At 43.1% G+C, this 57671-nt stretch carries 50 protein-coding genes and 5 tRNA genes (2 of these 55 only partly in view); 44 read left to right on the top strand and 11 right to left on the bottom strand.

The annotated features are described in order from the left end of the window. The 26 genes from MSG93_RS11005 to MSG93_RS10880 form a co-directional block, all read left to right on the top strand. Nucleotides 1-173, top strand: the 3' end of a protein-coding gene (locus tag MSG93_RS11005; protein WP_324621852.1) for a hypothetical protein. It extends 655 nt beyond the left edge of the window; the window shows 173 of its 828 coding nt (coding positions 656-828); its start codon lies beyond the left edge, outside the window; it ends in the stop codon at nucleotides 171-173. Nucleotides 174-179: 6 nt separating this feature from the next. Then, nucleotides 180-1373, top strand: coding sequence for a heme biosynthesis protein HemY (locus MSG93_RS11000; protein WP_324621851.1), 1194 nt, complete (start codon nucleotides 180-182; stop codon nucleotides 1371-1373). An 8-nt stretch (nucleotides 1374-1381) separates the two neighbouring features. Next, nucleotides 1382-1828 (top strand): acyl-CoA thioesterase, encoded by a 447-nt coding sequence (locus MSG93_RS10995; protein WP_005226373.1) that lies wholly within the window; start codon nucleotides 1382-1384, stop codon nucleotides 1826-1828. A gap of 379 nt (nucleotides 1829-2207) precedes the next feature. Then, nucleotides 2208-2534 (top strand): H-NS family nucleoid-associated regulatory protein, encoded by a 327-nt coding sequence (locus tag MSG93_RS10990; protein WP_005280991.1) that lies wholly within the window; start codon nucleotides 2208-2210, stop codon nucleotides 2532-2534. 177 nt (nucleotides 2535-2711) lie between these two features. Continuing rightward, the gene (gene gspN / locus MSG93_RS10985) at nucleotides 2712-3455 is read left to right on the top strand and encodes a type II secretion system protein N (protein ID WP_005226377.1); all 744 of its coding nucleotides are present in this window, start codon (nucleotides 2712-2714) and stop codon (nucleotides 3453-3455) included. Continuing rightward, nucleotides 3455-4294 carry a type II secretion system protein N gene (locus MSG93_RS10980; protein WP_324621848.1) on the top strand — a complete coding sequence of 280 codons (840 nt, stop codon included), beginning with the start codon at nucleotides 3455-3457 and terminating at the stop codon, nucleotides 4292-4294. Before gspN ends, MSG93_RS10980 begins: the two co-directional genes overlap by 1 nt. A 40-nt stretch (nucleotides 4295-4334) precedes the next feature. Continuing rightward, nucleotides 4335-6596 (top strand): type II secretion system secretin GspD, encoded by a 2262-nt coding sequence (gene gspD, locus MSG93_RS10975; RefSeq protein ID WP_324621847.1) that lies wholly within the window; start codon nucleotides 4335-4337, stop codon nucleotides 6594-6596. 62 nt (nucleotides 6597-6658) lie between these two features. Then, nucleotides 6659-7273: an FHA domain-containing protein gene (locus MSG93_RS10970; protein WP_324621846.1), complete on the top strand. Its 615-nt coding sequence runs from the start codon at nucleotides 6659-6661 to the stop codon at nucleotides 7271-7273. Between the two features lie 71 nt (nucleotides 7274-7344). After that, the gene (locus MSG93_RS10965; protein ID WP_324621845.1) at nucleotides 7345-8010 is read left to right on the top strand and encodes a phosphoglycolate phosphatase; all 666 of its coding nucleotides are present in this window, start codon (nucleotides 7345-7347) and stop codon (nucleotides 8008-8010) included. A 112-nt stretch (nucleotides 8011-8122) separates the two neighbouring features. Continuing rightward, nucleotides 8123-9616: an anthranilate synthase component I gene (gene trpE / locus MSG93_RS10960; protein WP_324621844.1), complete on the top strand. Its 1494-nt coding sequence runs from the start codon at nucleotides 8123-8125 to the stop codon at nucleotides 9614-9616. A gap of 99 nt (nucleotides 9617-9715) precedes the next feature. Continuing rightward, nucleotides 9716-9791: transfer RNA gene (locus MSG93_RS10955), tRNA-Thr, on the top strand. Nucleotides 9792-9844: 53 nt separating this feature from the next. After that, nucleotides 9845-9928: transfer RNA gene (locus tag MSG93_RS10950), tRNA-Tyr, on the top strand. Nucleotides 9929-9957: 29 nt separating this feature from the next. Beyond that, nucleotides 9958-10033, top strand: a tRNA-Gly gene (locus MSG93_RS10945). Between the two features lie 11 nt (nucleotides 10034-10044). Further along, nucleotides 10045-10119, top strand: a tRNA-Thr gene (locus MSG93_RS10940). Between the two features lie 164 nt (nucleotides 10120-10283). Continuing rightward, entirely contained in the window at nucleotides 10284-11474 is a 1191-nt protein-coding gene (tuf, locus tag MSG93_RS10935) for an elongation factor Tu (protein ID WP_005226388.1), read from the top strand. Between the two features lie 54 nt (nucleotides 11475-11528). Further along, nucleotides 11529-11604: transfer RNA gene (locus MSG93_RS10930), tRNA-Trp, on the top strand. A 76-nt stretch (nucleotides 11605-11680) separates the two neighbouring features. After that, nucleotides 11681-12121: a preprotein translocase subunit SecE gene (secE, locus tag MSG93_RS10925; RefSeq protein WP_005226391.1), complete on the top strand. Its 441-nt coding sequence runs from the start codon at nucleotides 11681-11683 to the stop codon at nucleotides 12119-12121. A 7-nt stretch (nucleotides 12122-12128) separates the two neighbouring features. Then, nucleotides 12129-12662 carry a transcription termination/antitermination protein NusG gene (gene nusG, locus MSG93_RS10920; RefSeq protein ID WP_004774016.1) on the top strand — a complete coding sequence of 178 codons (534 nt, stop codon included), beginning with the start codon at nucleotides 12129-12131 and terminating at the stop codon, nucleotides 12660-12662. Nucleotides 12663-12774: 112 nt separating this feature from the next. Beyond that, nucleotides 12775-13203 (top strand): 50S ribosomal protein L11, encoded by a 429-nt coding sequence (rplK, locus tag MSG93_RS10915; RefSeq protein WP_004637639.1) that lies wholly within the window; start codon nucleotides 12775-12777, stop codon nucleotides 13201-13203. Nucleotides 13204-13206: 3 nt separating this feature from the next. Next, entirely contained in the window at nucleotides 13207-13902 is a 696-nt protein-coding gene (gene rplA, locus MSG93_RS10910) for a 50S ribosomal protein L1 (protein ID WP_005226393.1), read from the top strand. A gap of 249 nt (nucleotides 13903-14151) precedes the next feature. Further along, nucleotides 14152-14658: a 50S ribosomal protein L10 gene (gene rplJ, locus MSG93_RS10905; protein WP_005278447.1), complete on the top strand. Its 507-nt coding sequence runs from the start codon at nucleotides 14152-14154 to the stop codon at nucleotides 14656-14658. 48 nt (nucleotides 14659-14706) lie between these two features. Beyond that, on the top strand, nucleotides 14707-15075 hold the full coding sequence (gene rplL / locus MSG93_RS10900) for a 50S ribosomal protein L7/L12 (RefSeq protein ID WP_005280970.1): 369 nt from the start codon (nucleotides 14707-14709) through the stop codon (nucleotides 15073-15075). 309 nt (nucleotides 15076-15384) lie between these two features. Further along, entirely contained in the window at nucleotides 15385-19473 is a 4089-nt protein-coding gene (gene rpoB, locus MSG93_RS10895; protein ID WP_005226395.1) for a DNA-directed RNA polymerase subunit beta, read from the top strand. Between the two features lie 141 nt (nucleotides 19474-19614). Then, entirely contained in the window at nucleotides 19615-23808 is a 4194-nt protein-coding gene (gene rpoC / locus MSG93_RS10890) for a DNA-directed RNA polymerase subunit beta' (RefSeq protein ID WP_324621838.1), read from the top strand. Between the two features lie 163 nt (nucleotides 23809-23971). Beyond that, nucleotides 23972-24337 carry a hypothetical protein gene (locus tag MSG93_RS10885; RefSeq protein ID WP_004774021.1) on the top strand — a complete coding sequence of 122 codons (366 nt, stop codon included), beginning with the start codon at nucleotides 23972-23974 and terminating at the stop codon, nucleotides 24335-24337. A 382-nt stretch (nucleotides 24338-24719) separates the two neighbouring features. Next, nucleotides 24720-25079, top strand: a complete 360-nt coding sequence (locus MSG93_RS10880) for a YMGG-like glycine zipper-containing protein (protein ID WP_004774022.1) — start codon at nucleotides 24720-24722, stop codon at nucleotides 25077-25079. Nucleotides 25080-25133: 54 nt separating this feature from the next. On the opposite strand, the gene MSG93_RS10875 is transcribed toward MSG93_RS10880, so the two are convergent. After that, on the bottom strand, nucleotides 25134-25625 hold the full coding sequence (locus MSG93_RS10875) for a DUF4442 domain-containing protein (RefSeq protein WP_005280965.1): 492 nt from the start codon (nucleotides 25623-25625) through the stop codon (nucleotides 25134-25136). A gap of 114 nt (nucleotides 25626-25739) precedes the next feature. Here MSG93_RS10875 and MSG93_RS10870 point away from each other — a divergent pair, with 114 nt between their 5' ends. The 5 genes from MSG93_RS10870 to htpG all read left to right on the top strand — a co-directional run bounded on the left by MSG93_RS10870 (nucleotide 25740) and on the right by htpG (nucleotide 31676). Then, nucleotides 25740-26615 carry an alpha/beta fold hydrolase gene (locus MSG93_RS10870; RefSeq protein WP_324621836.1) on the top strand — a complete coding sequence of 292 codons (876 nt, stop codon included), beginning with the start codon at nucleotides 25740-25742 and terminating at the stop codon, nucleotides 26613-26615. Nucleotides 26616-26736: 121 nt separating this feature from the next. Then, nucleotides 26737-28158, top strand: a complete 1422-nt coding sequence (locus MSG93_RS10865; RefSeq protein WP_032870517.1) for a Na+/H+ antiporter family protein — start codon at nucleotides 26737-26739, stop codon at nucleotides 28156-28158. A 384-nt stretch (nucleotides 28159-28542) separates the two neighbouring features. Then, nucleotides 28543-29145: an OmpW/AlkL family protein gene (locus tag MSG93_RS10860; RefSeq protein ID WP_324621834.1), complete on the top strand. Its 603-nt coding sequence runs from the start codon at nucleotides 28543-28545 to the stop codon at nucleotides 29143-29145. Nucleotides 29146-29281: 136 nt separating this feature from the next. Continuing rightward, nucleotides 29282-29632, top strand: coding sequence for a lysozyme inhibitor LprI family protein (locus MSG93_RS10855; RefSeq protein WP_032875468.1), 351 nt, complete (start codon nucleotides 29282-29284; stop codon nucleotides 29630-29632). 115 nt (nucleotides 29633-29747) lie between these two features. Then, nucleotides 29748-31676, top strand: a complete 1929-nt coding sequence (htpG, locus tag MSG93_RS10850; protein ID WP_324621833.1) for a molecular chaperone HtpG — start codon at nucleotides 29748-29750, stop codon at nucleotides 31674-31676. 92 nt (nucleotides 31677-31768) lie between these two features. Here the strand turns inward: htpG and MSG93_RS10845 are convergent, their stop codons facing one another. From MSG93_RS10845 to MSG93_RS10830, 4 genes are all read right to left on the bottom strand, one after another. Further along, a complete protein-coding gene (locus MSG93_RS10845; RefSeq protein WP_324621832.1) occupies nucleotides 31769-32647 on the bottom strand; it encodes a selenocysteine synthase in 879 nt (292 codons plus the stop codon). 134 nt (nucleotides 32648-32781) lie between these two features. Next, on the bottom strand, nucleotides 32782-33909 hold the full coding sequence (locus MSG93_RS10840; RefSeq protein WP_032870527.1) for a hypothetical protein: 1128 nt from the start codon (nucleotides 33907-33909) through the stop codon (nucleotides 32782-32784). 207 nt (nucleotides 33910-34116) lie between these two features. Then, entirely contained in the window at nucleotides 34117-35550 is a 1434-nt protein-coding gene (locus MSG93_RS10835) for a hypothetical protein (protein ID WP_324621830.1), read from the bottom strand. Nucleotides 35551-36136: 586 nt separating this feature from the next. Further along, entirely contained in the window at nucleotides 36137-36832 is a 696-nt protein-coding gene (locus MSG93_RS10830) for a DsbA family oxidoreductase (RefSeq protein ID WP_150955657.1), read from the bottom strand. Between the two features lie 176 nt (nucleotides 36833-37008). Here MSG93_RS10830 and MSG93_RS10825 point away from each other — a divergent pair, with 176 nt between their 5' ends. Both MSG93_RS10825 and MSG93_RS10820 read left to right on the top strand, forming a co-directional pair. Then, the gene (locus MSG93_RS10825) at nucleotides 37009-37758 is read left to right on the top strand and encodes a hypothetical protein (RefSeq protein WP_324621826.1); all 750 of its coding nucleotides are present in this window, start codon (nucleotides 37009-37011) and stop codon (nucleotides 37756-37758) included. A gap of 54 nt (nucleotides 37759-37812) precedes the next feature. After that, nucleotides 37813-39618 (top strand): ABC transporter ATP-binding protein, encoded by a 1806-nt coding sequence (locus tag MSG93_RS10820; protein WP_324621824.1) that lies wholly within the window; start codon nucleotides 37813-37815, stop codon nucleotides 39616-39618. A 104-nt stretch (nucleotides 39619-39722) separates the two neighbouring features. On the opposite strand, the gene MSG93_RS10815 is transcribed toward MSG93_RS10820, so the two are convergent. Next, entirely contained in the window at nucleotides 39723-40574 is an 852-nt protein-coding gene (locus tag MSG93_RS10815) for a hypothetical protein (RefSeq protein ID WP_202741136.1), read from the bottom strand. 252 nt (nucleotides 40575-40826) lie between these two features. Between MSG93_RS10815 and MSG93_RS10810 the strand changes: the two genes are divergently transcribed. Then, nucleotides 40827-41345, top strand: a complete 519-nt coding sequence (locus MSG93_RS10810) for a hypothetical protein (RefSeq protein ID WP_324621822.1) — start codon at nucleotides 40827-40829, stop codon at nucleotides 41343-41345. A gap of 65 nt (nucleotides 41346-41410) precedes the next feature. On the opposite strand, the gene fadA is transcribed toward MSG93_RS10810, so the two are convergent. Together fadA and fadB are read right to left on the bottom strand one after the other, a co-directional pair. Then, a complete protein-coding gene (gene fadA / locus MSG93_RS10805; RefSeq protein WP_324621821.1) occupies nucleotides 41411-42583 on the bottom strand; it encodes an acetyl-CoA C-acyltransferase FadA in 1173 nt (390 codons plus the stop codon). Between the two features lie 12 nt (nucleotides 42584-42595). Next, a complete protein-coding gene (gene fadB, locus MSG93_RS10800; RefSeq protein ID WP_047431485.1) occupies nucleotides 42596-44749 on the bottom strand; it encodes a fatty acid oxidation complex subunit alpha FadB in 2154 nt (717 codons plus the stop codon). 487 nt (nucleotides 44750-45236) lie between these two features. Here fadB and MSG93_RS10795 point away from each other — a divergent pair, with 487 nt between their 5' ends. From MSG93_RS10795 to pgsA, 7 genes are all read left to right on the top strand, one after another. After that, nucleotides 45237-46244 carry a hypothetical protein gene (locus MSG93_RS10795; protein ID WP_324621820.1) on the top strand — a complete coding sequence of 336 codons (1008 nt, stop codon included), beginning with the start codon at nucleotides 45237-45239 and terminating at the stop codon, nucleotides 46242-46244. A gap of 171 nt (nucleotides 46245-46415) precedes the next feature. Beyond that, nucleotides 46416-47330 carry a lipid A hydroxylase LpxO gene (gene lpxO / locus MSG93_RS10790; RefSeq protein WP_009514122.1) on the top strand — a complete coding sequence of 305 codons (915 nt, stop codon included), beginning with the start codon at nucleotides 46416-46418 and terminating at the stop codon, nucleotides 47328-47330. Between the two features lie 91 nt (nucleotides 47331-47421). Next, nucleotides 47422-47841 carry a PH domain-containing protein gene (locus MSG93_RS10785; RefSeq protein WP_324621818.1) on the top strand — a complete coding sequence of 140 codons (420 nt, stop codon included), beginning with the start codon at nucleotides 47422-47424 and terminating at the stop codon, nucleotides 47839-47841. Nucleotides 47842-47965: 124 nt separating this feature from the next. After that, entirely contained in the window at nucleotides 47966-48829 is an 864-nt protein-coding gene (locus MSG93_RS10780; protein ID WP_324621817.1) for a hypothetical protein, read from the top strand. A 109-nt stretch (nucleotides 48830-48938) separates the two neighbouring features. Continuing rightward, nucleotides 48939-50738, top strand: coding sequence for an excinuclease ABC subunit UvrC (gene uvrC / locus MSG93_RS10775; RefSeq protein WP_032870557.1), 1800 nt, complete (start codon nucleotides 48939-48941; stop codon nucleotides 50736-50738). A gap of 104 nt (nucleotides 50739-50842) precedes the next feature. Beyond that, entirely contained in the window at nucleotides 50843-51640 is a 798-nt protein-coding gene (locus MSG93_RS10770) for a thioesterase family protein (RefSeq protein WP_199974277.1), read from the top strand. Between the two features lie 103 nt (nucleotides 51641-51743). Then, nucleotides 51744-52331, top strand: coding sequence for a CDP-diacylglycerol--glycerol-3-phosphate 3-phosphatidyltransferase (gene pgsA, locus MSG93_RS10765; RefSeq protein WP_104021904.1), 588 nt, complete (start codon nucleotides 51744-51746; stop codon nucleotides 52329-52331). A 211-nt stretch (nucleotides 52332-52542) separates the two neighbouring features. Here pgsA and MSG93_RS10760 read toward each other — a convergent pair whose 3' ends face one another. Further along, nucleotides 52543-53322 carry an IclR family transcriptional regulator gene (locus MSG93_RS10760; RefSeq protein ID WP_005226431.1) on the bottom strand — a complete coding sequence of 260 codons (780 nt, stop codon included), beginning with the start codon at nucleotides 53320-53322 and terminating at the stop codon, nucleotides 52543-52545. Between the two features lie 434 nt (nucleotides 53323-53756). Here MSG93_RS10760 and MSG93_RS10755 point away from each other — a divergent pair, with 434 nt between their 5' ends. From MSG93_RS10755 to MSG93_RS10745, 3 genes are all read left to right on the top strand, one after another. Continuing rightward, complete coding sequence (locus tag MSG93_RS10755; RefSeq protein ID WP_324621814.1) at nucleotides 53757-55850, top strand: FUSC family protein; 2094 nt, start codon at nucleotides 53757-53759, stop codon at nucleotides 55848-55850. Continuing rightward, nucleotides 55843-56049, top strand: coding sequence for a DUF1656 domain-containing protein (locus MSG93_RS10750; RefSeq protein WP_005226435.1), 207 nt, complete (start codon nucleotides 55843-55845; stop codon nucleotides 56047-56049). The genes MSG93_RS10755 and MSG93_RS10750 overlap by 8 nt, the downstream gene beginning before the upstream one ends. A 63-nt stretch (nucleotides 56050-56112) precedes the next feature. Then, the gene (locus MSG93_RS10745) at nucleotides 56113-57114 is read left to right on the top strand and encodes an HlyD family secretion protein (RefSeq protein ID WP_005280899.1); all 1002 of its coding nucleotides are present in this window, start codon (nucleotides 56113-56115) and stop codon (nucleotides 57112-57114) included. Nucleotides 57115-57207: 93 nt separating this feature from the next. Here the strand turns inward: MSG93_RS10745 and ruvX are convergent, their stop codons facing one another. Both ruvX and MSG93_RS10735 read right to left on the bottom strand, forming a co-directional pair. Continuing rightward, a complete protein-coding gene (gene ruvX, locus MSG93_RS10740; RefSeq protein ID WP_324621812.1) occupies nucleotides 57208-57651 on the bottom strand; it encodes a Holliday junction resolvase RuvX in 444 nt (147 codons plus the stop codon). Then, nucleotides 57644-57671: the 3' portion of a YqgE/AlgH family protein gene (locus MSG93_RS10735; RefSeq protein ID WP_004774079.1), read on the bottom strand. Its footprint extends 527 nt past the window's final position; the window shows 28 of its 555 coding nt (coding positions 528-555); the start codon falls outside the window, past its right edge; the stop codon is at nucleotides 57644-57646. Before MSG93_RS10735 ends, ruvX begins: the two co-directional genes overlap by 8 nt.

Raw genomic sequence — 57671 nt, 5'->3', positions numbered from 1 at the left:
CCTTGCATGAAGGTCAATTGACTGAATATCAGAAATCGGTTCAGGAAGTGATCCGGTTACTTGCCGGGTTACCGGATCAAAATAGCCAGCAAATGAAACTGCGCTTAGAGAAAATCTTGAACCAACAAGCCGTCCCTACACCGAAATTAACCAGCTTAGGCTTGTTGGGATAATCTGTCATGAAGCAATTAATGTTGATTTATTTTCTCTCGGCGCTGGTGTTGTTCGCATTATTTTCTGTATTGAGTTATGGCTATGGAAATGGCTATGCGTATATCTACTGGCGAGAATGGCAGTTCCAGAGTAGTGTGTGGGGCTTAATTGCACTGTTTATTGTGATTAGCCTGATCTTGCAATTATGCTGGTTATTGGCTAAACGTTATTTCACCCGGGAACAAAGAAAAAAAGAAACGATTCTGCACTTCAAGCAATTACATCCTTATGAGCAACTCGGTATTGTCTGGTTGCTCGAAGCCTCAAAAGACCAGCAGGTTTTTATAGAGCGGGTATTTGCCCAGTCGGGCCTGCTCAGCAATATTATTGATGCGCAATTTGATTATCAAAATGGTGATTATGTTGCGGCATTGCAGAGTCTGGATAAATCAGCCCCGATGGCTTTTGAATTGGCTGAATTACAACGCATAGATATTTTTCTTGAGCAAAAAGAAACCGAAAAAGCGTTAACCCATTTAGAGTTTCTGGTGCAACATCAGCTTTCTCCGTGGCTGGTTGAAATCGAAACCGCTTACCAGCAGCGTATTACTGCACTATGGGGCAAACTGGCACTCCAACAACCCTGGTTATTTTTGCAAACCACGCAATATGGGTTGTTAGATGCGGAACATCGTGATTTATGGTTGCAGCAATTATTAATTCATTTTGATCAGGCATCGGTTGATGACCTTGGTGCATTACAGCAGCGCTATCTGGTGTTGCAGGATGAGATTGAAACCCGTCCCTATAGCAGCAAGGTGCTGTGGTTGAAACTATTGGCCAGAATGCCTGAGATGAGCGTGCAGCATGAAGAGCTGGCCTTACATTTATTGCAAGATCAGTTCGACCCGGAAGTGTTTTATTTGTGGTTTCAGCAACAGTTACTCAAGCAGATTCCGGATTATGCTTATGTTGAGCAGCGCATTATTCAGCTGGAACAGCGTTATACCAGTGTGCCTATGCTGGCTTTTGCAAAGTGGCATATTTATATGGCGACCCAACGTCAGGCAGAGGCAGAGCAGTTATTAACTTTATATCCTGATAATATATTAATGAGTTATTTAAGAATTAAGTCGACCTTGAGTGATAATCAGGACTTAATCAAACAGTTAAATTTAATATTTGAAAATGATGTGAATTTTCTTAATTTTAAGATATGAGTGTAAATATGAAAGAACTGTCTGTCTATCCGGTTATTCATCAGCAATCCGTGGCTTGGGGCGATATGGATGCGTTTGGGCATGTCAATAATGTACAATATTATCGCTATATGGAAAGTGCCCGTATTGCCTATTTAATGGCATTAAATATCTTCGATCAGGAGATATTGACAGTGGTTGCCTCGAGTCAGTGTAAATATTTACGGCCGGTATTTTATCCCGATGTGCTGCATATTGGTGCGCGTATTGAAGAGTTAAGAAATAGTGCATTTCGTATGCATTATGTATTATGGAGTGAATCCCAGAATCAAATGATTGCCACCGGTGAGGCGGTTATGGTTTGTGTAGATAAGGTAACATCCAACAAACGTAATATCCCGGATTCAATTCGGCAGAAAATTATTCAGCTTGAAGAAAATGTCGGGCATCAATTAATATTAGGCCCGTCATCATAAAGACAATTATGTCTATTTTATTTGAATATATAACAAATTTCATAATGTGGTGCTTTTGAGTGGCCGGCAAAACAGGCACAATAAAGCACCATGAACTAAATCAAAAAATAAGAAATTTTTTAGTGAAATTTAAGAATACGTTAATATAACTGGTGTTGGTTAAGGTTGTTTATTTAATTTTTAAAATCTGTTTAGATATCTAAATTCTCCCTTTTTTTGTTTTATTGTAAATAAAATACCATTTTATTGTTGATGTACGATTAAGTGAGCTATTCTCATATTGATTATTTAATCACTTATAAATTAATATTGAATAGAATTCTAAATTCATTTTTATTTTTGAGTGATATTTTTTTCTTATTAAGTTGGAGTGGTTCGAATGAAACCAGATATTAGCGAATTATCGGTAGAAGATTTAAAGCGTTTACAGGCTGAAGCTGAAGCTTTAATTGCCAGCAAAAAAGATCAGGCAATTGAAGATGCTTATAATCAAATTGTTGCTATTGCTGAAGCAATTGGTTTTAGCGTTGAAGAGTTATTAGAAGTAGGTGAGCAAAAGCGTAAGAAAACGACGCGTAAAGCTGTAGAGCCACGCTACCGCAACAAAAACAATACTGAGGAAACTTGGACAGGTCGTGGTAAACAGCCACGCTGGTTAGTTGCCGAGTTGGAAAAAGGTGCAAAACTTGAAGATTTCTTAATCTAAGCAAGTTTTAAAGTCATCGTTTTGTCATACGATGGCTTTATCCTGAATCAAAAGCCAGGCTTAAAAAGCTTGGTTTTTTTATATGAGAGAATTGGCGATGTTGAAAAAGTATGCATAATGTCATTCAGGGGCGAGTGTCTCGAAAAGGATGATATTTTGCATGTTGGTAAGGGTTGAATGAAGAAAAAAACCAAGCAATGGAGATGGTGGCTTTTCGCCATTTTTGCATTTTTAATTTTTATTATTTTACAAATTCCAGCGACATGGTTAATTGCAAAATTCTCAAAAGATAATCAAATATTACATAATGTCAGCGGCAATATCTGGCAGGGGCAAGCCGATTGGCAACGTGGCCAGCTACGCGGCTCGGTGCATTGGAAAACCCGTCCTTTAGATTTGTTATTGTTACGTTTAGGGGCAAATCTTGATATCCATAGCGGTAACACGCAATTCAATGGAGTATTTGGTTATGGTTTAGGACAAAAAATCATGATCAAGGATTTGCAGGGTGCGATTTCGCCAGAAACATTAAAGTATTTTGCAAACTGGCAATGGCCTGAAAATTCTATTCAATTGAAAGACGTGCAATTTAACTATCAAAAAGAAAAAGGTTTTAGCGCAGCAGAAGGTCAGTTGAATTGGGGCGGCGGCGCCTTGAGTTATACCTTTGGTCAGCGTCAGGACCGTATGAATATGCCTTCCTTGGTGGCTGAGATAAAAGATGAAAACGGCCAACTCCAGATTGATATCCGTGATCAGCGTAGCCAGAAAATGGGGAATCTCAGCTTAGATGCCAACCTGATGCTGGATGTACAGCTGACGCAACGCATGTTGTTGAATATTCCATCCTATCAAGGTAAAGCCGGCCTGGATACCTATGTGATCAGTTCACGTCAGCCGTTGTTGCAGGGTGGTTTTTGATGAAAGCAATCACTGAAAAAATGCAACAATTGCGTTGGCAGAAGCTGGATAAGTTAAGTGGCCTGATTCTGGCTTTACTGATTTTATGGTTATGCTGGAAACTGGCTTCCTTATTCTGGTGGGTGGTTGCACCGCCACAACCGATGCAGTTTGACCGGGTTGAACTGGGTTCGCAGCAAGCCCAGGTTCCCAATATCAGTTCATTTGCCTTATTTAATGAACCTGCAGCAGCTTCGGCCGATGACAATATCAATCTGGAGTTACAGGGTGTATTGCTCGGTCAACCAAATTACTTGTCTTCTGCGGTCATTAAAATGAATGATACTGCTGAACGTTATCGGGTAGGCGAGACCGTTGGTTCTAGCTCCTATCAGCTGGCCGAAGTGTATTGGGATCACGTAATCTTGCGTCAAGGTAATGGTGCAACACGTGAAGTCAAATTTAAGGGACTGGACAATGGTTTATATCAACCGGCTGCGCCTGTTTTAAATAATGGAACAAGCGTCCCTCCAGCAGCAGCTCCTGCGCCTGCTCAGAATTCGCCCCAGTCTGCTTTAGGGCAGGCTATCCAGCAAATGCAGGATAACCGGGAACAATATCTGAAAAATATGGGCGTCAGTAGTGGAGGGGAAGGCTATGAAATTTCGGATAAGACGCCCTCGAGCTTAAAAAATAACTTAGGTTTGCGTTCGGGTGATCGTATTCTGTCGATCAATGGCCAAAGCGTCGGGCAGGGGCTCAACGAAGTACAATTATTAGAGCAAGTACGTCGTGAAGGGCATGCCAAAATAGAAATAAAACGTGGTGATCAGGTGATGACCATACAACAAAGTTTTTAGTGATCACACGTCACACATCAGTTAGGAATAAGTGCAGGTTATGGCTTTCTTGAATCATCAACGTCCACTTTGGGCATTACTTGCTGCAGCGCCTTTAATTGCGACAGTCAGTACCCATGTGCAAGCACAAACATGGAAGATCAATCTACGTGATGCGGACTTAACTGCATTTATTAACGAAGTTGCTGATATTACAGGGAAGAACTTTGCGGTTGACCCACGTGTACGTGGCAATGTTACGGTTATTTCCAATAAACCGCTGAATAAAGATGAGGTTTATGACCTATTTCTGGGCGTCCTCAACGTCAATGGTGTGGTGGCACTACCTTCTGGCAATACGGTAAAACTGGTACCAGACAGTAATGCCAAGAATTCGGGTATTCCTTATGATGCCCGAAGTCGTGCTGGCGGTGACCAGATTGTCACGCGTGTGATCTGGCTACAAAATACCAATCCGAATGACCTGATCCCGGCATTACGTCCATTAATGCCACAGTTCGCGCATCTTGCTGCGGTGGCTGGAACCAATGCCTTAATTGTTTCGGACCGTGCCACCAATATTTACCAGCTTGAAAATATCGTGCGTAATCTGGATGGAACTGGGCAAAACGACATTGAGGCAATTAGTCTGCAATCCAGTCAGGCCGAAGAAATTATTGGTTTGCTGGAGACCATGAGTGCCACAGGTGCATCCAAGGACTTCATTGGATCGCGTGTCCGTGTGGTTGCAGATAACCGGACCAATCGTATCTTAATCAAGGGTGATCCGGACTCGCGCAAGCGTTTGCGTCAAATGATTGAAATGCTGGATGTGCCGTCGGCGGCTCGTTTGGGTGGCTTAAAAGTTTTCCGCCTGAAATATGCCAGTGCTAAAAATCTGGCCGAGATTTTACAAGGTCTGGTCACAGGGCAGTCGGTTTCATCATCATCTTCTTCGTCAAATAGCAACAGTAGTTCAAATTCGATTAATAACCTGGTTTCAAGTAGTCAGAATTCAGGTTCATCAATGGGTTCTTCATCTTCTGTTTCCACACCTTCGATTAATTTAAATAGTAATTCAAGCAATAGTCAAAATGCGGGCATTACCAGTTTCAATCAGGGTGGGGTCAGTATTATTGCCGATCCTGCACAAAATGCTTTGGTGGTGAAGGCTGAACCGCAATTGATGCGTGAAATTGATGCCGCGGTTCAGCAACTGGATACGCGCCGTCAGCAAGTCATGATTGAGGCTGCGATTATTGAGGTGGTTGGGACCGATGCAGATCAACTGGGAGTGCAATGGGCGCTTGGTGATTTGAATAGTGGCGTAGGGTTAATTAACTTTTCCAATTTAGGTTCTGGCTTGTCCAAAATTGCAGCTGGATATCTAACTGGTGGTGCAGCGGGTGCGGCAGGCGCTTTAGGTGATGGTGCATCCATTGGTCTTGGTAAGTATAAAGAAGGCAGCAATGGCTCTCGTCAGCTATACGGGGCCTTGATTCAGGCACTTAAAGAAAATACCAAGTCTAACCTTCTTTCAACACCTTCCATCGTGACCATGGATAATGAAGAGGCGTATATCGTTGTTGGTCAGAATGTCCCGTTTGTGACAGGTTCGGTTGCAACGACAGGTAACAGTACAGTAAATCCTTATACCACTGTTGAGCGTAAAGATGTCGGGGTGACTTTAAAAGTAATTCCGCATATTGGTGAGGGTGGTTCTGTACGTTTGGAAGTTGAGCAAGAAGTCTCTAACGTTCAGAATAGTAAAGGTCAGGCTGCTGATTTGGTCACCAGTAAGCGTGCAATTAAAACTTCGGTATTGGCAGATCATGGACAAACCGTTGTGTTGGGGGGCTTGGTCTCAGACAACACGACTTTAGGACGTCAAGGCTTACCTATATTAAGTGATATTCCGTACTTGGGCCGACTGTTCCGTTCGGATAATCGCAGTAATGAAAAGCGTAACCTGCTTGTGTTTATTCATCCGACCATTGTGGGTGATTCGGATGATGTACGTCGCATTTCTCAGCAGCGTTATAACCAGCTCTATAGTTTGCAACTTTCAATGGACAAAAATGGTAACTTTGCCAAATTACCTGAAAATGTTGCAGATATTTATAGCCAGCAGCCTGCGGCAAATTCACCTTATCAAAAAGTTCCAACCGCGAGGCAAGCCCAAAAAACCGTTGTGGTAACTACGCCAGTTGCGGTTGAGCAGCCTCAGCTGCAGCAGAAAACCGTACAGCTCCCGGTGAAGGAAACCGAGCGGAGTAAAAATACGGTCACCACCACTACGATTCGCCCAGCGTCTTCACAGTAGCTGCACAGAAACGCTTATGTCACAATGTTACGATTGTGGAAAATGATAAAGGATATGCATCTATGACTTGGAAATTACAAGCCATTACAGGTGAATTTACGGGGCAGGAACTGAATATTGAGCGTGATATGTTGGTTGGCCGACATCAGGATGCCGATATTTTGTTGCAATCCGCCGATATTTCGCGTCGTCATGCGGCGTTGTTACTCAAAGGTCAACAGCTTTGGGTGCAAGACTTAAACTCGTCCAATGGCACATTTATTAATGATGCGCGAATCGAGCAGGAAACTGAATTGCACGATGGTGATATTTTGCAGTTTGCCAGCTTTGTGTTCTCGGTACTTGCGCCAGCGGCAGCAACAGAATTACCTGAAATTGAAGCAGAGCCTGTGACAGCAAACACGCATGATCAAGGCATGCCGAGCATTGCCGAACGTGCGGCCGAAACACCAATCACACGTGATGGGATGCCACAACAGGTCGCGATTCCAAAACCGGCACCCATTCCTGAAGGTGTGCAGGTACAGGCTGTGCCTGAACCACAACCTGTTGCGCTTGAAGAGCCTGTTTCACGTGTGGCTGAAGAGAAAGAGCAACAGAAGAATGCTTCGGTTGGGCTCATTTCAATTATTGTATTGATCATTTTAGCTGTGATTGCCTGGCTGTTCTTTAAATAATCGGGCGAAGCTTTTACAATCAAAGGCATGCCCGTTTGGGTGTGCCTTTTTTATTATGAGGGTGAAATTTCATGTCTGTTGCGCAGTTGCAAAGTCGTCATCTGGTGTTATTTGATCTGGATGGAACACTGGTGGATTCCGCCGCTGACCTATATCGTGCCATGAATCTGAGTCTGACCAAGCTAGGGCTGCCGCTGGTGACTGAAGCGCAGGTGAGAGTGTGGGTGGGTAAGGGTGCCGCAAAATTATGTGAAGCGGTACTGAGCCATTTATTTGGACACGTCGATGCGCAACAGCAAGCGCAGCTGTTAAGCACCTTTATGCGGGTGTACGCGCAAGAGCTCTGTGTTGATACGCAGGTATATGACGGTGTGTTGCCCTTTCTGGAGTATTGTCAGGCCCATAATATTGCCATGGCCTGTGTCACCAATAAGCCAGAACATCTGGCCCGAGGTATTCTGGACGTTTTAGAGCTTGCACCTTATTTTAAAATGGTCGTAGGTGGGGACAGTTTGGCGGAGCGTAAACCGCATCCGTTACCGCTGTTGCATTGTGTAGAGCAAGCAGGAATAACCACGGCTGAAACCTTGATGATTGGCGATTCAAGCAATGATGTTGAAGCTGCAAGGCGTGCAGGTATTGATTGTATTGTAGTCAGCTATGGCTATAATCATGGGGAAAGTATTTATGACTGCCAGCCACAGCAAGTGGTTGATCGTCTGGCAGAGTTAGTTTAAGAAAATCAGATAGGGAAAGAGGTATGAGGATGATGATGGTTTTTCGATGGCGGGATTAAAGCAGTATTAAAACAGGGAAACGCAGATAAATCGAAACCATAAGAGATGACTCATGACAACAGCAATCCAGTTTGAACAATTAAAAGCAGCAGGCTACAACACCATTCCAGTTTATCGTCAACGCCTGGCTGATACTGAAACCCCGTTATCTGTTTTTGCACGTTTTAAGGAACAGAAACAAGCTTATCTATTTGAGTCGGTAGAGGGCGGCGAGAACTGGGCACGCTATTCCATGATTGGCCTCGGCGAATCTACCGTTTTTTCATGCAATGCCGGTGTGTTAACCCTCCAGCAAGCAGATGGCACAGTAACGCAACAGGATTGTGCAGATCCGTTTCAATATATTCGTGATTTTCAAAGTCAGTTTAAAGTTCCCAGCAAAGCCGAACTGCCGGACTTACCAAGCTTTACCGGTGGCCTGGTGGGTTATTTAGGCTATGACGCCGTGCGTTATATTGAGCCAAAACTCAAGAATGTCCCAGCAGCTGATCCGGTGACTCTACCTGATTTATGGTTGATGCTGTCTCAAACCGTGATTGTGTTTGATAATTTAAAAGATACGCTGTTCCTGATCCATCATGCTGATGTCAGTGAGCCAGATGCCTATAACAAAGCACAAGGCAAGCTGGATCAGCTAGAGCAGTTACTGGCAACACCAGTGAGTCTGCAAGCAAAACCGCATACCGCCCCACATTTTGAATCGATTACCGGCAAGGAAAAGTTTCTGGAAACTGTGGACAAGGTTAAGGAATACATCCGTGCTGGGGATGTGATGCAGGTGGTGCCCGGTCAGCGTATGGTGTCTGACTTTGATGGCGAAGCTTTACAGGTCTACCGTGCGTTACGGCATTTAAATCCATCGCCTTATTTATTCCTGGTGCAAGGGCAAACGCTGACCGATCAAAAACCTTTTCATATTGTAGGATCATCGCCAGAGATTCTGTCCCGTCTGGAAAATGGTATCGCAACGGTACGCCCTTTGGCAGGAACACGACCGCGCGGCAAAACCAAAGAAGAAGATCTGGCCTTGGAACAAGATTTACTGGCGGATGAAAAAGAGATTGCCGAACATTTAATGCTGATTGATCTTGGGCGTAATGATGTCGGGCGGGTATCCAAGATCGGTAAAGTGCAAGTGACAGACCGTATGGTGATCGAACGTTACTCACATGTCATGCATATTGTATCTAATGTGCAGGGTGAGGTACGTGATGATATTGATGCTCTGGATGTATTTAAGGCGACTTTTCCGGCTGGAACACTTTCCGGTGCACCCAAAATACGTGCCATGGAAATTATTGACGAAGTTGAACCGGTAAAACGGGGGGTGTTTGGCGGTGCAGTGGGTTATTTAGGCTGGCACGGCGAAATGGACATGTCGATTGCCATTCGAACCTGTGTGATTCGCGATAAAAAGGTCTATGTACAGGCTGGAGCAGGGCTGGTTGCGGACTCAAATCCTGAATCTGAGTGGAATGAAACCCAAATAAAAGCTCGCGCAGTGATCAAAGCGGTTGAATTATCGTCAAACGGATTGATTTTATGAGTTTTTAACGGTTTTTTTTAAAAAAGCACTTGCATCGATTCTAAGTTTTGCTAAACTGCACACCGTTCCGATACGAAACGTACGAAACACTAAGAAAGAGCCGGCATAGCTCAGTTGGTAGAGCAACTGACTTGTAATCAGTAGGTCCACAGTTCGAATCCGTGTGCCGGCACCATCTTAAAAGTGTGGTAGTATAAAGTAAAGAACAGCACTGTGTAAGTGTGATATGGTGAGATTCCCGAGCGGTCAAAGGGGGCAGACTGTAACTCTGCTACGAAAGTTTCGAAGGTTCGAATCCTTCTCTCACCACCATCTAACTTCGATAGATGTCGTACCAACATGCGGGAGTAACTCAGTTGGTAGAGTGGCAGCCTTCCAAGCTGCATGTCGCGAGTTCGATCCTCGTCTCCCGCTCCATCGAAGATGTCGCTCTTATAGCTCAGTGGTAGAGCACTCCCTTGGTAAGGGAGAGGTCTCGAGTTCAAATCTCGATAAGAGCTCCAGATATACAGTTTAGTGGTTATTCCACAAGTTTTTAAAGAAGCAGGCTATTATAGTCTGCTTTTCAAGTATTAGGTGTCTAGTTTTTTAGGCGAATGTCGATAAAGAAGGTTTTTCAGGGTTGTTTTTCTCTAAACTGGTGTCGACGTAAACGAGGAAAATCAAAATGGCTAAGGCTAAGTTTGAACGTAACAAACCACACGTAAACGTGGGTACAATTGGTCACGTTGACCATGGTAAAACAACTTTAACTGCTGCGATTGCAACGATCTGTGCAAAAACTTACGGCGGTGAAGCGAAAGATTACTCACAAATCGACTCAGCTCCTGAAGAAAAAGCACGTGGTATTACAATTAATACATCACACGTAGAATACGATTCTCCAATCCGTCACTACGCTCACGTAGACTGCCCGGGCCACGCCGATTATGTTAAAAACATGATTACTGGTGCTGCTCAGATGGACGGCGCGATCCTTGTATGTGCTGCGACTGATGGTCCAATGCCACAAACTCGTGAACACATCCTTCTTTCACGTCAGGTTGGTGTACCTTACATCGTTGTATTCTTGAACAAGTGTGACCTTGTTGATGACGAAGAATTACTTGAATTGGTAGAAATGGAAGTTCGTGAACTTCTTTCTACTTATGACTTCCCGGGTGATGACACTCCAGTTATCCGTGGTTCAGCGCTTAAAGCGTTGGAAGGTGATGCTGGTCAATATGGCGAATCAGCAGTTATCGCTCTTGTTGAAGCGCTTGACTCTTACATTCCAGAACCAGAACGTGCAATCGACAAAGCATTCTTGATGCCAATCGAAGACGTATTCTCAATTTCTGGTCGTGGTACTGTAGTAACAGGCCGTGTAGAAGCTGGTATCGTTAAAGTTGGTGAAGAAGTCGAGATCGTTGGTATTAAAGATACAGTTAAAACAACTGTAACTGGCGTAGAAATGTTCCGTAAACTTCTTGACGAAGGCCGTGCAGGTGAGAACTGTGGTATCTTGCTTCGTGGTACTAAGCGTGAAGACGTACAACGTGGTCAAGTACTTGCTAAACCAGGTACAATCAAGCCGCACACTAAATTCGATGCAGAAGTATACGTACTTTCTAAAGAAGAAGGTGGTCGTCACACTCCATTCCTTAACGGTTACCGTCCACAGTTCTACTTCCGTACAACTGACGTAACTGGCGCGATCAAATTACAAGATGGCGTAGAAATGGTAATGCCTGGTGACAACGTAGAAATGTCAGTAGAGTTAATCCACCCGATCGCAATGGACCCAGGTCTACGTTTTGCGATCCGTGAAGGTGGTCGTACTGTAGGTGCTGGTGTTGTTGCTAAAGTAACTGCATAAGCCCAATACTGTGTTACACTCAAATCGGAAGCTTCGGCTTTCGATTTGCATAATAGGCTAGTAGTTCAATTGGTAGAGCGTCGGTCTCCAAAACCGAATGTTGGGGGTTCGAGTCCCTCCTGGCCTGCCACTTTTTTTTTATAAAAAAGCTTAATTCTGGCTGAGTTGTCATATAATAAGTCGCGAATTCTACGACGAGTAAAAAAATGTCGAATGATAAATCGCGTGACGCATTAAGCGACGCGCCAATCCCTCAAAGAAATAATGCTGCAGAAGTTGTAAGCGCTGGTACTCCACTTGATGTTGTCTTGTGGTTGATTGCTATCGTTTTATTGATCGGTTCAGCATTGGTAAATCAACATTTACCTGCCTATTGGGCGCCAGCAAATGATGTTTGGGTGCGCGTTGGGGTAATTTTGGCTTGTATCGTCGTCGCTTTAGGTTTATTATACGCCACCCATCAAGGCAAAGGCTTTGTGCGTTTGTTGCAAGATGCGCGAATTGAACTGCGTCGAGTGACCTGGCCAACAAAACAAGAGACGATCACGACTTCGTGGCAGGTGCTTTTGGTTGTAGTGGTTGCATCATTGGTTTTATGGTGTTTCGATTACGGGTTAGGTTGGTTTATTAAGTTAATTATCGGGTAAGAGTGCGATGAAACGTTGGTATATTATTCATGCCTATTCAGGTTTTGAAAAACAAGTGATGCGTTCACTTAATGACCGAATCCAGCGCAGCACTGTTGCTGATAGCTTTGGTGAAGTCCTCGTTCCTACTGAAGAAGTAGTGGAAATGAAGGATGGTAAGAAGCGTAAGTCTGAACGTAAATTCTTTCCAGGCTATGTATTAGTCGAAATGGAAATGAATGATGATACTTGGCACATCGTTAAAGAGTGTCCAAAGGTTCTTGGTTTTATTGGTGGTACACCAGAAAAGCCGGCACCTATTTCACAACGTGAAGCTGATGCGATTCTTGCGCGTGTACGTAATACTGGTGAAGCACCACGTCCTAAGACGATGTTTGAACCAGGTGAAGAATTGCTCGTTGTTGACGGTCCGTTCACTGACTTTAAAGGAGTCGTGGAGGAAGTTCAATACGATAAGTCACGTTTAACGTTGACGATTAATGTATTTAATCGACCAACTCAGGTTGAACTCGAGTTTCGCCAAGTCGAAAAAACGATTTAACCTGTCTAGGTTGATAAGCGCCCGATCTGATCGGGCATTGTTGTTCAAACACTTCGGTGTTGTTTAATTTTTTGGGGAGCCTAGCGGCGTCTGTACCCAGAGGTAATTTTCAATGGCTAAGAAGATTGACGGCTATATCAAGCTGCAAGTTCCAGCTGGTAAAGCGAATCCATCTCCACCAATTGGTCCTGCTTTAGGTCAACGTGGTGTAAACATCATGGCATTCTGTAAAGAATTCAATGCTGCTACACAAAAACTTGAAGTTGGTTTGCCAATTCCTGTCGTGATTACTGTGTACAACGATAAGTCGTTCACTTTCATCATGAAAACTCCACCTGCATCTATTCTTCTTAAGAAAGCTGCTGGTATTCAAAAGGGTTCTTCTGTACCGAACAAAACTAAAGTTGGTAAGTTGACTCGTGCTCAGTTAGAAGAAATCGCGACTACTAAAGAACCAGACTTAACTGGTGCTGATTTAGACGCTCGTGTTCGTACCATCGCTGGTTCTGCACGTTCTATGGGCTTGGAAGTGGAGCTATAAGACATGGCAAAGTTAACTAAACGTCAAAAAGCCATTGCTGCTGCTGTAGAAGCAAACAAAGTTTACACTTTGGAAGAAGCAGTACAAGTTCTTAACAGCCTTCCAGCTGCGAAGTTCAAAGAATCTTTAGATATCGCTGTAAACCTTGGCGTAGACCCACGTAAATCTGATCAGGTTGTTCGTGGCGCGACGACTTTACCTGCAGGTACTGGTAAAACTGTACGTGTAGCTGTATTTGCTCAAGGTGCTGCTGCAGAAGCTGCGAAAGCTGCTGGTGCTGATATCGTTGGTTTTGATGACCTTGCTGAAAGCATTCAAGGTGGAAACCTTGATTTCGACGTAGTGATTGCTGCTCCTGATGCAATGCGCGTTGTTGGTAAGTTGGGTACAATTCTTGGTCCACGTGGCTTAATGCCAAACCCGAAAGTGGGTACAGTAACTCCTGATGTTGCTGGTGCGGTTAAGAATGCTAAATCTGGTCAAGCACGTTACCGTGTAGACAAAGCGGGTATCATCCACGCTGCGATCGGCCAACTTGGCTTTAGCGAAGAAGCTGTACGTCAAAACGTTGAAACTTTAATTGCAGACTTGAAAAAGTTAAAACCTGCAACGTCTAAAGGTGTATACGTTAAAAAGATCACTTTGAGCTCAACTATGGGTCCTGGTTTGATCGTTGACGTAAGCAACGTATCTAAGTAATTAGAAAGAATTTTAAAGCCTTAGGTTTTCTCTTTGAGAAAATCTAAGCAAACTTTGAATTGATAAATGAATATTTATCAGCGTCAAAGACCTCAGGCGAGAAATATTTTCGAATGTTTTTCTTAATCTATCAGCCTGAGTAGACGCGGTGGTGTGATTTGTTCCTCCTCCGCGTGTGAGTCTGAATAAGGCTTGCGAATTGGGAGTGTGCTCGCAAGAGTACATAAATCACCGTTAGGAGGTTTTACGATGGCTCTTCTTATCGAAGACAAAAAACAGATCGTTGCTGAAGTAACTGAAGTTGCTTCTACTGCGTTCGCTGCCGTTGTTGCTGACTACCAAGGTTTAACAGTTGAGCAATTAACTGCTCTTCGTGTTGAAGCTCGTAAACTAGGTGTTGCTACACGTGTTGTACGTAATACTTTGGCTAAACGTGCACTTCAAGATACGCCATTCGCGATCTTGAATGATGACCTTGTTGGTCCAACAATCTTAGCATTCTCAACTTCTGAAGATGACATGGGTGCAGCTGCACGCTTGTTCGAAGAATTTGCTAAAACTAACAAAGCATTTGAATTAAAGGCTGCTGCATTTGAAGGCAAACTTTATCAAGGTGCAGAAGTTAGTGTTATCGCAAACCTTCCGAACCAAGAAAAAGCGCTTACTATGCTTGCCTCTGTTCTTCAAGCTCCGATTTCGAAATTGGGTCGCTTACTTACAGCGCTTCAAGAGAAAAACGGATCAGAAGCTGCTTAAGCTTAAATCTACATTCACACCATTCAATATCCATTTGGAGTTACTCTCATGGCTTTAACTAACGAAGAAATCTTAAACGCAGTTGCTGAAAAAACAGTTCTTGAACTTGTTGAATTAATCTCTGCTTTCGAAGAGAAATTTAACGTATCTGCTGCTGCTGTAGCTGTTGCTGCTGCTCCAGGCGCTGGCGCTGCTGCTGAAGAACAAACTGAATTCAACGTTGAGTTGACTTCTTTCGGTGCTAACAAAGTTGCTGTAATTAAAGCAGTTCGTGAAGCTACTGGTCTTGGTCTTAAAGAAGCTAAAGATATGGTTGAAGGCGCTCCAGCTGTTCTTAAGGAAGGCGTTTCTAAAGAAGAAGGCGAAGAACTTAAGAAGAAGCTTGAAGAAGCTGGTGCTACAGTTACACTTAAGTAATTCTGTAGGGAGTCGGTTTTTTGATAATCGGCTCCAAAAATTGGCTGATGGCTCTTGGGTCATCAGCCTTTTTGCGTTACAATAATCGGCTCGTTTTTTGTTAGTTTTGCGTATAATCCGCGTATTATTTGAGCAAAATCAATAAAATCAAACGCTTACCAATATTTTTTTGCTTATAAAAATATTGTTAAGCGTTTTAATACCACTAAAAATTGCAGCATTTGTAAACAGTGGTGGCCATATCGGCCTGCGTAATTCCTTCTAAGCCCGTTCTGCAGGCGGGTTTAGTTTACTTTCCGAGGACTCCAGATGGCATACTCATATACCGAAAAGAAACGGATCCGTAAGAATTTTGGTAAATTGCCCCACGTAATGGAAGCACCGTACTTACTTTCGATTCAGGTCGATTCGTACCGTACATTCTTACAAGGCGGTAAAACACCAAAAAATCGCGAAGATATCGGTCTCCAAGCCGCATTTCGTTCAGTTTTTCCTATTGAAAGTTATTCTGGCAATGCTGCTTTAGAATTTGTTGAGTATAGTCTTGGTAAGCCTGAGTTTGACGTACGTGAATGTATTTTACGTGGTTCAACTTATGCAGCACCAATGCGCGTAAAAATTCGTTTGATCATTAAAGATCGTGAAACGAAATCAATTAAAGACGTTCGTGAACAAGAAGTTTACATGGGTGAAATGCCACTCATGACCGATAACGGTACATTCGTTATTAACGGTACTGAGCGTGTAATCGTATCTCAATTACACCGTTCACCAGGCGTATTCTTTGACCATGACAAGGGTAAAACCCACTCAAGCGGTAAAGTGTTGTATTCAGCACGTATTATTCCTTACCGTGGTTCATGGTTAGACTTTGAATTTGATGCAAAAGATTTAGTATTCGTACGTATTGACCGTCGTCGTAAGTTGCTTGCAACGGTGATTCTACGTGCCTTGAATTATACCAATGAACAAATCCTGAATTTGTTCTACGAAAAAGTACCTGTCTATCTTGACATGGGTAGCTATCAAATTGACCTCGTTCCAGATCGTTTACGCGGTGAAATGGCGCAATTTGATATCTTGGACAATGATGGTAAAACCATTGTTGAACAGGGTAAACGTATTAACGCACGTCACGTACGTCAAATGGAAGCTGCGAACTTAGCCAAGCTTTCTGTACCTGATGAATATTTATATGAGCGTATTACTGCTGAAGATATCACCCTGAAAAGTGGTGATGTGATTCCTGCGAATACCGTGCTTAGCCATGAAGTGATGGTGAAGTTGGCTGAAGGTGGTGTTAAACAATTTAACATCCTGTTCACCAACGACATCGATCGTGGTCCTTTCGTTGCAGATACATTACGTGCAGATACGACTACTGGCCGTGAAGAAGCGCTGGTTGAAATCTATAAAGTTATGCGTCCAGGCGAGCCACCAACGAAAGAAGCTGCTGAAAACTTATTCAACAACCTGTTCTTCTCTTCTGAGCGTTATGACCTTTCTCCAGTGGGTCGTATGAAGTTCAACCGTCGTTTGGGTCGTCCTTACGAAGTGGGTACTGATCAGAAGTCACGTGAAGTTGAAGGTATTTTATCGCACGAAGATATCATTGATGTACTGCGTACATTAGTTGAAATCCGTAACGGTAAAGGTGAAGTCGACGATATCGACCACTTGGGTAACCGTCGTGTACGTTCTGTTGGCGAAATGACTGAAAACCAATTCCGTGTTGGTCTAGTTCGTGTTGAACGTGCTGTTAAAGAGCGTTTAAGCCAGGCGGAAACAGATAACTTGTCTCCACAAGATTTAATCAACGCGAAACCAGTTGCTGCTGCAATCAAAGAATTCTTTGGTTCAAGCCAGTTATCTCAGTTCATGGACCAAAACAACCCATTGTCTGAGATTACACACAAACGTCGTGTATCTGCGCTTGGTCCTGGTGGTTTGACACGTGAACGCGCGGGCTTCGAAGTACGTGACGTACATCAAACTCACTATGGCCGTGTATGTCCAATTGAAACGCCTGAAGGTCCAAACATTGGTTTGATCAACTCGCTTTCTGTTTATGCAAAAGCGAATGACTTCGGTTTCTTGGAAACACCATACCGTAAAGTTGTAGATGGTCGTGTAACTGATGATGTTGAATATTTATCTGCAATTGAAGAAGTGGGTACTGTCATTGCACAGGCCGATTCTGCAGTAGATAAAGATGGCAACTTGACTGAAGAAATGGTTTCTGTACGTCATCAAGGTGAATTCGTACGTATGTCGCCTGAGCGCGTCACACATATGGACGTTTCTGCACAGCAGGTTGTTTCTGTTGCAGCATCATTGATTCCATTCCTTGAACACGATGATGCGAACCGTGCATTAATGGGTTCGAACATGCAACGTCAGGCTGTTCCTACATTGCGTGCTGACAAGCCGCTTGTTGGTACCGGTATGGAAGCAAACGTAGCACGTGACTCAGGTGTGTGTGTGATCGCAAACCGTGGTGGTGCGATTGAATATGTTGATGCATCTCGTATCGTTATTCGTGTCAACGAAGATGAAATGATCGCGGGTGAAGCAGGTGTAGATATCTATAACCTGATCAAATACACACGTTCAAACCAGAACACCTGTATTAACCAGAATGTCATCGTGAATCTGGGCGACAAAGTTGCTCGTGGTGATATCTTGGCTGATGGTCCATCGACTGACATGGGTGAACTTGCGCTGGGTCAAAACATGCGCGTCGCGTTCATGACATGGAACGGTTATAACTATGAAGACTCGATCTTGCTTTCTGAGCGTGTGCTTCAAGAAGACCGTTTAACCTCGATTCACATTCAGGAATTGTCATGTGTAGCACGTGATACCAAGTTAGGTGCAGAAGAAATTACTGCCGATATTCCTAACGTCGGTGAAGCTGCACTGTCTAAACTGGATGAGTCAGGTATTGTTTATATCGGTGCTGAAGTGACTGCGGGTGACATCCTTGTTGGTAAGGTAACTCCTAAAGGTGAAACTCAGTTAACCCCTGAAGAAAAATTACTTCGCGCAATCTTTGGTGAAAAAGCAGCTGACGTTAAAGATTCTTCTTTACGCGTTCCATCTGGCACTAAAGGTACGGTAATTGACGTTCAAGTCTTCACTCGTGATGGTTTGGAAAAAGATGAACGTGCTCAAGCAATTGAGAAAGCTCAGCTCGATGCATACCGTAAAGACTTGAAAGAAGAATACAAAATCTTCGAAGAAGCAGCACGTGAACGTATTGTTCGTTTGTTGAAAGGTCAAGAATCTAACGGTGGTGGTTCAACTAAACGTGGCGATAAGCTGACTGAAGACGTATTGTCTGGTTTAGAGCTGGTTGATTTACTTGAAATCCAGCCAAATGATGAAGCAATCGCTGAACGTTTAACTCAGATTCAAGTGTTCTTGAAAGAGAAGAGCTACGAGATTGACGAGAAGTTTGCCGAGAAGAAGCGTAAACTTTCTACAGGTGATGAATTAACAACGGGTGTATTGAAAGTTGTTAAGGTTTACCTTGCGGTTAAACGTCGTATCCAGCCTGGTGATAAGATGGCGGGTCGTCACGGTAACAAGGGTGTTGTATCAAACATCTTGCCGGTTGAAGACATGCCACATGATGCCAATGGTGTACCAGTCGACATCGTATTGAACCCACTGGGTGTTCCGTCACGTATGAACGTGGGTCAGATTCTCGAGACTCACTTGGGTATGGCGGCGAAAGGTCTTGGCGATAAGATCGAAAAAATGTTGAAAGAACAACGTACAGTGATTGAACTGCGTGAATTCTTAGACAAGATTTATAACAAGGTTGGTGGTGAGCAGGAAGAGCTTGATAGCTTGACTGACGCAGAAATCTTGGCGCTTTCAGGCAACTTACGTGCTGGTGTTCCATTGGCAACTCCAGTATTTGATGGTGCTGAAGAAAGTCAGATCAAAGACTTACTTGAATTGGCAGACATTTCTCGTACAGGTCAAACAGTATTGTTTGATGGTCGTACCGGTGAACAGTTTGACCGTCCTGTAACTGTAGGTTACATGTACATGCTCAAATTGAACCACTTGGTTGATGACAAGATGCATGCGCGTTCAACTGGTTCTTACTCACTTGTGACGCAACAGCCGCTTGGTGGTAAAGCACAATTCGGTGGTCAGCGTTTCGGTGAGATGGAAGTATGGGCACTTGAAGCATACGGTGCAGCATATACTCTCCAAGAAATGCTTACCGTGAAGTCGGATGACGTCGAAGGCCGTACACGCATCTATAAGAATATTGTAGATGGTAACCATTATATGGATCCGGGTATGCCTGAATCGTTCAACGTATTGACCAAAGAGATCCGTTCTTTAGGTATCAACATTGAACTGAAAAATGGTGACTAAATCCCCCTCGATCCCCCTTTATTAAAGGGGGAAGTACCCCTCTTTCTTAAAGAGGGGCTAGGGGAGATTCCAAATTTCAGTAAAAACAATATTTGTGACCCAGTCGGGAGAGCGTAGCTCCCCGACACACGGAGAAAAAAATTGAAAGACTTGCTCGATATCATGCGTAAGAAAACGGATTCAGAAGGTCATGCACCTATTGAATTTGACCGTATCCGTATTGGTCTTGCGTCACCAGAGATGATTAAGTCATGGTCTCACGGTGAAGTTAAAAAGCCTGAAACCATTAACTACCGTACGTTTAAACCTGAACGTGACGGTTTGTTCTGTGCCAAAATTTTTGGTCCAGTAAAAGATTACGAATGCTTGTGTGGTAAATACAAGCGTATGAAATACAAAGGCGTCATTTGTGAAAAATGTGGCGTTGAAGTAACAACTGCTAAAGTTCGTCGTGAACGTATGGGTCACATCGAGCTTGCTTCTCCAGTGGCACACATCTGGTTCTTGAAATCATTACCGAGCCGTATCGGTTTACTTCTTGATATGACATTACGTGATATCGAGCGCGTATTGTATTTCGAATCTTATGTGGTTACTGATCCTGGTATGACTCCGTTTGAAAAGTATCAACTTTTAACAGACGAAGAATACTACAATGCCCTTGAAGAACACGGTGATGAATTCACTGCGAAAATGGGTGCAGAAGCAGTTCAGGACTTATTAAAAGATATCGATCTTGAAGCCGAGATTGCGCGTTTACGTGAAGAAATTCCACAAACAACCTCTGAGACGAAACTTAAAAAAGCGTCTAAGCGTTTGAAATTGATGGAAGCTTTCAAAGATTCGAACAACAAGCCTGAATGGATGGTGATGAACGTACTTCCTGTACTTCCACCAGACTTACGTCCGCTTGTACCACTTGAAGGTGGTCGTTTCGCGACTTCAGACTTGAACGATTTATATCGTCGTGTGATCAACCGTAACAACCGTTTGAAGCGTCTTCTTGACCTTGCTGCGCCAGACATCATCGTACGTAACGAAAAACGTATGTTACAAGAGTCTGTCGATGCGTTGCTTGATAACGGTCGTCGTGGTCGTGCAATTACTGGTTCGAACAAACGTCCATTGAAATCTTTGGCAGACATGATCAAAGGTAAACAAGGTCGTTTCCGTCAAAACTTACTTGGTAAGCGTGTTGACTATTCTGGTCGTTCGGTTATTACCGTAGGTCCTACTTTACGTCTTCACCAATGTGGTCTTCCGAAGAAGATGGCACTTGAATTATTCAAGCCATTTATTTTCGCGAAACTACAAGCATCTGGCCAAGCAACAACCATTAAAGCTGCGAAGAAAATGGTTGAGCGCGAGACGCCGGAAGTTTGGGACGTTCTAGCTTCTGTAATTCGTCAACATCCAGTGATGTTGAACCGTGCGCCAACTCTTCACCGTCTAGGTCTTCAAGCATTTGAACCTATCTTGATCGAAGGTAAGGCAATCCGTCTTCACCCACTCGTCTGTGCTGCGTTTAACGCCGACTTCGATGGTGACCAAATGGCGGTACACGTTCCATTGACCTTGGAAGCACAGCTTGAAGCACGTGCGTTGATGATGTCTACCAACAACATCTTGTCACCTGCAAACGGTGAGCCAATCATCGTTCCTTCTCAGGACGTTGTCTTGGGTCTTTACTACATCACACGTGATGCGGTAAATGCCAAAGGTGAAGGCATGGTGTTTGCGGATACTCACGAAGTTAACCGTGCGTTAGCAACGGGTAAAGTTGCGATCCATGCGCGTGTAAAAGTACGTGTACACCAAACTGTGATTGATGAAAACGGTAACCGTGAAAAGCAAACCATCATTGTTGCTACAACACCTGGTCGTTGCTTGTTATGGGAAGTTGTTCCACAAGGTTTAAGCTTCGAATCGATCAACCTTGAGATGACCAAGAAAAACATCTCTAAGTTAATCAACTCTTGCTACCGTAAACTTGGTTTGAAAGATACTGTTATCTTCGCTGACCAATTGATGTATTTGGGCTTCCGTCAAGCGACGCGTTCAGGTGTATCTGTTGGTATGGAAGACATGTTGATTCCACCAACCAAGCATACGATTATCGATAAAGCAGAAACCGAAGTTCGTGAAATCGAACAACAGTTCGAGCAAGGTTTCGTAACTGCAGGTGAGCGTTATAACAAAGTTGTCGATATCTGGGCGCGTACTAACGACCAGGTAGCGAAAGCGATGATGGATAACTTGTCTTATACCCTTGTGAAAAACAAACAAGGTGAAGACGAGAAACAGAAATCATTCAACTCGATTTATATGATGTCTGACTCGGGTGCCCGTGGTAGTGCGGCGCAGATCCGTCAGCTTGCTGGTATGCGTGGTTTGATGGCGAAGCCGGATGGCTCGATCATTGAGACCCCGATTAAAGCAAACTTCCGTGAAGGTTTGACGGTACTTCAGTACTTCATCTCGACACACGGTGCGCGTAAAGGTTTGGCCGATACTGCATTGAAAACTGCGAACTCTGGTTACTTGACACGTCGTCTTGTAGACGTAGCACAAGATTTGGTGATTACTGAATCTGACTGTGGTACAGCTGGCGGCCTAGTGATGACACCATTCATTCAAGGTGGTGACGTGATTGAACCATTACGCGATCGCGTATTGGGTCGTGTAACTGCTGAAGATGTACGTCGTGCATCTGATGATGAAGTGGTTCTTACACGTGGTACCTTGATTGACGAGAAAATTGCTGCTCAGCTTGAAGAAGCGGGTGTCGATGAAGTTAAAGTACGTTCAGTTATTGCTTGTGAATCTACCTTCGGTGTATGTGCGCGTTGTTATGGTCGTGACCTTGCACGCGGTCACTTGGTGAACCCAGGTGAATCAGTGGGTGTAATGGCTGCACAGTCAATTGGTGAGCCAGGTACACAGTTAACGATGCGTACCTTCCACGTGGGTGGTGCTGCGAGCCGAACTTCTGCTGCAAACAGTGTTCAAGTACGTAACAAAGGTACTGTACGTTTCCACAACGTGAAAACTGTACAACATGCCAAAGGTCACCAAGTATCTGTTTCACGTTCAGGTGAAATTGGTATTGCGGATGATTTAGGTCGTGAGCGCGAGCGTTATAAGCTTCCTTACGGTGCAAGCATCTTGTTGAAAGATGGTGAAGCTGTAGAAGCTGGTGGTATCGTCGCGACTTGGGATCCACATACACATCCATTGGTCACAGAAGTTGCTGGTAAAGCGCGTTTCAGCCAGATTGCTGATGGCGTAACTGCAACATCGAAAACTGATGATGCAACTGGTATGACTACTGTTGAAATCTTGCCTGTAACAGCGCGTCCTGCTTCTGGTAAAGATTTACGTCCTGCAATCGTGTTGGATACAACCGATGGCGGCGAACAGTTCTACTTCTTGCCACAAAACACAATTGTAACTGTCCGTGATGGCGAAACGATTGGTGTGGGTGATGTCATTGGTCGTGTACCACAAGAAACGTCACGTACTCGTGATATTACCGGTGGTCTGCCGCGTGTAGCTGACTTGTTCGAAGCACGTAAACCGAAAGAGCATGCGATCCTTGCAGAAGTATCAGGTGTTGTCAGCTTCGGTAAAGAGACCAAAGGTAAGAACCGTTTAGTGATTACTCCTGATGATGGTTCTGAGATTTACGAAGAATTGATTCCAAAATGGCGTACCATTAACGTGTTCGAAGGTGAGCATGTCAACCGTGGTGAAACCATTTCTGATGGTCCACAAAACCCACATGACATCTTACGTTTGAAAGGCGAAGTGGCATTAACCAACTACATCGTGAACGAAGTTCAAGACGTTTACCGTCTCCAAGGTGTAAAAATCAACGATAAGCACATTGAAGTTGTTGTACGTCAAATGTTGCGTAAAGTTGATATCACTGATGGCGGTGACACAAGCTTCATCAAAGGCGAGCAAGTGGATTACATCCGCGTTGTTCAAGAGAACCAAGCTGTCTTGGCTCAGAACAAGTTCCCTGCGAAGTTTGAACGTCAATTGATGGGTATTACCAAAGCGTCGCTTTCTACTGACTCGTTCATCTCTGCTGCATCGTTCCAGGAAACCACACGTGTGTTAACTGAAGCGGCTGTAACAGGTAAAGAAGATGATTTACGTGGCTTGAAAGAAAACGTTGTTGTGGGTCGCTTGATCCCAGCGGGTACAGGTCTTGCGTATCACCTAGAGCGTCGTCGTCAAGAAGCAGAAGCTGCTGAATTTGAACTTCACAATGACTTTAGTGAAGTTGACCAAGCATTTAGTCAAGCGTTGAACTCAGACCAGTTCTAAGTCTTAACCAATGAAAAAGGCACCTTCGGGTGCCTTTTTTTGTGGAAAAATGAAGCAGTTGTTACAAAAACGCATTACAGCATCAGTATTTGATTACTTAATCAAAGTAAACAGTTCATTAAACAATACTATCCTATGCACATCTGAGAGAGGAGATGTTCGAATGAAAAAAATGATGATGATTGCTGGTGTAGGTTTGATGTCAACCACCTTGTTTGTCGGTTGCCAAAATGCCAGCCCAGAAAGTAAACGTATCGGTTCTGCTGCGATTGGTGGCGGTGCAGGTGGTGCGGTAGGTAAGCACGTTGGTGGTAACCTTGGCGCTGGTCTTGGTGCTGCAATTGGTGCAGGTGTTGCGGCCAATGCTAAAGGTTCAAATAGTAAAAATACACGTAATAGCGCAATCGGTGCTGGCTTAGGTGCAGTGATTGGTGGCGCGGTATTGGGTGGTGACTCAGGCGCTGCAGTCGGTGGCGCATTAGGTGGTAGTGCCGGCTCTGCTTATGGCGAGAAAAAAGGCAAGTACTAAGCCCGCGCCTAAATTTGTAGATGACTTGGGAGATGATCTGAATAATTCAATCAGATCATCTCTCTAACTATTATTTTATAAATGTTTCTTTCAGTGATAAAGTTTGATTGCTGCGCGCGCTTCAAGAAAAATTATAATGTCTTTAGTCGGCTTCATAACAAATGAATTCTGTTGAATAAATACCAAGTTTTTGATCAGGTGTATCAAGATTATTTCTATCCTTAATTATTTCAAAATCCTTTAGCCACCCGAGCTAGCTGCCCCAAACACTGTCTTTACAAAATACTAATCGATTGGGACAGAGTGATAACACAATGTGATCAAATTCCCCATAAAAGAGGATTATGCTTTTGGGTAGAGCATAAGAGAAGTGAGTATAGGCATGAAAAAAACAATCGGTTTAGTTTCAACTTTGGTGTTATCGGCGGTAATGTTCACAGGCTGTCAAAATATGAGTGCCTCTGACCAGCGTATTGGTACCGCAGCGCTTGGTGGTGCTGTCGGTGGTGGTTTAGGTAACCACGTGGGCGGTGGTCTTGGTGCGGGCGTTGGTGCAGCTGCGGGTGCAGGTGTAGGTGCTAATGCAAAAGGCGCGAATAGCAGTTCTACAACCAGTAGCGCGATTGGTGCGGGTATCGGTTCTGTGGTAGGTAAAGCCATCTTTGGTGGTGACTCAGGCGCTGCAATTGGTGGTGCAATCGGCGGTGGTGCTGGTGCAGCCATTCAAGAGAAGAAAAGATAATGTCTGCGCAACAGATTTAAAAAATGCCTGCACGTGTTGCAGGCATTTTTATTGCTATGGTTTTAATGATGCTTTAGGTTTTTTACGCCGGATATAAAGCACTTTTTCGACTTCGGCAATACGCGTGCCGGCATCATCCACAATATTTAAGCTGTAATGCCGTAAAACCGGTTGGTGATTTTCTGCCAGCTGCTTAATTTCGGTGATTTCATTGGCATTCAGCTGGATCTCGGCATAAACGGTATTGCGGCCTGGCGCAATAAAATTAATCGTGGCACTTTTATCCCAGACAATATATTTATTGCCCAGATGATGGATCAGAATCAACATATAAAAAGGATCGACCATCGAATATAAACTACCGCCAAAATGCGTTCCGACCAGATTGCGATTGCGTCTGGTGAGCGGCATTTTGACCCGAATGTAGTAGTCATCCAGATCAATGGTTTCAATCTCGATTCCTGCACCTCGATAAGGGGAGTAGTGATTCAGCAGAAATCTGGAAATTGCCGGAATGGTTCGAATTTTTCTGAAAAAGTCTTTCATGGTCAATTTTTTTTCTTGCAACTCTATTCATACTCCATAAGTATCATTTTTAGTGTATCGCTGGCAATGGCTGTTTTATCACCAGGCCGATAGAAAACAAAATGGGAAAGAATTATGCAAACACAAGTAAAAACAGTAACCACATCGGATCAGCAAACACTCTGTGTCAAAACATGGGGCGATGAGAAAAACGCGGCTTTGGTGCTGGTGCATGGCTATCCAGATAATCAGGAAGTCTGGGAGCCGATCATTGAACAACTGGTCAATGACTATTATGTGGTGACCTATGATGTGCGTGGTGCCGGCTTATCGTCCATTCCGAAACGGATTAAGGACTATCGTTTGCCACGTTTGTCACTGGATTTACAGGAAGTTGTTGATCAGGTGTTACCGAATCGTAATTTCCATATGGCAGCACATGATTGGGGATCTTTGCAGTCTTGGGAATCTGCAACTGAACCAAAACTTAAAGGCCGCCTGTTGTCCTATACCACGATTTCAGGCCCTTGTCTGGATCATGCCTCATTTTATTTACGTGAAAAATTTAAAGCTGCACCAAGCAATGTGCTGAAAATGCTGACGAAATCCTGGTATATCGGGGCTTTTCATTTACCCCTGCTGGCACCGACGGTATGGACTTTCTTTAGCCCTGAAAAATGGGGCAAAATTTTAAGTGGTTTAGAGAAAAAGCAAGATTTGCCATTAAATGCCAACATCGCCTCCGATGGCAAATACGGGATTAACCTGTATCGCGCCAACTTTATTCCGTCTTTAACCCGGCCACGCCAGCGTTATGCCCAGTGTCCCGTTCAGGCCATCGTGTTAAAGCGCGATGCTTTCGTTAGTCCCGAGTACATTACCGAGTCGATGCCAAAATGGGTTGAAAAGTTTGAATATACCGAACTGGATGCCAATCACTGGGCAGTGTTGAGCCAACCAGAAAAAATTGCTGAACTGATCCGTCAGTTTGTCCAGCGTCAGGCGGCTTAAGGCTTTAGTGGAATTATTAAGCTAAAAATCACTTAAGATTAGCGATAATCAGGCGATATTTTCAGCTAGGTTTTTATGAATCTGCTAGAATGTCGCCTTTTCTTTGCTCCTAAATTTGTTCATGAATGCTGTCGTAATTGCGATTGCCGTGATGTTTATTCTGTCACTGGCACGAGTTTCTGTTGTTCTCACATTAGTGATTTCAGCCATTATTGGCGGCTTGGTCGCTGGTCTAAGCCTTTCTCAAACCGTCGAAGCATTTAATGCCGGCTTAGGCGATGGGGCTGAAGTTGCATTGGCTTATGCGGTGTTGGGTGCATTTGCATTGGCACTGTCCAAATCAGGATTGCCCGATTTGCTGGCGCATAAACTGATTGGGTTATTGGGGATGGAAGCAGGTAAAAATCAGCAGACCAAAGTGAAATATCTTTTGCTGACGATTTTACTGATTGCTGCGATTTTTTCTCAAAACCTGATTCCTGTCCACATTGCCTTTATTCCGGTGCTGGTTCCGCCTTTATTGAAAGTGATGAATCACTTGAAGCTGGATCGACGTGCGGCGGCATGTGTCATGACACTTGGTCTGGTCGGCACCTATATTTTCCTGCCTGTGGGCTTTGGTGCGATCTTCCTTGAACAGATTCTGATGGGCAATATCAACAAGATTGGCGCCGCTTATGGCTTGCACGTAGAACGTGGCATGATGCCAATCGGTATGGCAATTCCGGTATTAGGTATGGTGATGGGTACGCTGGTTGCGGTATTTATCAGCTATCGTAAGCCACGCATCTATGTTGACCGTTCAATTACGCCAGTTAAAACGATTGATCTGGATAAACCGTTAAAAGTCACCACACAAGCAGAATATGATCTCAAAGCCGATGCTGAAGAGCTGAAACATGAAGCAGAGAATGTGCCTTATATTTCCAAAAAAACCATGTTTATGGCGCTGCTCGCGATTGGTTTAACCTTGGTTGCACAGCTCTATTCAGGCTCGATGATTCTGGGTGGTCTGGTCGGTTTTGCCGTGCTGTCTGCTTCGGGCATTTTTAAATGGCAAGATGCCGATGATGTGTTTGTGCAGGGCATGCGCATGATGGCGCTGGTTGGCTTTATCATGATTTCTGCGGCAGGTTTTGCTTCAGTGATGACGCATACAGGCGACATTACGCATCTGGTCAATGGTGTAGTGCATATCATTGGGGATAATCATGCGCTTGCGGCATTCCTGATGCTCTTTATCGGGCTGTTTGTCACCATCGGGATTGGTTCATCGTTTTCAAGCGTACCTGTGCTGGCGGTGATCTATGTGCCATTGTGCGTACAGTTTGGTTTTTCTCCTTTGGCAACCATCGCCTTGATTGGAACAGCTGCTGCTTTAGGCGATGCAGGTTCACCAGCTTCCGATTCAACCTTGGGGCCAACAGCAGGTCTAGGTGTTGATGGTCAACATGATCACATTTGGGATACGGTTGTGCCTACATTTATACATTTTAATATCCCGCTCCTTATTTTTGGCTGGATTGCAGCAATGGTTTTATAATCAGAAATGGCTCAGAAATGAGCCATTTTTTTTGCTTTATAAAGTACGGCTTAAATATAGAAATAATCATTAAATGACATTTTTTGTCTCTTTTTAAATTTGATTTTATAATAGGTTTTTAATATTAAGTTATATGTGATTATATTTTTAAATTTGGCTTAATTTATTTTTAAATCTGATAAAAATACTAGGTTTTATAGTAATTTAAGTTGATTAAAATAGTCTGAATTACTAATTATTACATATTTTAACAATTATATTTTATTAATATTCAATGCATTATAAAGTAAATTAAAATGGTTGGAATTAATCTCTATTGCATAATGTAAATGTGCGTGTTTATTATGTTGAACAAGAACATAAATTGTTAAAGAGGTTGTTTAAATGTTAAAGAAAGTTTTAGTTGTTGCTTTATTGGGGTTATCTTCAACTGCATTTGCAGGGGGCTTTCAGGTTAAGTTTGGTGGAAGTGTAATTACACCAACAGACGATACTGTAGTTGCGGGTGTTGGCACATTAAAAGCAGATCATGAATTTGCATTTACACCATCGGTTGAATATTTCTTCGGTGATACGCCTTTTTCTGCTGAATTATTATTGGCGACACCAATTTCACATGATGTGTTATTAAATGGTGAAAAAGTAGCGAAGCTTAAACAATTGCCACCTACTGTGACTTTTAAATATAACTTTAAAAACTCAACCCGTTTCACACCCTATATTGGTGTCGGTGGCACAGCTTTCGTAACTTGGGATGAAGAAACAACAGGTGCTTTAGAAGGCGCAAAATTAAAAGTGAAAGAAGACTTTGGTTTTGCCGGTCAGGTCGGTTTTAATTTCCAGCCTGCTGATGCAAAAAACTGGGGTGTATTCTTTGATGCGCGTTATGCACAAATCAGTCCTGAAGTAAAATTAAATGGTCAGAAGCTGACTGATCTAGATATTAATCCGATGGTATACACATTGGGTTATAGCTATAAGTTCTAAGCAGAACTTGCTCTTGAAAAGCCTCACCTTGTGGGGCTTTTTTATTTTTGCAATTCCAATATAAAACCGATACAGGCCTTACACAGAGAGTTTTGTATGCTGAAAAAATAATCTTAATAAAAGTGAGACCATCATCATGAAAAAACTAATGACTTCGATTTTATTGTTGATCCCCGTGTTATTTTTATCCCAAGCGCATGCGGCCAGTTACTCCTGTAAGGCAGCCAAGTTGAAAGTCGAACAGCAAATCTGTAATGAGCGCAGTTTGAATGATGCGGATGTGAGAATGGCAACGACCTATCAGATTATTTTACATGCCTTGCCAATGGGCGGACGTGATGCTGAAAAAGACAGACAATTTCAGTGGTTAAAACAACGTAACTCATGTGGTGCTAATACGCCGTGTATCAAACGTGCTTATGCGCAACGTCAACAGCAGCTTGATCAGCTATTACAGGAGCGAGTATTGAGTCGAGGTCCGTTCTAATTACCGTTTTGTATCTTTTTTGCCTGAAAAATACGCTTCAAGGATTGAAAAATTCAAGATATACACCATTCATAAATCATTCCAAATAGATAAGCCTCACAGAAAGGAGTGATTTATGAGTGAACAAGTCGCACAAAATTATAGTTTCCAAGCTGAAGTTGCTCAGTTATTACATTTAGTGACGCATTCTCTGTATTCCAACCCTGAAATTTTCTTGCGTGAATTGATTTCAAATGCGTCTGATGCGTGCGATAAGTTACGTTTCGAAGGGATTAATCATCCTGAATATTATGAAAATGATCCAGACCTGCATGTTCGTGTCACTTTAGATAATGACAATAAAACCCTCACCATTTCGGATAACGGGATTGGCTTAAGCCAGCAAGAAGCGATTGATAATCTGGGAACCATTGCCAAGTCGGGCACCAAAGACTTTATGTCTAAACTGACCGGTGATCAAAAAGCCGATGCGCAGTTGATTGGTCAGTTTGGTGTTGGTTTCTATTCAGGCTTTATCGTTGCGGACAAGATTACGGTGGAATCACGCCGTGCCGGTTTAGATGCAGCAGAAGGTGTGCGCTGGATTAGCGGTGGCACAGGTGAATTTGAAGTTCAAAGCATTGATAAAGCCACACGTGGTACAGACATTATCTTGCATTTACGTGATGATGCGCTTGAGTATCTAGAGTCGTGGAAAGTTAAACAAATCATCAATAAATATTCTGACCACATCAGCTTGCCCATCGAAATGCAAAAAGAAGTTTGGCAAGAGGACGAAGTCGCTGAAGGTGAAGAAGCTAAAGCTACAAGCGGCGGTAAGATGGTCAAGACCGATGAATGGGAAGCGATTAACTCGGCAAGCGCGCTATGGACGCGTAGCAAGAGCGAAATCACCGATGAACAATACATCGAATTTTATAAAAACCTGAGCCACGATTTTGCTGAACCGTTGGCATGGGCACATAACCGTGTTGAGGGCAGTACTGAATATACGCAATTATTGTATATCCCAAGTCAGGCCAAACAGGATTTATTCACCCGTGAAGCCAAGGCGGGCATCAAGCTCTATGTAAAACGTGTATTTATTCTGGATGAAGCGGATAACCTGATTCCGAACTATTTACGTTTTGTTCAAGGCGTGGTCGATAGCGCTGATTTACCGCTCAATGTCAGCCGTGAACTGTTACAAGAAAGCCGTGATGTGAAAACCATTCGTGAAGGCAATGCACGTCGTGTACTGACTTTACTGGATGGTTTGGCAAAATCGGAAGATGAAAAAGACCAAGAGAAATTCAAGACTTTCTATACCGAGTTTGGCTCAGTATTGAAAGAAGGTTTGGGTGAAGATACCGGTAACCGTGAACGGATCTTAAAGCTACTACGTTATGCGACTTCGACCAATGATGATATTTCAACCTCTTTTGCTGACTATAAAGCACGGATGAAAGAAGGCCAGAAGGCCATTTACTATGTCACCGCAGAAAACCTGACTGCAGCCAAGAACTCGCCACAGCTTGAAGTGTTCAAGAAGAAAGGTATTGAAGTTCTGCTTATGGCAGACCGTGTCGATGAGTGGGCGATGAACTTCGTATTTGAATTCGATGGTACGCCGCTTCAAAACGTATCGAAAGGTGCTGTCGACTTGGGCGACTTGCAAGATGCTGAAGAGAAAAAAGCCTTAGAGCAGGCAGCAGAGCAGTTTAAACCGGTGGTCGAGCGTTTAAGTACCTCGTTAAAAGACAAGACCAAAGAAGTGCGTGTCACGACACGTCTGGTAGACTCACCAGCCTGTCTGGTGACCAGTGAAGGGGAGCTGTCTCCACAATTGATTCGTATGTTGAAACAGGCGGGTCAAGCGGTTCCAGAGATTAAACCGACATTGGAAATTAACCCTGAGCATCCATTGGTGAAAAAACTGGAAAGCTCGGCGCAATTTGATGATCTGGCCAATGTGATTTTTGATCAGGCGGTGATTGCAGAAGGTGGCTTACCAGAAGATCCGGCAGCCTATGTCAAACGCATCAATAGCTTGTTATTAAAATAAGTCATTTGATCAAGAAACCTCTGCTTCGGCAGAGGTTTTTTTTATTGCTATGGATAACCTTAAAGTTATCCACAGTGGTGTCGCTATTTTCATCAGAACTGTGCTTCAAAGCTCATCTGGTAACTAAAATGATCCGCTTGTCGGGTGGCAGGAACATTTAAATAATTCAGATCATTTTGCATAAAAATCCAGTTGCGCCAGATAGGACGACGCCAGGAAAAGTAAGGTCCCCATTCGTTAACGTGCAGTTCTCTATTTTCATATTCTCCTGTGCTGAAAATGCCATAACTCAGCTTATCCTGCGACAAGAAATGTAGTTGCTGGAAGGTACGATTACTCCAGCTATAGTCTGTATCCTGGGTTTTGGAAACATTGAACTGGCTTGAAAGCTGGTTTTGATGCTGAAGTTTTTGGGTCAGATCAAGATTGGTTTCGGCATAGTTTTTACTGCTGGAGCCATAACGGAAAATTTGCGCCGTATTGAGCTGTAATCCTAAAGGCAAAGCCCAATTCTTTTTGGCAAGAAACTGGATATAAATATCGGTATCTGAATTTGCGCCCAGATCAAGATCATTACTAAAAGGTAATAGGCTTGAAATGGTTGACCAGCTTGCACTGAGCGGATTTGGTGTCGCAAGCTTTTGCTGGCTGTGATGTTTGTTGTTTTTACCTAATTTTTTGACTGGTTGAGGCTGTTGAGCCCGTTGCCACAGGGTATCGGTACCGAAAACCGCCATTAAGTCGTGGGCAAGTTGTGGATCATCGGCAGTAGGCTTATTTTCTTCTGCGCAACTAAAACTGGTTGTCGGTGATTGGTGGGTTTGAACAAATGCTGTATGTCCTGAAACAGAAGGACGGTTAAACGATCTGCTGACAGGTAAACGCATTGGAAATAAAGGCATCAGCAGATCCCCCAGACACAGGTTCCCTACAATCAAAAAATACACAACCACAGCGTATTGTTGACGCATGCCATAAACAAGAACAATAAAAAAAGATGACGTTAGCAAGCAAAGCTTAAGGATTTATTGAAAGAAATATTATTTTTTCAATAAAAAAAGCCCAAACAACGAAGCATTTGGGCTTTTCGAGGCCGGCCTGAAATTTAGAATAAAGTTTCCAGACGCACAAAGGTACTCACGTAATGGTTACGATCTTCACGGTGATCATTGAAATAGTTGAGATCACCTTGTACGTAGAACCATTCGCGCCACAGCGGTTGACGCCATGATACGAATGGACCCCAGTTATTTAAACGGAGGTCACTGTTATTGTAGTAACCGCCTGTGTAGATGCCATAGTTAAAGGTATTGTGGGCAAAGAACTGGTGTTGACGGAAAATACGGTTGTCCCACCATAGATCATCATCCTGCTTATCGGCATAAGTTAGGCTGAATTGATTGGATAAGAAGGGCTGGTTTGGCCGCGCATGGATCAGTTCAAGATTGGTGCGTAGATAGTTTTCACTTTTACTGCCATAACGATAGATCTGTTCGGCATTAAAACGGAAATCATTGCGTAAATCCCAGTGTTTTTCGGCTCTTAAACGCGCATAAATATCCGTCCCTGAGCGCACACCAAGATCGGCATCGGTCTCAAAAGGTAATTTTTTGGAGAAATTTGACCAACGCAAGGCTAGCGAGCCATTACTATCACGGGTCTGTTTGGAGTCAAATTTTTTATCTGGGTCCTGATTGGGCTGATTATTGGTATTGCCGACATTGTTCTTGAATTCATCATCTAAGGTGTCATCACCGAACACCACGCTGACCTTTTTCTCTAAGGTCGGTAATTTAATCTTACCGCGAATACGGGGCTTGACCTCATAATTATCATATTCATTCCAGTAATTATCCAACATGACGCGGATGGTTGCTGAGGCGGGTTTATCAGGATCGACTTCGCCAAACCAGTCATCAATTTTCACTGAAGTATTATCGGCCCATTCCCGAATACGACGCTGTTTTTTATCAAACCAGGTTTTATCTTCTGTTTCCGCGGTGGGAGGAACATTCACTTGGTCGGACTGTTCGGGAAAAATCGTCGGAGTGGCATCGACCAAACGTGGAATATAGTCCAGCGCATTTTCCGAATTGCTTTGCGAAGTTGTATTCGGCTGCTGATTTTGCGGTGAGGGAGTAGTTTCTGCTTGCGCTACATTGAACGTACCCATCGTCAATGCGAGCAAAGCAAAAACGATACGCGATGGTACCATTTGCTGTAAATTATTCATAATAAAGGCTTATATGTTGTTCTTGGTTTAACTTTTGATGATTTAATGCATAAAATCAAGCGGCTGTCACAAAAAGCAGCAATTTAACTGTACAAAAATGCTAAAGATCATAAGGATTTAGCGTAATTAATAGCCATCATTCCAAGCTTCGGTCGATTTTGAATAGCTTGAAATGATGGATGAAATAAATGAGCGATTGAAAGGCGTTTAAGAGGATTCGACCGGCATGCTGTTTTCCAGTGCCTGATATAAATCGTGCACCGAAATCGGTTGCGGTAATCGGCTAATCACCTGACGAATCAACTGCCAGGTATAACCATCGCTGCGGTCTAATAATAAATAGGGATAGGCCTGATCTTCACTGGAAAGTTTTACCCGTTCCAAGCCATGAATGACCCGGATTTTCTGACGTTCCCGTAATAAAATCACAGGAGTGAAAAAGGTCGCAGAGGTTTCTTCAAATGGAATGAATTTTTGTGTATTGATAAATGACGCTGGAATATACGGATAAACACGCTGATCACGTTGCCACACCAAGGTTCCATTCATAATGCATTCATTGAACAGGCTTTCATGCTGATGATAATGCTGTTTGAAATGGGACCAGCTGGTTTGATGAATCGAGCTGGTGCGGGTATGGCGCTGATCAGTATAGGCTTGCAGAATAGTAATGGCATATTCCACGTTATGGGTTCCCACCAGCACCACATAATGGGAAAACTGCCCTTGTGCATAGAGCTGTTCCGCGACAAAAACCTGCGCAGATTCCCAGATGGGTTGTGCTTCGTTTTCGGCTTTTAAATAGAGCCAGTCAATCTTAATATTCTGGTCAATCTCATTATGCAAGTCGGCCCGATACAATGAGGGAAAGGTCCGTGCATCAATACGTTCCAGACGGCAGATCAGGCCATCCAGATTAAAATCATTCAAGGCTAAAGGCTGTGCTTTATTCAGGTGCGGTGAAGGCTTGGCACTGTGTCTAAAACCCGGTTTGATCCGATGCTCGGTAGGTACTGGTGCAGCTACGCTTTCTGGCACTGTTCTGATTTTATCTTGAATGATCGCATTGAGCTGGGACTGAAAGTTGGCGCTTTCTTGTTTGAGTCTTGCCAGTGCATCGTTTGAAGCCTGCTGGTCTTGATCCGATAGATGTTGATCCAGCGGTTGCAGAACCGGAATCAAATGCTGGAGTTCATGATCGGTTTTAATATATTCATGAGCATGATTTTGCAGCCACTGCAGGGCATCTGTTGATGAGTTTAGCCAAGGGCTTTTGAGAAAGGATAAGGCCGGGCGGATCACCCAGACTTGCCAGAGTTGTGCCTGACGTAACGCTGCCCAGCCCATATCTGCTGAAGCAAATAAGGCATTTTCTACCCGTCCCATGAAGTTATAGGTCCCGCGATAGGTCATGCTAAAACCATAGCTGGCTAAATCGTCAGCCGAAAATTCTTCATTCAGAATAAACTGCTTGAATGGGGTCACTTGTTGCTGAAATGCAGGATCGTCGCAAGAGGCGCAAATATCTTTAATCCGTTGTTTGGCTTTTGCTATTTCAAAAAGTGAGGTTTTTTCATTGTTGAGCCCATCGATGAGATGTTGCAGCTCATCCACCAAAAGTGCTTTCTCTAATACGTCCATCTGCTGTTTCCTTAGAGATAGGCTTGAGCCTGTTTTTTAAATAATGAATCAGTGCAAATTTGACCGCTGTTTTAGACCGGCTTTATCAATTATTGTTGCTCAAGTATATGTTTGCCCCTATGACAAGCTGTGAGCTATCTGTCCATTCGACTGGCATTAAAAGTTCGAATAACGCGCGTAACGCTTGAATATACATCACAAAAGATTGTCACTTTATGACGATTATAGAAGAAAACCAGACAAAATCTATAGCTTGAAAATGAGTAGAAAATCACATTCAAACAGTTTAAATCGAGATGTGGATCATGGTTTGTCTTTGAAAATAAAAACATTTTAAAACAATAGATCGGATATCTAGATGATAAAGCAAAAAGGTATCTATAAATTTATGGGCGAGTTGTGACCAGACTCACAGAAGCAGCGGTGAAAAGTCCAGCAAATAAAAAGCGGCTTGGTGACACAGTGATATGGCACAGCAATCCAATGCTGATGGGATATAAAAGGGCAGGCGGTCAATAAGGGGGGATTATCATTTCAGGAGAAAAAACTGCTTTAATCATGAGATTAAAGCAGCTGAGTGTGATGATTAAGGCTTGATTTCACATTGCTCATCATTACATTGAGCGGCGTCATCCTGCTCGATCTGTTCAGAAGAGGAGGATTGTGCCTGTTGTAAGGCTTGCAAGAAAATCTCACGTGGCTGGGCACCAGACAGCGCCAGTTTCTGATCGAACACAAAGAAAGGTACGCCCGTGACATTCAACTGTTCACGTGCAATTTTCTCATCGTGGCGGACAAAATCTGCCAGCTCATCGGAATCCAGTACATACTCGACTTCGGCATTATCCAGACCGATACGTGATGCGATTTCTTCCACCACTTCACGTTCGCCAATGGCCAGACCTTCGGTCATATAGGCATGGAAGAATGCTTCTTCTGCTTCGTTACCCAAGCCTTTACTCTGGGCAAGATGAATAATCCGATGCGCGTTGAAGCTGTTGCCGGAGTTGGCTTTTTGCCATTGAAAGTCGATGCCTTCAGCTGCTGCCATGGCTGCAACATTACGCTCCATCTCTTCCATTTCCGCATAACTACGGCCATATTTTTTGGCTAGGCGTTCGGTATTTGAGGTGTCATGCTTGGCTGGTGCATCTGGGTCCAGCTCGAAGCTATGCCAGTGAATTTCCAGCTCGATGCCTGCTTGTTCTGCGACATGTTCAAGACGTTTTTTACCGATATAACAAAAAGGGCAGACCACATCTGACCAAATATCTACACGCATGGCGTATCTCTTCAATTCTCGTTAAACAGATAATAGGGGCGGCACCGATGAATTTAAAGCGATGAATATGTAATGCTGCGTTACGAGAACTGAAATAAAAAGCATATAAAGGATTGTCTTTGATCGATTAAACTAAGATTTAGAACATAAAAAAATATAATGAATTTGGAGGCAACATGCGCCGTTTTTTATTATTTGTCCTTATGGTGGTTCTTGGCATCGGTTCTTTTTTTCTTTATCAGCATCATTTACAGCAACGTGCCGCCAACAACAAACAGATGTTTGAAGTGGTGATGGCAGAGAAAATGCGTACACTTTATGATCAGGCCCAAGACTGGAGCACACCCGTACAACTGGATATTCATGATGATCGTCTGTCTGGTGATTATAAGTTAATGTCAGAATTCCTGCTCAACTACTGGATGCAAAATGTTGAGGCACGCAATCGTTATTTACGTGCGCTCAAAGCTGCGAATTGGGATACCTTTTTGGATGTGGAACGGCTGGATCGGGACCGAAAGCAGGATTATAAAGAAACTGAACAGATGCTGGCGGATGTGCGTAAAGCATCCACTGAATATGAGCAAGCACGACACCAGATTCAGTCCAGTTCCATGCAACAGGCAAAAAGTCTGGCCATTCATAATGAAATGCGACAGTCCTTACAGGCAAAACTGGAAAGTAACCTGAAAGCGGATAAAGCGCATGATATTTTCCCGATCGAACAGCAGATTATTGAAAAAGCACAAGCCATGTTTGACATGCTGAAAAAGCAGCAATGGCAAAGAAAAGACAAGATGATCCTTTTCCGTGAATCCGCGCAGGTGAAAAAGTTTAATACGCTGTATCAGGATGTGCTGAAATTGAATAGCAAAATGGAAAAGATCAAGAGAAATAATGCAGAGGTACTGGAAGAAGAACTGTAGTCAATATCGCTGACTCAATACACATTGCACGCATAAAAGGCAGACGTTGAATATATGAATTTATGGCAGCTATTTCATAAAGTAAAACCTTTTGTCCTTCCTTATAAGTGGCTGGTTGCCGTGACCTTACTGCTAACCCTGATTGGTGCTCTCACTGCACAGGTCAATGCGTTGACCTTGCAATATGCGGTTGACCAGATCAATGCCGTAGTTGAATCAGGACAGGGCTTGAGAGCAGGCTGGCATATTCTGGTCACCATCAGTGTGATTCTGTTGAGTAAAGAGATCATCAATATCTTTATTCAGTTTGGACAAAAGTTCTTTGGTGAGAGACTTCGCATTCTGATTTCGCAGGATGTGGCGCAGTCGATCATCGTGAAATTTTTACAATATCGGCTGGCGTTTTTTACCCAGGATGATAATCAGGCTGGAAAATTACAGACCCGTATTGATCGCGGGATTGGTTCGATCACCCGACTGGTACAGATTTTCTTTATCGAGATTTTCCCACTGTTTAGTAGTGCCTTGATCGCCTTGGGTTTGATGTTCTATGCCAATGTCTGGATCGGTCTGGTGGCACTGTGTATTGTCCCGATTTATTTTTGGGTCACCTTTAAACAGGCGCAGAAACTCAGTGGCACGCGCCGTAATTTACGTGATGGGCGCGAGCGTAAAAGTCAGGGTATTTTGAGTATTATCAACTCGATCACTGTAATCAAATCCTTTAACCGTGAACAGATCGAAGCAGAAAAACAGCTGACGCTACAAAAACAGTTAACCGATCACCAGATGCGGACACGGCAGCTCAGTTTCTTGTTCGAGGGCTTAAAAACCTTTATTGAACAGATCGGTGTGGTGTTTATTATCATCCTCACCGCCTATTTTGTGCTGGTCGGTGATATGAGCATCGGCATGATCATGTTTCATATTCTGCTATTCAACAATGTCTCTGCGCCGATCCGGTCCTTGCACCGGATCTATGATGAAGTCAATGACGCGATGATTTATGCAGAAAGCTTTTTCAAGATACTGGAAGCGGATGATGAGGTGGAGACGTCGGGCCAATTAAAACCTTCGCCACTCACCGGCAAATTTGAGCTGAAACAGGTGAATTTTTCCTATCCTAATGGTTTTCATGCTTTGAAGGATATTAACCTGACGATTCAGCCCAACAAGATTACGGCTTTGGTGGGCTTATCGGGAGCGGGGAAATCTACCCTGATTAGTCTACTGGATAAGTTCTATCTGCCGCAGTCAGGTGAAATTCTACTCAATGGCACCTCGTTAAATGATATCGATACCCAATATTTACGGGATCATATTGGTCTGGTATTACAAAAAAATCATATTTTTCAGGGGACGATTGAGGAAAATATCCGTTATGGCAAGATGAATGCAACACAGGATGAAATTATTGCAGCGGCACAAAAAGCCTCGATTCATGAGCAGATTCTGAAATTACCGCAGGCCTATCAGTCCGACGCCTTATTGCTTTCAGGTGGACAGCAGCAACGGATTGCGATTGCCCGCATGTTCCTGAAAAATCCCCCGATTATTTTTCTGGATGAGCCGACCGCAAGTCTGGACGCAATCGCAACTGAACAGATCAAACATAGTCTGGATGAGATTAAGCAGGGAAGGACCGTTATTATTATTTCCCATAGTCTGTCCCAGATTATTGATGCGGATTATACCTATGTCATGCAGGATGGCATGATTGTAGAACATGGTGAACATCATCAGCTGTATCAGCAACAAGGCGTGTATAAAAACATCTTTGATGCGATGGCCAAGAGCCTGAATATCGAAAAAATTTCCAAGACTTTTGAGGGGGATGATGAAGAGGAAACCCATAGTTAGTGGATTTTCATTCAGTTCAACATATTCTCAGTTAAATATCCCTGCGACAATTTGAAACAGCGGTAAAGAAATCCCCACAGTTGATGAGGATTTCTTTTAAAAGTTTATTTACTTGCGACTTCGAAGAGTGGATTCAAGATTGCTTTCGCTTCAACAGAATGATTTTTCTTGGAGTAAGGTTTGCCCATCAGTAACCCCGCTTTTGTCCACATAATGGTTTTATTGTTTAAATCAACAATGTGTACCACATACTGTTGCCCTTCCTGTGGAATATAGGCCGTTACCAGACCGCTACCAGCACCGACGGTTGCAAGGGTAACACCTACACTTAAAGCGCCGGCGGCAAATTTCTTACCAAAAGACGCATCCGTACCTGTCACTGATGCAATAAATGCGTAATTGGATTGGGTTAAGTCTTTAATTACCGTAACGTCCTGATCGCTTAGTTCAAGCAGATTACTCACTGGTTTTTTTTCTTTGGCATTTTTAACAGCCAATGCTACCTGTTTATTAAAGCTTTGATTAAGATTGAGCAAAGCTTGCTGCTGTTGCTCTGACAAGGTTTTGTTTTCTAAAGAAACAAGTGGATAATTTTTAATTTCAGCACGTTTAGTTTCACTATCTAGGCGATAGTCATATTTCTTCAGTTGCTCTTCAGGCATAAGACCGCACACAAAAGGCATGAAAGTATGACTGACTGTTACACCTTGTTCATTGAGCTGGCTGGAGAGCAGGGCTGCAAATTTCTGGGCGGTTAAACGAGACTGTTCACCTTCAATCAGACTGGTGCCCAACTCACTTCGAATTAAACATCCATCCGAGATAACGGCAACCTGATTTGTTTTGATCAGCGTTTGAGTTTGATTAAGTTTATTTCGCTCTTCTGGAGAGATTTTCGTGGTTGCGCAGCCTGTGACAGAAAGACCAATTGCCAAACAACAGAGTAATTTTTTCATGTGTACTTTAGGAGGTTGAGTAAAGTTTTGTAAAATTATGGATAAATAATGTATTTAAGTAAATAGTTATCATTATTATTTTTTAATAATTTAAATAGGTTTTTATTTTGGATGAAGCAGGGCGGATTTAAATTGAAATTTACCGTTTATCTGACCCTTACTGAATCCATTCTGACTTTGCTGTAGCCTATTTATATCTGCTTTTATTTAACTCACTATTGTCTTATGGATGAGGGATATTTGGAGCAAACAATGAATTTTCAAAAACAAGCAGCTTTGATCTCCCTGTTGATGATTACAGGCATGCAAATCGCTTATGCACAAGAGGGCGAGGTGACGGCATTACCGACAATTCGGGTCATGGCTGAATCCGAGCTGCGTGAAGAAGTTGGTTTCGTGCCTTATCAAGAAGATAAGCAAATTCGCCAAGCACTGCAGCATCGTGTCTATAAAATTCACAATGACATACAGAATGCAGGTGTGACTGCAAGTCCGACTACTGTGAATTATCAGCCTACGACAGCACAGCCGGATCTTTCCCAATATTCTCCGATTTTGCAGCAGTACATATTGGCTGTGGCATCAGGTTTTCAGTCTTCAGATCCGACCAATGGTCTTTTTAAAATGCTGGAACCTTTGAATATTAATCGCGGTAATATTGACGGTATTCGCAATGGTACGATTAAAATCGATCTAGGCGATATTTTGAAATTGCAGCAACAGATTCGAGATGGATTAAATCCGCCACCGAATCCTTTATTGCCGCGTTAAAAATTTGATCTTAGAAATAAAAAATCCCCGCATAGTGCGAGGATTTTCTTTTATCTCAGTGTTAATTAAACACGTTCGATAATGGTCGCGATACCTTGACCAAGACCGATACACATGGTTGCAAGACCGATTTGTGTATCTTGTTGTTCCATCACGTTCAACAAGGTTGTAGTGATACGCGCACCAGAACAGCCCAATGGGTGACCCAATGCAATCGCACCACCATTCAAGTTGATGATGTCTTGTTTGTCATACACGCCTAAGCCTTTCATGACTGATAAGCCTTGAGCAGCAAATGCTTCGTTTAACTCAATGGTTTGGATATCCGCCATGGTTAAACCAGCACGCTTAAGCGCTTTTTGAGTTGCTGGTACTGGACCATAACCCATGATCGCAGCGTCACAACCTGCAATTGCCATTGAACGAATCACAGCACGTGGTTTTAAACCCAATGCTTGAGCGCGCTCAGCAGACATAAGCAACATTGCAGATGCGCCGTCAGAAAGAGCAGAAGAAGTTGCTGCTGTTACTGAACCATCTTTAGGATCGAAAACTGGTTTCAATGCTTGGAATGCTTCAAGGTTGGCATCAGCACGAATTACTTCGTCGATGTCGCAAAGGATTTTGAAGCCATTGGCATCATGACCTTCAACACCAACGATTTCGTTTTTGAAACGACCTTCTTGAGTTGCAGCCCAAGCACGACGGTGAGATTCAACACCGAAAGCATCTTGTTCTTCACGAGAGATACCGTTCATACGACCTAACATTTCAGCGGTTAAGCCCATCATGTTCGATGCTTTCGCATAGTGTTTAGATGCTTCTGGGTTAAGGTCGATGCCGTGCATCATACCGACGTGGCCCATATGCTCAACACCACCAATGATGAACACATCACCTTGGTTGGTTGCAATCTGTGCAGCAGCCGTGTGGATTGCTTGCATTGAAGAACCACAAAGACGGTTGACTGTTTGACCGCCAGCAGTTTTTGGAATGTCAGCCAATAAACCAATGTTACGAGCAATGTTCATACCTTGCTCTAAAGTCTGGTTTACACAGCCCCAGATTACATCTTCAACTTCGTTGGTATCAAACTGGTTACGAGCAACAAGTGCACGTACTAATTCAGCAGATAAACTGTCGGCACGTACATTGCGGAACATACCGTTACGTGATTTGCCCATGGCAGAACGAACGCCATCAACAATCACAACGTCACGTGGATTTAAAGTAGCCATTCACGTCGCTCCTTAACCGTAGAATTTTGTGTTGTTAGCAGCCATGTCACGCAACATTTGTGGCGCTTCATAAGCCTTACCTAAGTGTGCATATTTGTCGCAAAGCGCAACGTATTCAGCAACACCTGTTTGGTCGATGTAACGGCATGGACCACCGCGGAATGGAGGGAAACCAACACCCATAATCATTGCCATGTCTGCTTCAGAAGCAGTTGCAACGATCTTGTCTTCTAGGCAACGAACAGTTTCGTTACAGAAAGCAAGCATCATACGGTCAATGATTTCCTGATTATCAAACTCGCGTTTTTCACCGGTCACGAATGGTGCAATGATTTCGTATGCTGTTGGATCAACAGTTTTCGCTTTCTTGCCTTTCTTATCTAACACGTATTTGTAGAAACCAACGTCATTCTTTTGACCAAGACGTTTTGCTTCATACATTGCTTCGATTGAACCTTTGTAATCTGGCTTCATACGGTCAGGGAAACCTTCAGCCATCACTTCAGCGCCGTGAACACCTGTATCGATACCAACAACGTCGATCAAGTATGCAGGGCCCATCGGCCAGCCGAATTTCGCCATGACATTATCCACTTGCTGGAAATCCGCACCGTCTTTTACAAGAAGGTCGAATGCACCGAAGTAAGGGAACAATACACGGTTAACCAAGAAACCTGGGCAGTCGTTAACAACGATTGGTGTTTTACCCATTTTTTGAGCAAGAACTACAGTTGTTGCGATTGCTTCTTCAGAGGTCTTTTCACCACGAATGACTTCTACAAGCGGCATCATGTGAACTGGGTTGAAGAAGTGCATACCTACAAAGTTTTCAGGACGTTGTAATGCTTTTGCTAAACGTGTGATTGAAATCGTCGATGTATTAGATGCAATGATCGTGTTTTCACGAACATGTTTTTCAGTATCAGCAAGTACGATTTCTTTTACTTTTGGATTTTCAGTCACCGCTTCGATCACGATATCCACTTCTTTAAACTCGTCATAGCTTAAAGTTGGACGGATGCGAGCAAGTGTTTCACCCATTTGCGCAGGTTTCATTTTCTTACGTTCAACTTGCTTGGTGAGCAAGCCATTCGCTTCTTTCATACCCAATGCAAGTTGTGGATTACCAATGTCTTTCATGATGATTGGTGTGCCTTTGCTTGCCGCTTGGTAAGCAATACCACCACCCATGATACCAGCGCCTAGAACAGCGGCTTGGTTTACCGGATGAGCACCTTTCTCATATTTTTTCGCAGTTTTCTTCACCACTTGGTCATTGATGAATAAACCGATCAATGCACCTGCTTGTGGAGTAATCGCAGCTTTTGCAAAACCTTGTGCTTCAGCTTTTAATGCGTCATCACGGGTTGAGCTTGCACCTGCTTGTAAAGAATCAAGCAATAATTTTGGCGCAGGGTATTGAGCAGGGTTTGCTTTCGCAAGTACCGCACCTTTCGCCGTATTGAACGCCATCATTTGTTCAAGCGGGTTCAATTTGATTGCATCTAATTTTTCTTGACGCTTTGCTTTCCAGTTTAAACGGCCAGCGATGGCTTGTTTAACGAGATCAACCGCAGCTTCTTGTAATTTGTCAGCAGCAACAACCGCATCTACAGCACCATCTTTCAATGCAGCAGCTGGTTTTTTCGGGTTCGCCATTGCCATCCATTCAACGGCATTGTCGATACCGATTAAACGGCTTAAACGTACGCTACCACCAAAACCAGGATAGATCCCCAATTTGATTTCTGGTAAGCCAACTTGCGCTTGTTCTGACATCACACGATAGTCACACACCAAGCACATTTCAAAACCGCCACCCAACGCTGTACCATTAATAGCAGCAACTTTAGGTAGATCTAAATCTTCAAAACTGTTGAAGATTTCATGTACAGGCATAAGCCAATCAACAATCGCTTGCTCACCAGCAGCGAAGTTGTCGCCAAATTCAGTGATATCAGCACCAACGATGAAGGTTGATTTGCCAGAAGTTACGACTAAGCCTTTAATATCGTTATTGGCTTTCACTGCAGCAATTGCTGCTTGGAAGTCTTCGATGGTTGCACGGTTAAACTTGTTAACCGACTCACCTTGTAAGTCAAAGCGGAATTCTGCAATTCCGTCCGCAAGCATTTGGACGGTAATGGCATTGCCAGCGTGGATCATGCCTGATCTCCCTTGTTGTGGAGGATTCTAAGTGGATGTCATAAAGCATATGTGCAGTTTCAGCACATAAAAAAGCTTCGCTAATCTTACGATAACTATATCCAAAAAGGACATAACAAGTTGTATCAAGCCGTGACGCTAGGGTCACCATTTGTTTTTGTTGCCCTATCTTTGACTTTATCTGTTTGAAAAAAATAATTTTTAAGTATTCTTGGTTGTGTTTATTCTGGCTTTTATGAGGCTTTATTTATCGTGTCGAAATGCCTGTGCTCTTTAAATATTCAACTGTTTTTAATGCTGTGAATCAGACCTATGGATGGGGGACTAACTCTATAAATTTTGACTTTAATCTAAAGATTGGAAATATCAAACAAGCATTTTTATTAAACAAAACAGGACATTTTATAAACAGTGGACAGAAAGACTTGTCTATTTTTTTATCTTTAGATAAGCTTCATGTGATAAAAATGTTTAAGAAAGTAAAATTATGTTAAAAATTAAAATTGTTGTATTGGCCATGCTTCCATTGATGTTGAGCGCATGTGGAGGAGGTGGTGGATCTAATGATAATAAATCCACAAACACCAATCCAAGTACTGAAACTCAAGACTCTACTGCAGATGGTACGCGTTATTATTTTATGGATTATAACGCAGATACCGAAGATGAGCTGAATACTGCTTATTTTCAAATCTTTAATAAAAAGTCTACCATCGCCTCTTCAAATCAGACTTTAGATGAATATTTATTAACAGAGAAAAAGCTTTATTTACCAACAGATAAAGCTTTGAATACGATGAATATTAATACCATGACTGATTGGCGACTGGATATTGTTGGAGATGTTAAAGAAGACTGGAAATTACAAAAAATTGATCTTTCTGGGAAAAATATGTTTGATGCAGTGCTACCGGGTTACCGTGAAATCGGCTTTACTGTGACAGACAACAGTACTGCAAATGGCCGCATCTTTCTTAATACCTATGGTCAAAATAAATTTCCTCAAGGAAGTAGTTGTTATCGTTTAGTCTCAAAAAAATCCAATCAGCCGACCTTCGCATTTAATACGGATCAGGATTATGAAATTAATCAAAGTTTTGAAGAGTTTGATGCTGAAAATGGTCCATATCTCGAGTATTTGAATCAAACCAATCCGTTTGGCTTTAGCTATAGGGCAGTTAAAGGATCGTGGCTCAATGTTCCATGGACGACAATTTATGATACCAGTCTGGGTTTACAGGCAGGTAATGCTGTTGCAGTACAATATGGCGGCAAGACCTATGCGGCAGAATATACCAGCAATATCGCTTGGACTGCTGATCAAGAAAGTCTGCACTGGGATATTTTCCTCAAAAAACAGTCTGATCCAGCAGCAATTCGTGTTGCCAAATTAAGAATGGCTCAGTTGAAATCAGGTTGTTATGTCTTTAATGAAACTGCTGCAGATGCACTTGTTTCTTTGAGTTCATTGAACTGGAAACCATATCAAGACTAATCTCAGACTCATCTTGACTAAATCTCAGAAATGAATATTTCTGAGATTTTTATTTATTAAAAAATGATACTTATTGATCTAGGTCTGAATTTTCTTCGCGAGTTTGTTATTATTTCTCCATTTCAAATTCCGTCGAAGTATCCTAGATGATACTCAAGAGTGAGTAACTATATGATTAAGTGGATCATATTAGCGATTTTTATCATTTCTGCGTTGTATATTCAGCGCCGCGGAAAAGTAAAGCATTCGTTTTATCGTCAATTCTTTGACCATTCGACGATCCTCGCGCCAATTAACTTTTTAATGTACATGTTTTCCAAAGTGCCGAATCAGCCCTATATCGACACCCAGCATTTTAAGGATTTAAAAATCCTTGATGAAAACTGGGAAATGATTCGTGATGAAGCCAAAGCTTTGTATGACAAAGGTGGGATTAAAGCTTCAAGTAGTTATGATGACTTGGGCTTTAACTCGTTCTTTAAAACGGGCTGGAAACGGTTCTATTTGAAATGGTATGACTCTGCGCATCCATCAGCAGCTGAACTTTGTCCGAAAACAACCGCTTTATTAAAAACATTGCCTACGATTAAAGCGGCGATGTTTACTGAACTTGCACCAGATAGCCGTCTGGTACGTCACCGTGATCCATATGCAGGTTCATTGCGTTACCATTTGGGTTTGATCACACCAAATGATGACCGTTGCTTTATTGATGTAGATGGTGAACGTTATTCTTGGCGTGATGGTGAAAGTGTGGTGTTTGATGAAACCTATATCCACTATGCTGAAAATACCACGGATCAAAACCGTATCATTTTCTTTGCCGATGTTGAGCGTCCATTAAAAACACGTTTTATGGAAAAATTTAATCACTGGTTTGGGAAAAAGGTGATGACGGCTGCGAGTTCACCCAATGAAGCAGGTGACCAGACAGGTGGTTTGAACAAGGCCTTTGGTTATATTTACCAGATCCGAATTAAAGCCAAAGCCTTGAAGAAGTCAAACCGTTCGTTGTACTACTTCTTGAAGTGGTTCATTATGCTAGGTTTGTTCTTCCTGATTTTTATTCGTCCTTATGTCTTTTAAGTTCGAATAATGTGGACGCCCGAAAGGGCGTTTTTTTATGACTGATTAAGCTAGAATAATATAAGTTTATAAAAGAAACTTAAGGAAAAATATGCAAGTATTCCGTTCCAAAATTGATTGGTGGTTTTGGGGTATCGTGATTGCAACATCAGGGTTATTACTGCAATTATTATGGACCATGTATATCAAGGGAACGATACAGGAATATCCTGAACATGCAGTAATTTATTTTTTTATTATTGTATTGTTGTGGTGGCCGATTCTAAATACGCGCTATATCGTAACCGAACAGCACTTAGTGATTCGTTCGATGTTATTTAAGTGGCAGATCAACAGATCAAACATTACTAAAGTCTCGGAAAGTCATAACATCATTTCATCTCCTGCCTTATCTTTGGATCGTTTACGTATTGATTATCAGAAAAATGGTGTGGCAAGTCATATTTTGATTTCACCTAAAGATAAAGATGTTTTCTGTCAGGCCCTAGGACAAGGACGCGATAAAGCATAGGTGAATAATTTGTTATTTCAGATGAGCTAGATAAACTTGTTTTTTTGAATGGAAATAATTTTTTAGTTGTACGGAATAGTATGACTTGGATAAAATTCAATATTTAAAATCATGAGAAAATATAATGAAAAAACAATTGTTGATTGGGTTAAGTTTTTTAAGCCTAGTGGCTTGTAGTGAAGAAAATGATGATCATTATGGAACTGTTGACCCAAAGAATAACGCTTTTTACAGTTATGATCTTGCAGCCACAAATCAATCAAACAAACTGATAAAAAAAAGCTATCAGATCGATAAAAATAATGATCTTTTAATTGCTTACAATGAAAAACCTGTATTACAAACGGAAGCTCTTCGAAACTTTATAACAAGCAATGGTATCTCAACAATATTTCCGCCACAAAATACAGCGGGAGCTTATATGGTGGGTCGTAAAGCAATATTTAATGATCGTGTTTTAGAATACGAACCTTATAATTTAGAACAGAGAACAACATTTAAGCTCACTTATCAGCTTAAGAAGATTGACTTATCTGGCTTACAAGTTTCGGACGCCGTGCGATACTTTTTAAGCCAAGCGACAGCATCAACTCTGATAAATGATGCAACACTGGAAATTCTTCAAGCTTTATTATTTGCTAGTCAAGATAAATTCCCCTCAGGTGCAACATGTTGGCAGAAACAAGTTCAGTTGAGTACGCAAGATTATATTGAATCTTATCCGACACAAAATCTTGCGCACGTCAGCACGAGTAGTAATGTCCAAAATCAGGGAATCTGGCAAAATGCAGCATGGACAGCATTTCAACCCAGCACAGAGTTTAATTTAGCGAATACACGGATCCGTCATCAGGCTCGTGAATATTGGGGTTTTTACCATACTACAAGAGAAGTTCAAGTAGTTCCTTCCACAAATGAACTGGCCTGTGATTTATTTAACGAGTCTGCATTTAAGAGCGTGGACAAAGTATTAGGCAAGGTTCTTTAATCATCAATGTAATTTGAGTTATTCAATTGATAGATTTCAGCTCAATTGACTTGAAATTGATTTAGGCAGGCTACATCATCAAGATAATACTGATGATTAAAGCTGACTAGTGAATTCAAACGCTCGAGAACACATTGAAAAAATATTGGCGCATATGACCCAATTACCCGGTGTTTATAAAATGCTGGGTAAGGACGGCGAACTGCTATATGTGGGCAAAGCCAAAAACCTGAAAAACCGTGTCTCGAGCTATTTTGTAAAAACCATTGATCATCCGAAGACACAGGCTCTGGTGGCCCGTATTTATGATATTGAGTCGCTAGTGGTGCGCTCGGAAACGGAAGCATTATTACTCGAACAAAACCTGATTAAACTGCATCGTCCGCCCTATAATATTATGCTGCGGGATGATAAGTCTTATGTCTATATCTTTGTATCTGCTGACAAACCCTATCCACGAATCGCCAGTGGGCGAGGCAAGGGCAAGCATCAGATTGGCAAGTTCTTTGGGCCTTATCCCAGTGCCTATAGTGCCAGAGATACCTTACTGGTTTTACAAAAATTATTTAATGTACGTCAGTGTGAAAACAGCTATTTTTCCCAGCGTAAACGCCCGTGTCTGCAATACCAGATTAAACGATGTACTGCGCCGTGTGTGGGTCTGATTAGCCCCGAAGATTATAAAGAAGATGTCGATAACTCGATCCGCTTCTTGCAAGGCGATACCAAAGAGCTGAATCAGGAACTGATCAGTAAAATGGAGCAGGCGGCAGAAGCGCTGGAATTTGAGAAAGCCGTGTTCTATCGCGATCGTTTGGGCTTATTGCGTGAAGTTCAGGCCCAGCAAGCAGTATTTAAAATTAAGGGCGAGGCCGATATTCTGGCGATTGCCTATCAGGCAGGGGTGACTTGTGTCCAGATCATGCATGTACGTAATGGACGGATGCTGGGCGGTAAAAGTTATTTCCCGGATATGCTGAGTGATGATCTGGGGCAGATGCTCAGTGATTTTATGGCGAATTTTTATTTTCAGGTGGCTGATGAAGTGCCGTCTGAACTGATTGTGAATATCGACATTCCTGACAAGGTTCAACTGGAAGAGGCGTTACAGCAAAGCTTTCATAAAAAGGTCCAGATCAAGCATAAAGTGCGTGAAACGCGCGCGGAATGGCTTGAGCTGGCGCAAATGAATGTCCAGCATGCGATTAAAGGTAAGTTGAGTAGTCATCTGGAACTGAATGAGCGTTTTCATCAGCTAGAACAGGTAGTTGGTCGCCCGATTGATCGGATTGAATGTTTTGATATCAGTCATACCATGGGTGAAGCACCGATTGCTTCTTGTGTGGTGTTCGATCAGGGCGGTGCCAGAAAACGTGATTATCGCCAGTTTGCCATTCAGGATATTACCGGTGGGGATGATTATGCCGCCATGCGTCAAGCGCTGATCCGTCGTTATAAAAAGAATATGCTGCCAGATTTACTATTGATTGATGGTGGTAAAGGGCAGTTGCATATGGCGATGGAGGTGATGCAGGAGCTACAGCTGGATGCCTTTATGATTGGGGTATCTAAAGGAGAAGGACGTAAACCTGGACTGGAAACGCTACATTTTACTGATGGCACCAAGATCCAATTGCCCGAAGATCATAAAGCATTGCATCTGATTCAGCAGGTCCGCGATGAAGCCCATCGTTTTGCCATTACCAAACATCGTGCCAAGCGCGATAAACGTCGCAGCAGTTCAGTTCTGGAAGCGATACCAGGTTTGGGGCCAAAACGTAGACGCGATCTGCTCACCCATTTTGGTGGCATTCAGGGAGTATTAAAAGCTTCCGAAAAAGACTTGATGCTTGTTCCTGGTCTGGGTGAAGTGCTGGCGCGAACAATTTATAAAATCTTGCATGAATAAAAGGGCCAATTGACTTAATCGTCCTGTTCAGACTGTACCAATGATCATTCACAAAATATGAAAAACGTTCAAAGATAGGACGTTTTGAACATGAAGGAAAAATGATGTCATTGCTTCCGCTCTATCAGCAGGTTGAACAACAACAGTGGATTGATATCCCGTCAGGCTGGCTACAAGGCCGTACCGTGTTTGGAGGACTGGTCGCAGGCATTCTGATCCAGAAAGCTTTAAGTATTGTACAAGATGCAGCAAAGCAACTGCTGAGCTGTAATATCACGTTTGTGGGCCCGGTACAGCAAGGACAGGCCAATATTACCGCGGAAGTCTTACGTGAAGGCAAGTCGGTGACTACGCTGGAAGTGAGGTTATGGCAGAACGAGGCTGTACAAACGATCTTGATCGCCAGCTTTGGTTCAGCGCGTGAGTCCCGGATTCATGTTGAAAACTTGCCACAGGTGCCTGCTTATCCGACGCCAGAGCAACTCGATAAAACCTTTTATATTGAAGGCTTAATGCCTGAATGTTTACAGCATTTTGAACTGTGCTGGGCTGAAGGCAGTTATCCAATGGCTGGCAGTAAAGTGCCTGATTTTGGTGGATGGAGCCGTTTTTCACCCGATTTGCATCAGAATCGTGCCATGCAGCTCCCTGATCTGTTTGCCTTGATGGACGTGTGGCCGCCGGGGGTGTTGCCGATGTTTAAAATACCTGCACCGGCAAGTTCTTTATCTTGGCAGATTACCTATTTACATCCGGTGGCGGAGCAGGTGCAAGACTGGTTTAAGTATAAAGTTGTGACCGAGTATGCAGAACATGGTTATTCCACCGAATATGCTTATCTGTGGAACCGTGAAAACCGTTTAATTGCGGTGCTTAGACAAACAGTTGCGGTTTTTGCCTAGTCGACACTGCGGTGCATTTCGTATAAAGTTGCCTACACATGAATACAATCTCAGCACATCCTTTGTGCAAACTGCATTTGATGCGAACAACATGGCGGTGTTTATGAGCACAGGGCAAATCCTGAACATTCCTAATATCTTAACCTTGGCACGTATTGCCCTGATTCCCGTGTTTCTGGTGATTGCTTACTGGCCACCAGCAATTGGAATTGCTGAGCATCATGGGGGCATGGTGCGTCATATGGTACTGACAGCGATCTTTGTTCTGGCAGCTATAACCGACTGGTTTGATGGCTATCTGGCACGAACCCTGAATCAGACCTCGGCCTTTGGACGCTTTCTGGATCCGGTTGCTGACAAGTTAATGGTTGCAGCGGCTCTGATCGTTCTGGTGCAATGGCAACCGACCATTTCTATGGCCTTTGCTGCGATCGTGATTATTTCGCGGGAGATTACCGTATCTGCCTTACGTGAATGGATGGCGGAACTTGGTGCGCGTACCAGTGTTGCGGTTTCAACGGTCGGAAAATACAAAACCGCCTTTCAAATGATTGCGATTAGCGTATTCCTGTTGAACTGGAAACCTTTGGAGATCTGGGCCTATGCCTTGCTCTATGCTGCTGTCATTTTAACCTTATGGTCGATGTTTATTTACATGAAAGCTGCGTGGCCGTATTTAAAACAGCCCTAAGCCCTAGTTGAATACCAAAAAGCCTTCGATTGAGAGGGCTTTTTTATTGCTTGATGGATGGCGAGGCAAGAAAAAAGCCCATAACAACGATGAGCTTAGTTCTCTGAGGAAAGTCATGCTCTTTTGGGAGAGTATGCTGAAGAACATAATCATCATATGAGAATTTGTTGCTATTTACAACCGTGTAAAATGTAAAAGTTTTTTAATATTCTCAAACGGGCTGGCCTTGGCTCTCAGACAAGCTTACAAATTTATGTTCAATCTGATGGGCATTATTTTGCAAAATTTCAATCAGCTTTTGGATGTTGATGAAGTCAAAACGGTTCTTTGAAGCCACCAGAGTCAGTGCAATCGGTGCTTCTTTACTGGAGAAACGGATAGGTACCGACAAACTACACAGTTGAGGATCAATTTCACCTTGAGATAAATAGAAGCCTTGTTTCTTGATTTTGCGCATATGTTGAATGAACTCTTCTTGGGTCTGCGCAAATCCGACTTGTGCCAATTCTTTTGAAAACTGCTGATAATAGGCCTGAATTCGTTGCTTGGATAAATGAGCGATCACGATTTTAGGTGAAGCGCCAATATACACCGGACGTGGACAACCTCGACCAAAAGACAGTAGTTCTGCATCTTTAAAGGTCTCATGATGCAGATCGATACAGTAATCATGATTTAAATAGGTGAGTAAACAACACAATTCGGTGCGTTCCACAATATCGCGCATAAACGGAATGCTGATCTGAACCAGAGGATCTGTACTATGCGAAATATAGTCAAGTACCGCAATTTTAGAACCAAGGGTATAGTCACCCGAGGTACCACTAATACGCTTGAGTATATCGGCAGAGACCAGTTCTTTTAAATAACGATAGGCGGTAGGTTTAGAAAGACCAAGCTCATCACAAATGATATCGACATTGATAATCGGACGTGAAACTGAAAATAAATCCAGTACGGTGAGAATTTTACCAAAACTCGAAATTGCCATGATGCGTTGTCTACTCCTTGCCAAATAACGTGAAAACCGAACTTTTATTGCTTTATAACAGAAAAGGCTTAAGTGGGGTATGGGATTTTAAATTTGCTCAGCTTCGATCAGGCAATAGAGGCCGTTGTTGAGAAAATTCTGAAATATCAGCGTCATTATTTTAGATTAAAATTAAAAATTATCAAATAGTGATAATTTATGTTGACTAATTCGCTTTGTTTTGAAAAAATTAGCAGCACAATGTCTTATTTGGATAATTATTTTTAGGGAAATCTCTCTAAAAATCCCAGACGCAAGCATTGTAAATCACTCCCAATACCCAGTTTTATTCCTATCAATTGCCCTGATTTGAATTCTTCAGATCAGTCTGGACAAGTCGTCACCTATTTATTGATGTGATGAGGATCAAACTGACTCTGAATTGAGACATGTTCATGCTATTTAAACAGTTGTTGGCTTTTAGACCGAGTCGACTCGACATCATCTTTGCGTGCAAAACATTTGTAGCAGGTATGCTGGCATTGTTTATCTCGTTTGAACTGGACCTGATCAATCCGATGTGGTCGATTGGTACCGTGCTGATTATTGCCAATCCTTATTCAGGGATGGTGTCTTCCAAATGTGTGTATCGTTTAGTGGGAACCGTTGCGGGGGCAATCATTGCCTTATTGCTGACACCGCATTTTATTAATACGCCGTGGCTATTCACCATTATCCTGTCTTTATGGGTTGGTTTTGCCTTGTATGTGTCGTTACTTGACCGCACGCCGCGCAGTTATGTGTTCATGCTGGCGGGGTATTCCACGGCAATGATTGTGTATAACGCGATTACGTATATCGATACCTATAATATTTTTGATATTGCCATGGCTCGGGTGCTGGAAATTTCTATTGGGGTGGTGGCCACCGCCGTGGTCTCCGCCACCTTTTTTCCGGTCCATGTCGGGGCCATGATCAAGCAGCGTGTCAATAAAACCCTGAATGATCTGGAAAATACCTTTGAGCGTTTAATTACCGCTCAGAAAGAACCAGAAAACTACACCCAGGTTTTATCGGTCATTACCCGTGATGCTTCTGATATTCATGCCTTGGCCGTGCATCTGGCTTATGAAAAAGGTGAGCTCAATGGCATGACCAAACCCTTGCAGGAAATGCTGCATCAGGTGTCTTTGGTGGTAGCGAATCTGGTGGCTTTGTCACAACGGGTGAAACAGCTCGGGCAAATGCAATTGACCAGTCTGACCCCACATTTAGATCGGCTTCGTCAGGATACCTTGACCTTTCTAAAACAGGAACGGGGTTTAACACCAGCAGATTTACAAACATTGCCTGAAAGTTTTGAACAGGACTTTGCTGAGTTGATGTCGATTGCAACGCCTGAACAGCAAATTGTACTGGCAGCCTTGAAAATGGATGTGCGTCATTTTATTGCCAATATGCTGGCGGTAAAACTGATCTGGCAACAGATCCAGCAGGGCAAAAAAGACATACCCGCTGAAATTACCTCGATCACTACCAAATATCCGAGTTTGCACCGCGATCATGGTATTGCGATTCGTGGCGGCATTAGTGCCGTGCTGATCACGTTTATTGTTACCGGTGCCTGGATTTTATCAGGCTGGAAAGCCGGCTTCATGATGGCGCAAATGGGTGCCATCACGGCCTGTATCCTGACCGCTCTGGATAATCCGGTGCCAGTACTCCGCATCTTTATCTGGGGCAGTATCGTTTCGGCAGGACTCGTATTTTTATACGCCTTTGGTATCTTCCCGCACGTCACTCACTTCTGGCAGTTGGCGCTGGTATTGTTTCCGGTGTTTCTGGTGGCCGTGACCATGATGGCAAACCAGATGCTGATGCCAATCGGTATGGTACTGGGCATTAACACCATGATGGGTTTGAACTTGCATAATCAGTACACCATGGATGCCGTGTCCTATCTGGACAGTTCCTTCGCCATGGTCCTAGGGGTGATGGTGTCGCTAATTGTGATTGATCTGGTACGTGCGGTTTCTCCTGATACCAGTGCGACACGGATTCTGGCTTTGCATTATCAGGCCATGCGACAGGCATTACATCTGTCTTATGGCAGTGACTTCAAGATTCATTTACGCAGCATGCTGGATCGTGTCGGTGTATTGAATACCAAGATGGTACAAAATCCAGAAATTAAAACAGCAATTCAAAATGCTTTGGTGGAAAGTAGCTCGATTGTGGATCTGGTGCGTTTACAGGAAATTAGCCAGAAATTGCCGCAACTGGCAGAACTGCAACAAGAAGTGAATGGGTTACAGCAACAACTGACCGCGTATTTTCAGGCCCAAGAGAAGCAACTGTCGATTCATCATTTTCCAGCAGAGATCGTGCAGAAAATCGCGCGTTTGCAGCATATTGCTCCACAGATTGAAGATGCTCAATTACGTCAACGACTACTGATTTCGCTGAATAATATCTGCGAAAGCATTGGGCATATTTCCACAGAACAGCGCTATTCAGACATGTATGGCTTAGGTATATCTCATGGGTGAACTTAATCTTTATGGCATTTATATTCCGATTCTTTTGGTACAGGCCATTATTGCCTATGTGTTGTTTAAGCTTGCAGGTCCATGGCTTGATCGGCTGATCAGTAAGGGTTGGATTGCACTGCCGAGTATTTTTAATTTGTGCTTTTACTTGGGACTCTTGCTGCTGGTGCACGGGTTATTTGTATGGTTCTGGGCTTAAGTGTTTTGAATAACGCATCTATGAAATTTAATGATTTAAAGATAAATGGTAAAGGTAATGAACATGAATGCATTTGATGTGAGAAAAGTCATACGTCCAATTGTATTACTTGTGGCGGTCCTGATCGCAGTATATACGGTGGTGCATTTATGGAATTACTACAATGCTGCACCGTGGACACGGGATGGCCGTATTCGTGGTGATGTGATTCAGGTGGCCTCCGATGTCAATGGGTTGGTCACCGAAGTGCTGGTGCAGGACAACCAGAGCGTGAAAAAAGGTCAGGTGCTATTTAAAATTGATGTGGCACGTCAGGCGCTGGATGTGGAACAGGCCAAATCGGATTTAGCCAAAGCCAAAGCCGGTTTGGCGCAGGCACATGCCAATCTGGCAGGAGCAAAAGCCAGTCTGGTCAAAACTGAAGCCAATATGAAACTGGCGGAGAAAAATGCTGCGCGTTATGCCAGCTTGATGGATGGTGCCATTTCCAAGCAAGAACAGGATCAAGTCTTTGCGACACGTGATCAAGCGATTGCAGAAAAAGAACAACTGACTGCCAATATCGAACAAGCCAATGCTGCGATCCAGCAACAACAAGCCTTGATTGAGGTGGCCAATAGCACGCTGCATTTGGCCCAGTTGAATTTGCATCGTTCTGAAGTGGTTGCACCAGCGGATGGAACGTTATCGAACTTTGATTTACGTGTCGGTAACTACGTCAAAGTTGGGCAAGCCGTGGCAGCATTGTTAGATCGTCAACAACTTTATGTGGTCGGTTATTTTGAAGAAACCAAACTCAACCGTATTCATGTCGGTGATGCTGCAACGGTACAACTGATGGGTGATCGTCAACAGATTCGTGGTCATGTGCAGGGGATTGCCTCAGGGATTGAAGACCGTGAGCGTTCTGGTAGTTCAAATTTATTGGCGAATGTGAATCCGACCTTTAGCTGGGTGCGTCTGGCGCAGCGTGTACCGGTAAAAATTGTACTGGATGAACAGCCGCATAATCCATTGGCCTTTGTGTCGGGGCGTACCGCGACTGTGAGAATTATTGAAAAATAATCCATACGGTTCCCAAGTGGTCTAATTCATTCAAGAATGAGACAACAAAAAGCGGCATGGAACGCCGCTTAATGATAAAAATGATGGTTTTTGCTAAGGGGTAATCCCGGCAGGATCGCGATACCAGCTTTGAATTAATAATGCAGCGGCAAAGCTATCCGCAGATAAACGCTTGGCCTGACCTTTGCTTTGATAAGATTCGAGTTCTTCTCTGGCTTCACGTGTGGTCAGACGTTCATCTACCATCCAGGTTTGAATATTGGTTTGATGGCGTAAACGACGGGCGAATTTCCGTGCACGTGCCGACAATTCAGATTCAGAGTCATCCATATTCAGCGGTAAGCCCACCAAAAATAAGGTCGGTTGCCATTCCTTGACGATCTTTAACAGTTTATCCCAGTCTGGAATACCATCTTTCATGACAAATAAGGGCAGGGGATTGCTACTTTCAATTGTGGATTGTCCAATCGCCATCCCCATTTTCTGCGTACCAAAATCAAAGGCCATAATCGATTGAGCTGTTTGCATATCAGGCATGACCAATCTCGGATGCAAAC

The sequence above is a fragment of the Acinetobacter sp. IK40 genome (assembly GCF_035615075.1).
GTDB classification, from domain to species: domain Bacteria; phylum Pseudomonadota; class Gammaproteobacteria; order Pseudomonadales; family Moraxellaceae; genus Acinetobacter; species Acinetobacter courvalinii.
The sequence above is the reverse complement of the archived record's forward strand: the minus strand, read 5'-3'. Positions and strand labels throughout refer to the sequence as shown.

Coding starts and splice junctions, on each gene's coding strand:
- MSG93_RS10840 (WP_032870527.1), bottom strand. CDS start 33,909: ATGAATAATTTACAGCAAATGGTACCATCGCGTATCGTTTTTGCTTTG.
- secE (WP_005226391.1), top strand. CDS start 11,681: ATGTCGAATGATAAATCGCGTGACGCATTAAGCGACGCGCCAATCCCT.
- MSG93_RS10780 (WP_324621817.1), top strand. CDS start 47,966: ATGAAAAAACAATTGTTGATTGGGTTAAGTTTTTTAAGCCTAGTGGCT.
- MSG93_RS10785 (WP_324621818.1), top strand. CDS start 47,422: ATGCAAGTATTCCGTTCCAAAATTGATTGGTGGTTTTGGGGTATCGTG.
- MSG93_RS10855 (WP_032875468.1), top strand. CDS start 29,282: ATGAAAAAACTAATGACTTCGATTTTATTGTTGATCCCCGTGTTATTT.
- MSG93_RS10880 (WP_004774022.1), top strand. CDS start 24,720: ATGAAAAAAACAATCGGTTTAGTTTCAACTTTGGTGTTATCGGCGGTA.
- MSG93_RS10830 (WP_150955657.1), bottom strand. CDS start 36,832: ATGCGTGTAGATATTTGGTCAGATGTGGTCTGCCCTTTTTGTTATATC.
- pgsA (WP_104021904.1), top strand. CDS start 51,744: ATGAGCACAGGGCAAATCCTGAACATTCCTAATATCTTAACCTTGGCA.
- rplJ (WP_005278447.1), top strand. CDS start 14,152: ATGGCTCTTCTTATCGAAGACAAAAAACAGATCGTTGCTGAAGTAACT.
- MSG93_RS10875 (WP_005280965.1), bottom strand. CDS start 25,625: ATGAAAGACTTTTTCAGAAAAATTCGAACCATTCCGGCAATTTCCAGA.
- trpE (WP_324621844.1), top strand. CDS start 8,123: ATGACAACAGCAATCCAGTTTGAACAATTAAAAGCAGCAGGCTACAAC.
- MSG93_RS10870 (WP_324621836.1), top strand. CDS start 25,740: ATGCAAACACAAGTAAAAACAGTAACCACATCGGATCAGCAAACACTC.
- MSG93_RS10795 (WP_324621820.1), top strand. CDS start 45,237: ATGTTAAAAATTAAAATTGTTGTATTGGCCATGCTTCCATTGATGTTG.
- MSG93_RS11000 (WP_324621851.1), top strand. CDS start 180: ATGAAGCAATTAATGTTGATTTATTTTCTCTCGGCGCTGGTGTTGTTC.
- MSG93_RS10845 (WP_324621832.1), bottom strand. CDS start 32,647: ATGCGTCAACAATACGCTGTGGTTGTGTATTTTTTGATTGTAGGGAAC.
- ruvX (WP_324621812.1), bottom strand. CDS start 57,651: ATGCCTGATATGCAAACAGCTCAATCGATTATGGCCTTTGATTTTGGT.
- MSG93_RS10865 (WP_032870517.1), top strand. CDS start 26,737: ATGAATGCTGTCGTAATTGCGATTGCCGTGATGTTTATTCTGTCACTG.
- MSG93_RS10755 (WP_324621814.1), top strand. CDS start 53,757: ATGCTATTTAAACAGTTGTTGGCTTTTAGACCGAGTCGACTCGACATC.
- htpG (WP_324621833.1), top strand. CDS start 29,748: ATGAGTGAACAAGTCGCACAAAATTATAGTTTCCAAGCTGAAGTTGCT.
- tuf (WP_005226388.1), top strand. CDS start 10,284: ATGGCTAAGGCTAAGTTTGAACGTAACAAACCACACGTAAACGTGGGT.
- fadB (WP_047431485.1), bottom strand. CDS start 44,749: ATGATCCACGCTGGCAATGCCATTACCGTCCAAATGCTTGCGGACGGA.
- rplK (WP_004637639.1), top strand. CDS start 12,775: ATGGCTAAGAAGATTGACGGCTATATCAAGCTGCAAGTTCCAGCTGGT.
- MSG93_RS10885 (WP_004774021.1), top strand. CDS start 23,972: ATGAAAAAAATGATGATGATTGCTGGTGTAGGTTTGATGTCAACCACC.
- MSG93_RS10995 (WP_005226373.1), top strand. CDS start 1,382: ATGAAAGAACTGTCTGTCTATCCGGTTATTCATCAGCAATCCGTGGCT.
- rplA (WP_005226393.1), top strand. CDS start 13,207: ATGGCAAAGTTAACTAAACGTCAAAAAGCCATTGCTGCTGCTGTAGAA.
- gspD (WP_324621847.1), top strand. CDS start 4,335: ATGGCTTTCTTGAATCATCAACGTCCACTTTGGGCATTACTTGCTGCA.
- MSG93_RS10980 (WP_324621848.1), top strand. CDS start 3,455: ATGAAAGCAATCACTGAAAAAATGCAACAATTGCGTTGGCAGAAGCTG.
- lpxO (WP_009514122.1), top strand. CDS start 46,416: ATGATTAAGTGGATCATATTAGCGATTTTTATCATTTCTGCGTTGTAT.
- rpoB (WP_005226395.1), top strand. CDS start 15,385: ATGGCATACTCATATACCGAAAAGAAACGGATCCGTAAGAATTTTGGT.
- MSG93_RS10760 (WP_005226431.1), bottom strand. CDS start 53,322: ATGGCAATTTCGAGTTTTGGTAAAATTCTCACCGTACTGGATTTATTT.
- MSG93_RS10815 (WP_202741136.1), bottom strand. CDS start 40,574: ATGAAAAAATTACTCTGTTGTTTGGCAATTGGTCTTTCTGTCACAGGC.
- MSG93_RS10990 (WP_005280991.1), top strand. CDS start 2,208: ATGAAACCAGATATTAGCGAATTATCGGTAGAAGATTTAAAGCGTTTA.
- fadA (WP_324621821.1), bottom strand. CDS start 42,583: ATGGCTACTTTAAATCCACGTGACGTTGTGATTGTTGATGGCGTTCGT.
- MSG93_RS10970 (WP_324621846.1), top strand. CDS start 6,659: ATGACTTGGAAATTACAAGCCATTACAGGTGAATTTACGGGGCAGGAA.
- MSG93_RS10810 (WP_324621822.1), top strand. CDS start 40,827: ATGAATTTTCAAAAACAAGCAGCTTTGATCTCCCTGTTGATGATTACA.
- MSG93_RS10965 (WP_324621845.1), top strand. CDS start 7,345: ATGTCTGTTGCGCAGTTGCAAAGTCGTCATCTGGTGTTATTTGATCTG.
- MSG93_RS10835 (WP_324621830.1), bottom strand. CDS start 35,550: ATGGACGTATTAGAGAAAGCACTTTTGGTGGATGAGCTGCAACATCTC.
- MSG93_RS10825 (WP_324621826.1), top strand. CDS start 37,009: ATGCGCCGTTTTTTATTATTTGTCCTTATGGTGGTTCTTGGCATCGGT.
- MSG93_RS10770 (WP_199974277.1), top strand. CDS start 50,843: ATGTCATTGCTTCCGCTCTATCAGCAGGTTGAACAACAACAGTGGATT.
- MSG93_RS10860 (WP_324621834.1), top strand. CDS start 28,543: ATGTTAAAGAAAGTTTTAGTTGTTGCTTTATTGGGGTTATCTTCAACT.
- MSG93_RS10750 (WP_005226435.1), top strand. CDS start 55,843: ATGGGTGAACTTAATCTTTATGGCATTTATATTCCGATTCTTTTGGTA.
- rplL (WP_005280970.1), top strand. CDS start 14,707: ATGGCTTTAACTAACGAAGAAATCTTAAACGCAGTTGCTGAAAAAACA.
- gspN (WP_005226377.1), top strand. CDS start 2,712: ATGAAGAAAAAAACCAAGCAATGGAGATGGTGGCTTTTCGCCATTTTT.
- nusG (WP_004774016.1), top strand. CDS start 12,129: ATGAAACGTTGGTATATTATTCATGCCTATTCAGGTTTTGAAAAACAA.
- MSG93_RS10745 (WP_005280899.1), top strand. CDS start 56,113: ATGAATGCATTTGATGTGAGAAAAGTCATACGTCCAATTGTATTACTT.
- MSG93_RS10820 (WP_324621824.1), top strand. CDS start 37,813: ATGAATTTATGGCAGCTATTTCATAAAGTAAAACCTTTTGTCCTTCCT.